General features: G+C 66.0%; 45 protein-coding genes (1 of these 45 only partly in view). 17 read left to right on the forward strand and 28 right to left on the reverse strand.

Annotated elements, in window-relative coordinates:
* The 3 genes from B7R93_RS03855 to B7R93_RS03865 all read left to right on the forward strand — a co-directional run.
* The coding region (locus B7R93_RS03855; protein ID WP_103019514.1) for a glycosyltransferase family 4 protein at positions 1 to 857 on the forward strand (857 nt) is incomplete at its 5' end.
* A 58-nt stretch (positions 858 to 915) separates the two neighbouring features.
* Positions 916 to 2490, forward strand: a complete 1575-nt coding sequence (locus B7R93_RS03860; protein WP_103019515.1) for an SDR family NAD(P)-dependent oxidoreductase — start codon at positions 916 to 918, stop codon at positions 2488 to 2490.
* 266 nt (positions 2491 to 2756) lie between these two features.
* A complete protein-coding gene (locus B7R93_RS03865; protein WP_232797986.1) occupies positions 2757 to 3326 on the forward strand; it encodes a DUF2231 domain-containing protein in 570 nt (189 codons plus the stop codon).
* Between the two features lie 15 nt (positions 3327 to 3341).
* Here B7R93_RS03865 and B7R93_RS03870 read toward each other — a convergent pair whose 3' ends face one another.
* The 4 genes from B7R93_RS03870 to alr form a co-directional block, all read right to left on the reverse strand.
* Positions 3342 to 5618: an alpha-ketoacid dehydrogenase subunit alpha/beta gene (locus B7R93_RS03870; protein WP_232797987.1), complete on the reverse strand. Its 2277-nt coding sequence runs from the start codon at positions 5616 to 5618 to the stop codon at positions 3342 to 3344.
* 572 nt (positions 5619 to 6190) lie between these two features.
* Entirely contained in the window at positions 6191 to 7651 is a 1461-nt protein-coding gene (locus tag B7R93_RS03875) for a sensor histidine kinase (protein WP_198598574.1), read from the reverse strand.
* Between the two features lie 53 nt (positions 7652 to 7704).
* Positions 7705 to 8418 (reverse strand): response regulator transcription factor, encoded by a 714-nt coding sequence (locus B7R93_RS03880; RefSeq protein ID WP_103019517.1) that lies wholly within the window; start codon positions 8416 to 8418, stop codon positions 7705 to 7707.
* 169 nt (positions 8419 to 8587) lie between these two features.
* Positions 8588 to 9745 carry an alanine racemase gene (alr, locus tag B7R93_RS03885; RefSeq protein WP_232797988.1) on the reverse strand — a complete coding sequence of 386 codons (1158 nt, stop codon included), beginning with the start codon at positions 9743 to 9745 and terminating at the stop codon, positions 8588 to 8590.
* Positions 9746 to 10314: 569 nt separating this feature from the next.
* Here alr and B7R93_RS03890 point away from each other — a divergent pair.
* From B7R93_RS03890 to otsB, 5 genes are all read left to right on the forward strand, one after another.
* The gene (locus tag B7R93_RS03890; protein ID WP_103019518.1) at positions 10315 to 12642 is read left to right on the forward strand and encodes a S9 family peptidase; all 2328 of its coding nucleotides are present in this window, start codon (positions 10315 to 10317) and stop codon (positions 12640 to 12642) included.
* Positions 12643 to 12656: 14 nt separating this feature from the next.
* Positions 12657 to 13604, forward strand: coding sequence for a glycerophosphodiester phosphodiesterase family protein (locus B7R93_RS03895; protein ID WP_103019519.1), 948 nt, complete (start codon positions 12657 to 12659; stop codon positions 13602 to 13604).
* 57 nt (positions 13605 to 13661) lie between these two features.
* Positions 13662 to 13964 carry a hypothetical protein gene (locus tag B7R93_RS03900; protein WP_103019520.1) on the forward strand — a complete coding sequence of 101 codons (303 nt, stop codon included), beginning with the start codon at positions 13662 to 13664 and terminating at the stop codon, positions 13962 to 13964.
* A gap of 196 nt (positions 13965 to 14160) precedes the next feature.
* The gene (locus B7R93_RS03905) at positions 14161 to 15549 is read left to right on the forward strand and encodes an alpha,alpha-trehalose-phosphate synthase (UDP-forming) (RefSeq protein WP_198598575.1); all 1389 of its coding nucleotides are present in this window, start codon (positions 14161 to 14163) and stop codon (positions 15547 to 15549) included.
* Between the two features lie 90 nt (positions 15550 to 15639).
* Positions 15640 to 16359, forward strand: coding sequence for a trehalose-phosphatase (gene otsB, locus B7R93_RS03910; protein ID WP_232797989.1), 720 nt, complete (start codon positions 15640 to 15642; stop codon positions 16357 to 16359).
* A 152-nt stretch (positions 16360 to 16511) separates the two neighbouring features.
* Here the strand turns inward: otsB and B7R93_RS03915 are convergent, their stop codons facing one another.
* The 3 genes from B7R93_RS03915 to B7R93_RS03925 form a co-directional block, all read right to left on the reverse strand.
* Positions 16512 to 17582, reverse strand: coding sequence for a mannose-1-phosphate guanylyltransferase (locus B7R93_RS03915; protein WP_103019522.1), 1071 nt, complete (start codon positions 17580 to 17582; stop codon positions 16512 to 16514).
* Between the two features lie 131 nt (positions 17583 to 17713).
* The gene (locus B7R93_RS03920) at positions 17714 to 18685 is read right to left on the reverse strand and encodes a glycosyltransferase family 2 protein (RefSeq protein ID WP_157942188.1); all 972 of its coding nucleotides are present in this window, start codon (positions 18683 to 18685) and stop codon (positions 17714 to 17716) included.
* 42 nt (positions 18686 to 18727) lie between these two features.
* Positions 18728 to 19630, reverse strand: coding sequence for an alpha-1,2-fucosyltransferase (locus B7R93_RS03925; RefSeq protein WP_157942189.1), 903 nt, complete (start codon positions 19628 to 19630; stop codon positions 18728 to 18730).
* Positions 19631 to 19799: 169 nt separating this feature from the next.
* Here B7R93_RS03925 and B7R93_RS03930 point away from each other — a divergent pair, with 169 nt between their 5' ends.
* Complete coding sequence (locus B7R93_RS03930) at positions 19800 to 20969, forward strand: glycosyltransferase family 4 protein (RefSeq protein WP_103019524.1); 1170 nt, start codon at positions 19800 to 19802, stop codon at positions 20967 to 20969.
* Here the strand turns inward: B7R93_RS03930 and B7R93_RS03935 are convergent.
* The gene (locus tag B7R93_RS03935) at positions 20953 to 26013 is read right to left on the reverse strand and encodes a C25 family cysteine peptidase (RefSeq protein WP_103019525.1); all 5061 of its coding nucleotides are present in this window, start codon (positions 26011 to 26013) and stop codon (positions 20953 to 20955) included. The two genes, B7R93_RS03930 and B7R93_RS03935, sit on opposite strands and share 17 nt — an antisense overlap.
* Before the next feature lie 33 nt (positions 26014 to 26046).
* Positions 26047 to 27216 carry a glycosyltransferase gene (locus B7R93_RS03940; RefSeq protein WP_232797990.1) on the reverse strand — a complete coding sequence of 390 codons (1170 nt, stop codon included), beginning with the start codon at positions 27214 to 27216 and terminating at the stop codon, positions 26047 to 26049.
* Positions 27217 to 27492: 276 nt separating this feature from the next.
* On the opposite strand from B7R93_RS03940, the gene B7R93_RS03945 reads away from it, so the two are divergent.
* Together B7R93_RS03945 and B7R93_RS03950 are read left to right on the forward strand one after the other, a co-directional pair.
* Complete coding sequence (locus tag B7R93_RS03945; protein WP_232797992.1) at positions 27493 to 28032, forward strand: hypothetical protein; 540 nt, start codon at positions 27493 to 27495, stop codon at positions 28030 to 28032.
* Positions 28033 to 28070: 38 nt separating this feature from the next.
* On the forward strand, positions 28071 to 29765 hold the full coding sequence (locus tag B7R93_RS03950; protein ID WP_103019528.1) for a S8 family peptidase: 1695 nt from the start codon (positions 28071 to 28073) through the stop codon (positions 29763 to 29765).
* Positions 29766 to 30190: 425 nt separating this feature from the next.
* Here B7R93_RS03950 and ftsZ read toward each other — a convergent pair whose 3' ends face one another.
* The 13 genes from ftsZ to mraZ all read right to left on the reverse strand — a co-directional run bounded on the left by ftsZ (position 30191) and on the right by mraZ (position 46411).
* Complete coding sequence (ftsZ, locus tag B7R93_RS03955; RefSeq protein ID WP_103019529.1) at positions 30191 to 31510, reverse strand: cell division protein FtsZ; 1320 nt, start codon at positions 31508 to 31510, stop codon at positions 30191 to 30193.
* Between the two features lie 212 nt (positions 31511 to 31722).
* Complete coding sequence (gene ftsA, locus B7R93_RS03960; RefSeq protein WP_103019530.1) at positions 31723 to 32982, reverse strand: cell division protein FtsA; 1260 nt, start codon at positions 32980 to 32982, stop codon at positions 31723 to 31725.
* Positions 32983 to 33117: 135 nt separating this feature from the next.
* Complete coding sequence (locus B7R93_RS03965; RefSeq protein WP_103019531.1) at positions 33118 to 33897, reverse strand: cell division protein FtsQ/DivIB; 780 nt, start codon at positions 33895 to 33897, stop codon at positions 33118 to 33120.
* 150 nt (positions 33898 to 34047) lie between these two features.
* Entirely contained in the window at positions 34048 to 35469 is a 1422-nt protein-coding gene (gene murC, locus B7R93_RS03970; RefSeq protein WP_103019532.1) for a UDP-N-acetylmuramate--L-alanine ligase, read from the reverse strand.
* Between the two features lie 81 nt (positions 35470 to 35550).
* Positions 35551 to 36663 (reverse strand): undecaprenyldiphospho-muramoylpentapeptide beta-N-acetylglucosaminyltransferase, encoded by a 1113-nt coding sequence (murG, locus tag B7R93_RS03975; RefSeq protein WP_103019533.1) that lies wholly within the window; start codon positions 36661 to 36663, stop codon positions 35551 to 35553.
* Between the two features lie 61 nt (positions 36664 to 36724).
* The gene (locus B7R93_RS03980) at positions 36725 to 37894 is read right to left on the reverse strand and encodes an FtsW/RodA/SpoVE family cell cycle protein (RefSeq protein WP_103019534.1); all 1170 of its coding nucleotides are present in this window, start codon (positions 37892 to 37894) and stop codon (positions 36725 to 36727) included.
* Between the two features lie 130 nt (positions 37895 to 38024).
* Positions 38025 to 39407, reverse strand: a complete 1383-nt coding sequence (gene murD / locus B7R93_RS03985) for a UDP-N-acetylmuramoyl-L-alanine--D-glutamate ligase (protein WP_103019535.1) — start codon at positions 39405 to 39407, stop codon at positions 38025 to 38027.
* 198 nt (positions 39408 to 39605) lie between these two features.
* A complete protein-coding gene (gene mraY / locus B7R93_RS03990) occupies positions 39606 to 40763 on the reverse strand; it encodes a phospho-N-acetylmuramoyl-pentapeptide-transferase (RefSeq protein WP_103019536.1) in 1158 nt (385 codons plus the stop codon).
* Positions 40764 to 40817: 54 nt separating this feature from the next.
* The gene (locus tag B7R93_RS03995; protein WP_232797993.1) at positions 40818 to 42311 is read right to left on the reverse strand and encodes a UDP-N-acetylmuramoyl-L-alanyl-D-glutamate--2,6-diaminopimelate ligase; all 1494 of its coding nucleotides are present in this window, start codon (positions 42309 to 42311) and stop codon (positions 40818 to 40820) included.
* Positions 42312 to 42360: 49 nt separating this feature from the next.
* Positions 42361 to 44307: a penicillin-binding transpeptidase domain-containing protein gene (locus B7R93_RS04000; RefSeq protein ID WP_103019538.1), complete on the reverse strand. Its 1947-nt coding sequence runs from the start codon at positions 44305 to 44307 to the stop codon at positions 42361 to 42363.
* A 79-nt stretch (positions 44308 to 44386) separates the two neighbouring features.
* The gene (locus B7R93_RS04005; RefSeq protein WP_103019539.1) at positions 44387 to 44878 is read right to left on the reverse strand and encodes a hypothetical protein; all 492 of its coding nucleotides are present in this window, start codon (positions 44876 to 44878) and stop codon (positions 44387 to 44389) included.
* Positions 44879 to 44912: 34 nt separating this feature from the next.
* Complete coding sequence (rsmH, locus tag B7R93_RS04010; RefSeq protein ID WP_103019540.1) at positions 44913 to 45926, reverse strand: 16S rRNA (cytosine(1402)-N(4))-methyltransferase RsmH; 1014 nt, start codon at positions 45924 to 45926, stop codon at positions 44913 to 44915.
* 47 nt (positions 45927 to 45973) lie between these two features.
* Positions 45974 to 46411, reverse strand: coding sequence for a division/cell wall cluster transcriptional repressor MraZ (gene mraZ, locus B7R93_RS04015; protein WP_103019541.1), 438 nt, complete (start codon positions 46409 to 46411; stop codon positions 45974 to 45976).
* 400 nt (positions 46412 to 46811) lie between these two features.
* Here mraZ and B7R93_RS04020 point away from each other — a divergent pair, with 400 nt between their 5' ends.
* Positions 46812 to 47462 carry a LexA family protein gene (locus tag B7R93_RS04020; protein WP_103019542.1) on the forward strand — a complete coding sequence of 217 codons (651 nt, stop codon included), beginning with the start codon at positions 46812 to 46814 and terminating at the stop codon, positions 47460 to 47462.
* Positions 47463 to 47534: 72 nt separating this feature from the next.
* Here the strand turns inward: B7R93_RS04020 and B7R93_RS04025 are convergent, their stop codons facing one another.
* From B7R93_RS04025 to B7R93_RS04035, 3 genes are all read right to left on the reverse strand, one after another.
* Positions 47535 to 49229 carry a CTP synthase gene (locus B7R93_RS04025; protein WP_103019543.1) on the reverse strand — a complete coding sequence of 565 codons (1695 nt, stop codon included), beginning with the start codon at positions 49227 to 49229 and terminating at the stop codon, positions 47535 to 47537.
* Positions 49230 to 49612: 383 nt separating this feature from the next.
* A complete protein-coding gene (locus tag B7R93_RS04030) occupies positions 49613 to 50017 on the reverse strand; it encodes a CBS domain-containing protein (RefSeq protein ID WP_232797994.1) in 405 nt (134 codons plus the stop codon).
* Between the two features lie 259 nt (positions 50018 to 50276).
* On the reverse strand, positions 50277 to 51155 hold the full coding sequence (locus B7R93_RS04035; protein WP_232797995.1) for a class I SAM-dependent methyltransferase: 879 nt from the start codon (positions 51153 to 51155) through the stop codon (positions 50277 to 50279).
* A 98-nt stretch (positions 51156 to 51253) separates the two neighbouring features.
* On the opposite strand from B7R93_RS04035, the gene B7R93_RS04040 reads away from it, so the two are divergent.
* Positions 51254 to 51799 (forward strand): macro domain-containing protein, encoded by a 546-nt coding sequence (locus tag B7R93_RS04040; protein WP_103019545.1) that lies wholly within the window; start codon positions 51254 to 51256, stop codon positions 51797 to 51799.
* Between the two features lie 19 nt (positions 51800 to 51818).
* Positions 51819 to 52574, forward strand: a complete 756-nt coding sequence (locus tag B7R93_RS04045; protein WP_103019546.1) for an acyl-[acyl-carrier-protein] thioesterase — start codon at positions 51819 to 51821, stop codon at positions 52572 to 52574.
* Positions 52575 to 52583: 9 nt separating this feature from the next.
* Here the strand turns inward: B7R93_RS04045 and B7R93_RS04050 are convergent, their stop codons facing one another.
* Positions 52584 to 53444: a proline dehydrogenase family protein gene (locus B7R93_RS04050; protein ID WP_103019547.1), complete on the reverse strand. Its 861-nt coding sequence runs from the start codon at positions 53442 to 53444 to the stop codon at positions 52584 to 52586.
* A 111-nt stretch (positions 53445 to 53555) separates the two neighbouring features.
* On the opposite strand from B7R93_RS04050, the gene B7R93_RS04055 reads away from it, so the two are divergent.
* Positions 53556 to 54299 (forward strand): DUF429 domain-containing protein, encoded by a 744-nt coding sequence (locus tag B7R93_RS04055; protein ID WP_103019548.1) that lies wholly within the window; start codon positions 53556 to 53558, stop codon positions 54297 to 54299.
* Positions 54300 to 54439: 140 nt separating this feature from the next.
* Positions 54440 to 55087, forward strand: a complete 648-nt coding sequence (gene pdxH, locus B7R93_RS04060; protein WP_103019549.1) for a pyridoxamine 5'-phosphate oxidase — start codon at positions 54440 to 54442, stop codon at positions 55085 to 55087.
* Positions 55088 to 55516: 429 nt separating this feature from the next.
* Here the strand turns inward: pdxH and B7R93_RS04065 are convergent, their stop codons facing one another.
* On the reverse strand, positions 55517 to 55888 hold the full coding sequence (locus B7R93_RS04065) for a hypothetical protein (protein ID WP_232797996.1): 372 nt from the start codon (positions 55886 to 55888) through the stop codon (positions 55517 to 55519).
* Between the two features lie 232 nt (positions 55889 to 56120).
* Here B7R93_RS04065 and B7R93_RS04070 point away from each other — a divergent pair, with 232 nt between their 5' ends.
* Positions 56121 to 56960: an aminotransferase class IV gene (locus B7R93_RS04070; protein ID WP_103019551.1), complete on the forward strand. Its 840-nt coding sequence runs from the start codon at positions 56121 to 56123 to the stop codon at positions 56958 to 56960.
* Positions 56961 to 56980: 20 nt separating this feature from the next.
* On the opposite strand, the gene B7R93_RS04075 is transcribed toward B7R93_RS04070, so the two are convergent.
* Positions 56981 to 57671, reverse strand: the 3' portion of a protein-coding gene (locus tag B7R93_RS04075; RefSeq protein ID WP_103019552.1) for a hypothetical protein. The gene runs 305 nt beyond the window's last position; the window shows 691 of its 996 coding nt (coding positions 306-996); its start codon lies off the right edge, out of view; the stop codon is at positions 56981 to 56983.

Raw genomic sequence — 57671 nt, forward strand, 5'->3', positions numbered from 1 at the left:
GGATTCGCGACGTGCCGTGGGTCTTCGAGGTGCAGGACCTCTGGCCCGCATTTCCCATTCAGATGGGTGCGGTGCCGAACGTCGGCCTGCCGAGGCTGCTACGGTGGGGAGAAGCGGCGCTGTACCGGAGCGCAGCAGAGGTCGTGACCGTCTCGCCCGACATGGAGCAGCACGTCCGCGTCCAAGCCCCCTCCGCGTCGGTGACAACGCTGCCGTATGGGGCCGATCCGGCAGTCCTGGACACTGTCGATGAGAACCGTGTCCTGACGGAGCCCCTGTCCCGCGATCGACGCTTCCTCGTGCTCTACGCCGGCACGTTTGGCCGCGCGAACGCGATTCCGACGCTGCTCGACGCGGCCCGCCGTCTCGTCGACGGTCGGTCGGACGTGCTCGTGGCTCTTGCCGGACGGGGCCACCATGCCCCTCTCGTGGAGCAGGCAGCCCGCCGACACGACGCTATTCGTCGGCTTTCGCCCCGTCCCTACCCCGATACCCTCGCGCTGTTCGAGCACGCCGACCTGTCGCTCATCCCCTTCCGCGATCGTCCCGTGCTGGCCGCCAACGCGCCCAGCAAGTTTTTCGATAGCCTCGCCACGGGGACCCCCGTCGTGGTCACGAACCCTGGGTGGACCCGGCGGTTTGTGGAGCGGCACGGTTGCGGGTGGTCCGTGCCGCCCGAGTCGCCCGGCGCCCTCGCCGACCGCGTTCGGGCCGTCCTCGCCTCCCCCAAGGCCCGCCGCCAGGCCGGCCAGAACGCCCGCGCCGCGGCGCGGCGCTGCTTCAATCGGGACGCGATGCTCAACCGGTACACGTCCCTCATAGAGACCGCCGCCGGTCTCGCCTCAAACCGGGGGTAGGATCGTTTCCACCAGGGGGCAGAGGGATTTTCGGAATCACCAGTCCGTGTGTTGTCTTATGCCTGTCTCTCGTTCTGCCCCCGAGCACACCACCGCTGAGGCACGGCTGCGGGAGTGGGGCCCTCTTTTCTTGGCCCTCCCGGACGCGCTGCTCGTGTACGGGAGCCTGCTTCTCGGGCGCATGCTTCACGCCGGGGACGAGAGCCTCTCGCACGGGACAGAAGGCGCAACGGCCTCCCTCCTCGTGCTGGGCGTGTACGGCGCCGCACTGGGCGCCAGCGGCATTTACCGCCTCTCGCCCCGACGGGTGCACCTGTCGGACCTATGGCGCGTAGGGATGTGGCTCGTTGGGGCATGGGGGGGCATGGCCCTCACCCACGTGGTCGCTCCGGCCACAGCCCCCCCGCCCAGCGTCCTCGCAGTGCCGGGCCTCCTGGCCCCGGTCGGGATTCTTGGGCTCCGGGTGGGGTGCCGCGGGCTTCTTGCCATGAGCTGCTCCACCCCCACCAGGTCGTCTCCCGACCCTCCCCCCTCCGGCTTGGACCTGAGCGACCTCGTGCCCCGGGAGCCAGGAGCCGTAGACCGAACCGCCCTGGAGGCCGTGCTGTCCGGCCGCACTGTGCTCGTCACGGGCGCCGGCGGCTCCATCGGATCGGAGCTGAGCCGACAGCTGCTGGCCCTAGAGCCGTCCCGGGTCGTGCTCGTCGATGTGAGCGAGCGCACCCTCTACCGACTCGAACGCACCCTCCAAGCCAACGGGGACCGCAACGGACTGGACCTGTGCATGGCCGACGTGCGAGATGCCCCTCGCATGGACGCCCTTCTTGCCCACCACCGGCCCGACGTGGTAATCCACGCGGCGGCCTACAAGCACGTGCCCCTCATGGAGCGTCACCCCGTGGAGGCGTTCCACAACAACACCCAGGCCTCCGTCCAGCTTCTCCAGCTCTGCGAGCAGCACGCGGTCGACCGGTTCATCTTCGTGTCCACCGACAAGGCCGTCCACCCGTCGAGCGTACTCGGGACGACCAAGCGGCTGGCCGAGTGGTACGTGCGCACCGGTTCGGGGCCGATGCGGTGCACGACGGTGCGCTTCGGGAACGTGTTCGGGACGGAAGGGGGCGTGGTGCCCCGGTTCGAAGAAAAGCTTGCCGCGGGCGAACCGCTTCCCGTCACCCACCCGGACATGGAGCGTTACTTCATGAGCCGGACGGAGGCCTGCGGGCTCATCCTGCATACCCTTCTCCTCGACGCTGCGCCCACCTACAGCTTTCGGATGGGCGATCCCATTCGCATCGAGTGGCTAGCAAAACGGTTTGTCCGTCACTGGGCCCCACACGTCAACCCCGAGACAATGATCGAGTACGTGGGGCGACGTCCCGGCGAGAAGCTCAGCGAACGGCTCGTGCGAGACGATGAGACGGTGCACGCCACCGAGCACCCGAACATCCTCGGGCTGGAGGGGCCGGTGCCGTACCGCCGCGCTGTGCTCAACGCCCACCTCCAGCGGCTGCGGTCGGCCGCAGTGACCCCACACACGCCTCACGCCCACCTGCGGCATCTGCTCCTCGAAGCCCGTCCTGACGACGGCCGGCGTCGGACGAACGGCGCACGGGCCTCCCTCAACCCGTAGTCGGGACGCAGGCTACACCACCGCCGTCTTCGAGGATGCCGGCCTCCCGGCCCACACAAGCAGAAACCGCGCCCACGTCCTCCCTTTCCTGGGCAACGTTCCCAGGAACCGCCCGGTCGGACAGCCCCCGGAAGAGGCAATAATTTCGCCTTCGTTGAGGTGCAGGACGCTGGTATCGGTTTGGTTACGATTTTTCAGAACCATGCCCTCGCGACGGTGGGTTTTCGGGGACGTTGCCGTCAACTCCAAAACATGTCCACGTCCCTGTGGTCCCTGACTTTCTGCTGCCCGAGTGGGTGCCCAACGCGCACCCGCTCATCGTGCACTTTCCCATTGCCCTGATCTTCGTGTCCTTGGCCGCCGACGCACTCGCCCTGTGGCTGGGAGATCAGTGGGAAACGGGGCGGGAGGTCGCGACGGGGCTCTACGCGGCGACGGGGCTGAGCACGGTCGTCAGTTATTACAGCGGCACCTGGGCGATCGACACAGTGCCGATCGTCACGCCCGGGGCCGCCCAGACCCTGTCGACGCACTCGTTCTGGGCGTGGTATACGATGGCCTCCACGAGCGGATACGCCCTGCTCCGGACCGCCGGGCTGTTTGTGTCTCGGGTCCGCGCCCGACGATCCGCCCACCTCGTCCTGTTCGTTCTCGGACTGGGAACCCTGTACCCAATGTACGAAACCGGCGAGAACGGCGGCGCCATGGTGTACAAGCGGGGCGTGGGGGTCACCCGCATTCAGGAGGTGCCGCCCTCGTCTTCCCCTGCCCAGGACTCCACGCGGCGGGACACCGTACAGGCCGCCGAGCCGACGCCACGCACCGAGGCGCCGTAGCGCCTCCGAAGAAGCCTAGAATGCGGCGAGGTCACGAGCCGCTTTCAGGATCCCTTCGTCGCTCGGCAGTACGGCCCGCTCCAGGTCGTGAGCGAACGGAATCGGCGTAAATTCGCCCGCCACGCGGCGGACAGGAGCGTCGAGGTGCGTGAACGCGTCGTCGGCGATCTGGGCGCAGAGCTCGGCGCCAAACCCGATGAATTCGTGGTCCTCGTAGACGACGAGCGCGCGGTTCGTCTTTCGGACCGACTCCAGGATCGTCTCCGAGTCGAGCGGCACGATGGTGCGCAGGTCGACGACCTCTACGTCCACGCCCTCCTGCTCCAGCTCCTGCGCCGCGTTGAGCGACTTCTGGGCCATCATGCCATAGGTGATGATCGTCAGGTCCGATCCCTCGCGGGCGATGCGCGCCTCGCCGAAGGGAAGCGTGTAGTCTTCCGGGGGCCTGGGGGTGCGGGCCGACGCGGCGCGGTAGAGTGCCTTGTGCTCCAGAAACAGCACCGGGTCTTCCGAGCGAATGGCGGTGGCGAGAAGGCCCTTCGCGTCGGCGGCCGTGGAGGGGAGGGCCACCTTTAGGCCGGGCGTGTGGCCGAAGATCGATTCGACGTTCTGCGAGTGGCACAGGCCCCCGTGGATGTAGCCCCCACAGGGCACGCGGACGACCATCGGACAGCTCCACTGCCCGTCCGAGCGATAGCGAAAGGGCGCCACCTGATTGCGCAGCTGCTGCATCGCCGGCCAGATGTAGTCGGCAAACTGGATCTCGACGACCGGCGTGAACCCGCTCGCGGCGTAGCCCACCGCGGTGCCAATAATGGATCCCTCGGCCAGGGGCGAGTTGAAGCAGCGATCCTCACCAAACTCGTCGGTGAGATCCTTGGTCGCAGTAAAGACCCCGCCCTTATCGCCCGCGACATCTTCGCCGTAGACAACAATCGACTCGTCACGCGCCATCTCCTCCTTGAGCGTACGGTTGATGGCGTCGACCATGACCGTCGGCTCGGCGTCTTCGTCGAGGTCGTCCTCAGAGTTGTATTCAAGATCGAGATCGCCCTCGAAGAAGACGTGGTCGGAGGCCGTCTCGGCAGCGGGATCGTCCTGTTGCTTGACCCATTCAGTGGCCTCGTTGACCTCTTCGTGGACCTCTTCCTGCAGGGCCTCCGCGTCTTCCCTCGTCAGGGTGCCCTCGTCGATGAGGGTTTCTTGTAGGCGATCGATGGGATCGATCTTGCGGTCGGCCTCCAGCTCGTCGGGCGTGCGGTACTTGGTGTGGTCGTCCGAAGAGGAGTGGGGCAGCAGGCGCACCACGTCGGCCACGAGACAGACCGGCCCGTTGCCCTCGCGGATGTGTCGGATGGCGGCCTGCGCGGCGGAGGCGCTGGCGAAGAAGTCGGTCCCGTCTACGCGCATCCGGCTGAGGCCTTCGTAGCCCGCGGTCAGCTTGTACGGGGTCCCGCCCGCCGTCTGCTCCTCAATGGGAACGCTGATGGCGTACTTGTTGTCCTGAACCAAAAACAGGGCGGGCGCCTGCTCGCGGGCTGCCCAGTTGAGGGCCTCGTGGAAGTCGCCCTGCGAGGTGGCCCCGTCGCCGCACGAGATGTATACGTAGTTGTCCTCCCCGCGCTGCTGGATTCCAAACCCGAACCCAACCCCGGGGTTGAACTGCGCCCCGACCGAGGAGGCCGTCGTCATTACATTGAGATGCTTCAGGCCGAAGTGCTCCGGCATTTGGCGTCCCCCCGAGTTCGGGTCGTCGGCCTTCGCAAGATGGGCAAGCAGGGCCTCTTTCGTCGTCATTCCGAGAGAGAGCGCCATGCACAGGTCCCGGTAGTAGAAACAGAACCAGTCGTGGCCGGGCCCCTCTCCGGGCCGTGAATAGCGGCCAATTGCCGACTGCACGGCCTCGTGCCCGGCACACCCGATGTGGAAGTGCCCCTTGCCCTGCTTGATCAGCGTCATCATCTTCTCGTCCAGCCGCCGCGAGAGCATCATCGTCCGAAGCCGCCGCCGCAAATCATCGGGCTCAAAATCTGCGGGCGACAGTTCGTCGATCGCGATCGACCCGTCCGACCTGATGGACGGAATCTGAGGAATGGCCGCGTGGCCGTCTCCATGCATGCTCTCGGCCGGACGTTCCTCTGCGACGGCCTCCACGGCCTCTTTCCCGTCGGGGGACGAGGGAGGATCCGGCAGCTCCGGCTCCGTCGATTCAGCCTCCGGGACGCCCGACGACGCATTCGTCTGAGGATCGAGGTCCGAGTCGTTTGTGTCTTGCATCTCGGGTGTAGCCATTGGTCGAAGCCAGCTAGATGAGTCGACACGGCATCGAGCGCCAAAGGATCCTCCATCGCCGCCCATCGCCCTCGAAGCCCCCCTGTGCACAGATCCCCGCCGCCCCGTCACGCCTGCACACGCAGGCACAATGATCGGTTGCACCCTGAGAAGCTGTTTGGCAGACGTTCTGTGGCCACCCCGACGAGTCCTTGGTCGCTGTGCTCCCAGCGCTGCGACTTCGTGGTTCTCGCGCAAAAAGTCTTCTGCACTCGCCTGGTAGCTCACCACGGGCATGACCTCGCTCCTGCTCGGCCCCCGCTACAAGGCTCGCTTGGGCACCCTTTTGCGACGTCGCCCACTGTGTTTATTCGGCTGGGCCTCGTCAGTCGCTACGCTCGTGTCGGCTGAGCATCAATCCACCAAACAGCTTTTGAAAGCGCTTCCGAACAAAGAGTACACTGAGGAGGAGCTGAGCGCTCAGCATGTTCAGTGTATGAAATTCCTCAGTCTACAGAAAGATTCTTCTGCGAAGACCTGGCGAGGATCCAGGGGGTTGGGCACAGCCCCCAAAGGCCGAGCCCGGCCGTGGGCTACGCCTCTACGGCCTCCGGCTCGGGCTCGTGGGGAAGCTCAAACCAGAACCGGGTCCCACGTCCCTTGGTGCTCTCGACGTGGATGTCCTCGCCGTGGGCCTGCAGAATCTGCTTCACGATGCTAAGCCCGAGCCCCGTTCCGCCGCTTTCGCGGGAGCGATCCGGGTCCACTCGGTAGAAGCGTTCGAAGATGCGGTCGAGGTGATCTTCGTCGATGCCCTGTCCCGTGTCCACGATTTCCACGCGGACCTTGTCGAGGCGCCGCTGCACCCGACACCGGACGGATCCACTGCCGGTGTAGGCGATCCCATTCTCGATGAGGTTGGTCAGCACCTGGCGGACGCGGGAGCGATCGGCATGGACGAAGAAGCGGGACACATCGGCCTCGAAGCCCAGGTCCTTTTCTTCGGCCTTCGGCCGCAGCATCTCGGCCACCTCGTCGATCAGGTCCTTCAGGTCAAACACCGACCGGTTGATGAGGTCTTCCCGGTACTCAAGCCGGGCGATGTCGATGAGGTCGTTGAAGAGGTTCTGGAGGCGATTCAGGTTGGTCAGCGCCTTCTCGGAGTACATTTTTCGCTGCTCATTGTCGAGCCCGGGCGTTCCGAGGGCCTCCAGGTACCCGCTGATGGAGAAGATCGGGTTGCGGACCTCGTGGGAGACGTTGCCAATGAACTCGCTCTGCAGCCGGGTCATGCGCTCCAGCTCTTCGATCTTCTCCCGGAACGTGTCGGAGGCCCGGTTGAGGCTCTCGGCGAGGTCTTGAAACTCCGCCGCGCGGGACTCAACCCGAATTTTGCCGGTCAGCTCCCCCTCGGCCACCCGACGGGCCGTTTTGCTGATGTGCGTGAGGGGGGTCGTCACCTGGTAGGCCGCGATGAAGCTGCCGACGAGCGCCAGTATGAGCGCCAGAATCATGCCCAGCACGAGCACGACCTGAGAGCGCTGGGCAAGCCCGTACAGCGGCGGGGGGGACTGGCCCACCCGCACGATCAGGTTTGAGGAGGGGCGGTAGAGGGCCGCCAGGAAGAACCGCTCCCCGTCCTCGGGCTGCAGTCGTGCAAACCGGACCGTCGTCTCCATCTTGTTCTCGAGGGCCGACACATCAATCAGCGTGTCGGCCGGGACGGACCGGCCCGCCCGAGACGAAGGGTGGTAGGTCGTGTCGGAGGTCACGAGCGCAATGTCCAGGCCTCGCAGCTCCGTCAGGTTGTCCACGATGCGTCCCCGCCGAACCGGATCCGGCTCCTGCTCCACCTGGACCGCAATCCGGTTGGCCTGGTTGCGGAGCGTTTCCTGCATGGCCGTCCGCATCTCGCCCCGCAGGACCAGCATCACGTAGAGCCCCACCCCCACGACGGCCGTGCCCACGAACAGGGCAAACGTCAAGACCATCCAGGTCTGTGTTGAGGCCCGACGGGGCAGAAGCGCATCCTGAATTGACCGAGCAAGAGACATGCGGCGCAGCCAGAAGCCAACTCCCACAAATTAAATGCGCAACGCGGCAGGGGCTACGCTTCGGCCGACTCTTCCTCCTGCACGAACCGGTACCCGACGCCCCGAACCGTCTGGATGTGCTTGGCAAAGTCGCCCAGCTTCTCGCGCAGGTTCTTAATGTGGGCGTCGACAGTCCGCTCGGTTACCATCATGGCGTCTTTCCAGATGGTCTCCAGCAGCTGCTGGCGGGTGAAGGCCTTGCGGGGGTGGCGCACCAGGTAGCGAAGGAGCTCGAACTCCGTGAGCGTCAGGCCGAGGTCCTCCTCGTTCAATTCCGCACGATACTCGTCCTCATAAATCTTGAGGCCGTCGACCTCAAGAATGCTGCTTTCCTCCACACCGGAGCGCCGCAGTACGGCCTTCACGTGCGCCACGAGAACCTGCGGCGAGACCGGCTTCGTGAGATAGTCATCGCCCCCCAGCATCAAGCCCTCGATCTGGTCTTCCTCTTCGGTCTTTGCGCTCAGGAAGACGATGGGAATTTCCTCGGTCTCGACGCGATCTCGGAGCTCTCTACAGACTTCGTAGCCGTCCACGCCGGGAAGCATGATGTCCAGCACAATCAAGTCGATTTTCCCCGAGGCCGTTTCGAGGGCCTCCTCGCCGTCGAAGGCCGTATGGACCGTGTATCCTTCTTCTTCAAGAAAGTGACCAACAACCTCAACAACATCTTTCTCATCGTCAACAACGAGAACATCAATGTCGCTAGGATCGGCAGTAATAGGCATTGGTTATAAGGAGATTTATGAGTGGAAACAAAACTTTGTAAGTCGTTCTGGCTTCGGATCCGGAGAGAACATGTCATTCACCGCCGTGCATCCTATGCGACAGCCGTAGGATGGGATGCAGTCTCCGCATCGTGACTCCCGACTTAAATGTAACAATGGTGTGTATCGTTCAGACCCTCGGTGCGGCAGACTGTGCCGCACGAGACAGGGCCCCGTCGGCGCAATTCACATGCCGTCGGGGCACACGCGGGGACACCCCACACAGAATTTCGTACGGGATGGTGTCGGCCCACTGGGCTACGTCGTAGACGGTGGGGCCAGCAGGGCCAAACAAGACGGCCTCGTCGCCCCGGTCGACGCGGGTGGCCGGGGCCTTGTCCGGAGGCCCAAGGTTTACCATACACATGTCCATACAGATGGTGCCCACGATGGGGCACAAGGCACCTCCAACTCGCACAGAGGCGCGGCCACAGCACCGGCGCGGGTATCCGTCGCCGTATCCAACCCCCAGTGTTGCGATGCGAGTCCGGCGCGGGGCCTGCCACTCCGCCCCGTACGAGACCGGCGTACCGGCCGACACCGTCTTCAGATGGGTGACGCGGGCCGTAAGCCGCATGGCAGGACGCAGGTCAAGCCGGGCGCTCAGTTCCGGGGTCGCCGCCAGGCCGTACAGGGCAATTCCGCTCCGCACGAGGGATGCCTCAAACTCGTGGGCGGGCTCTCCAAGGGTAAGAAGGGCCCCTGTGTTGGCCGCATGCACGTGCTCCACATCCACGTCTACCGCGTCTACCACCGCCCGGAAGCGATCGAGCTGCGTCTTTGCAAACGAGCTTCCGGGGGCATCGGCGGTCGCGAAATGGGTCCACAGCCCAGCGAGGCGGACGCCGGGGGCATCGGCCAGGCGCGCCATTACCGCCGGCACGTCGTCGGGGGCCAGCCCAAGGCGCCCCATGCCGGTGTCGACCGTAACGTGGACCCGAAGCGGCGCGTTCGGGGAGGCGTGCCGCACGACCGCAGCCGCAACCTCGGCCGAGGGAACGGTCAGGTCAAGGTCGTATTCGGCGTACCGCGGCAGCTGCGCGGCAGCCGGGGCCCCGAGGACGAGGATGCGACCGCGGTGTCCGTCTTCTCGGAGGTGAATGCCCTCGGGCAGCCGGGCCACTCCGTAGTGACGAATCCCCGCCTCGTGCGCCGCCCGGGCCACGGGGCGCACGCCATGCCCGTACGCATCGGCCTTGATGATGGCCATCACGTCGGCCCCGCCGGCCCGCTCCCGCAAGACGCCTGCGTTGTGCCGAATGGCCGCCAGGTCCACGGTGGCGGTCACCGGCGCATCTTCGACGTTATTGGTCGGCTGATCGATGGCGAGACGCTGGGGATACGCGCAAAAAGCAAACGAGCAACCGCTTCATAGGGGTCTGCCCGCACAATGGTTCCCGGACGGACACTTCGAGCCGGACAATTGCCTTCCCAACCAACGGCTACAGACCAGTGCCCGGCCATCTACTCCCGGTCAGCGGGGACTGGTGCAGTGTCACGCAATCCTCTCTGCAATGAAGTCATTTTGAGCAAAGCGAAGCGGAATCGAAAGATCTCCCCAAATGCGGCGAAACCGCCGGACTCGAAGCGGTTCGTCGGTCGCTTGTCAGCTTCTTCAGAGTGACGAGTCCCTCGGTCGTACCCCAAAAAGGATCTTTTGAACGCACACCAGGGAGTGCCTCTGGGGGTCGTCCCGAACGGGATTGCCCCCGGCCAGACGCGGAGGCGTCTTCATTCGTCATACACAGGTGGGGGACCAACCGGTTGAGGCAGACGGCATTGCAAAAGCCCCGAAAGACGAATATGTTCTCGCTACCCATACCCGTCTTTTTTCTCCTCACCCCGCCGCGTCCCCTGATGACCCGCCGCCTCGCCCTTTCGCTTGTCGCCCTTCTGGTGCTCTCTGTTCCCAGGGCTCCTGCCCAGGGGCAGGACGATCCCGCATTCACCCTCGAGAGCATCCACGCCTCGTCCACGTTTCGTGCCAGCACCTTTCAGGGAGGACGGTGGACGGAGCAGGGCCCGGTCATCACGTACATCGAGTCCGCCGACACGGCCGACGCGACGCACCTCCTGCGCTACAACCTGCGGACGGACGAACAGACACGGGTGATCGACGGCACGAACCTGCACGCGGGCGATGTGGATCGGCTCGTGCCGATCGAGGACTACGCCTTTAGCGAATCCGGCGAGAAGGTGCTCATCTACACGGACTCGAAAGAGGTGTGGCGCGCCAACACGAAAGGCTATTACTACGTCTACGATCTCGGTACACAGACGCTCACTCCGGTCTCCAATCGCGACGACGGGTACCAGATGTTTGCGAAGTTCAACCCGTCGGCCACGAAGGTAGCGTTCGTCCGGAAGCGAAACCTGCACGTCGTGGACCTCACAACGGGCACGGAGACGGCCCTCACCACAGACGGCAGCGACGGGACGATTATCAACGGCACATTCGACTGGGTGTACGAGGAGGAGTTTGGGCTGCGCGACGGCTGGCAGTGGAGCCCGGACGGCCGGCGCATCGCGTTCTTCAAGCTTGACGAGTCCGAGACCCGCTCGTTTCCGTTGATGAACAACACCACGCGCTATCCGGAACGTACGGAGTTTCGCTATCCGAAGGCCGGAGAACAGAACAGCGAGATCAAGATCGGGGTGATCGACCTTTCCGCGGTCGACTCCACCGCGAAGGGCCAGCCGCAGGCGATCCAGTATTTCGACACCGACACGTGGAACGCCGGCGGACGAACGCACGAGTACCTGGCCCGCATGGGCTGGACTCCTAAGGTTGACGGCACGCACCGGGTCTGGATGTACCGCCTCAATCGGAATCAGAACGTGCTGGACCTCTTGTACGGCCACCCCGAGACCGGAGACACGAAGCAGGTGCTCCAGGACACGCAAGACACGTACATCGACGTGACCAACGACAAGCTCACCTACCTCGACAACGGGGAGCACTTCGTCTTTCTCTCGGAACGGAATGGGTACAACCACGCCTACCTGTACCGCACTGACGGCACAGAGGTGGGCCCTCTCACCAAGGGACCGTGGGAGGTGACGCAATTCCACGGCGTGAACGAGGACGCCTCGACGGCCTATGTCACCGGCACCCGCGACACGTCATTGGAGCGGCACCTCTACGCGGCGGACGTTTCGTTTGCCCCGCACGAGACGGCTCCGTCCGTCCGCAAAGTGACGTCGCGCCCGGGCTGGCACACCCTCGACCTGTCGGCGGACCATGCTTACTACATCGACCGGCACTCGACGGCGGACACCCCCCCCACCTGGTCCCTCCACGACGTGTCGGGCGAGCGTCTCACCACCCTTCAAGCCAACGACACGCTCGACAAGCGGTTGGACAGTCTTGACCTTCCCAAGAAACAGTTCACGAGCCTTCCCGGGGCCGACGACACCTCTCTGAATGCGTACGTCATCAAGCCCCGGGACTTCGACCCGTCACGGTCGTACCCGGTGCTGATGTACGTCTACGGCGGGCCCGGCGTGCAGACGGTCACCAACCAGTGGGGCGGCACCCGACAGCTGTGGCACCAGTACCTGGCCCGCGCACACGACATGGTCGTCGTCAGCGTCGACAATCGCGGGACCGGGGGACGCGGCAAGGCCTTCCAGGACGTGCCCTACCAGCGCCTCGGCCAGCCGGAGTCGGCCGACCACATCCGCGCGGCGCAGGCCCTCGCCGACTCCGCGTGGGTGGATGCGGACCACATCGGCGTCTGGGGCTGGAGCTACGGCGGCTACATGACCCTCATGTCTATGCTCACGGGCGAGGGGCCGTCCACGTTCGACACGGGCGTCTCGGTGGCCCCCGTCACCGACTGGCGGCTCTACGACACTATCTACACCGAGCGCTACATGTCGACGCCCGACCGGAATGCGGACGGCTACGAGAACGGTGCCCCCCAGACCTACGCCAGTCGCCTGCGCGATGACCAGAACCTGTTGATCGTGCACGGCGACGACGACGACAACGTCCACGTCCAGAACAGCGTGCAGATGGTGAATCAACTGCAGTCGGCCAACAAGCAGTTCCGATTCATGATGTACCCGACCCACGAGCACGGCCTTGCCGGCGGCAACACCCGACTGCACCTGTTCACCATGATCACGAACCATATCGCCGAACACCTGTCGCCGGCCCCAGCCACACAGCACGCGGAGTAACGCGTCCCCTCAGCATGATACCCACTGTACTGCTCTCCCTCCTCGTCACGATCGGGATCGGAATGCCGGCCACGACGCCCCCCGACTCGACCGTCCCGCCGGCCTTCGACCTGCAGGGCCATCGGGGCGCCCGCGGCCTCGCCCCAGAAAACACGTTGCCGGCGTTCCGGCGCGCCCTCCGGATCGGCGTGACGACGCTGGAGATGGACGTTGTGATCAGCGCCGACGGGCAGGTCGTCGTGTCGCACGAGCCCTGGATGAACCCCGATATCTGCGCGCTCCCGGCCGGGGATCCGGTGCCCGAGGACAACGCCCGCGAGCACAATCTCTACCAGATGCCGTACGCCGACATCAGGCAGTACGACTGCGGTCAACGGCAGCATCCCGACTTTCCCCGGCAGACGTCTCGGCCGGCCGCCAAACCGCGCCTCCGCAACGTGATCGAAAGGGCGGAGGCCTATGGGACCGACCATGACCGGTCACCCATATTTTACAACATCGAGATCAAGGCACGGCCCGAGTGGGACGGGACGTTTCACCCTGCGCCGGAGACCTTCACGCGTCGCGTCCTCAACGTGATACACGAGCACGGGGTCGCGGGCCGGACCACGATCCAGTCGTTCGACGAGCGAGCCCTCCGGGCCACCCGACGCCTGCGTGGGAACCGGAACACGGGCACGACCGTGCAGCTTGCTCTCCTAGTGACCGACGCCACGCCGGATGCCCTTCGCCAGCAGCTGGACGCCCTGGGCTTCGTCCCGTCCGTCTACAGCCCCGCCCATTCCGTCGTCGACGAGGCACTGCTCCGGGCCGCCCACGACCGAGGCCTCCGCGTGGTGCCCTGGACCGTCAACGAGCGCGACACGATGCGCCAACTGATTCGGCTGGGGGTCGACGGGCTCATTACCGACTACCCGGACGTCGGGGCGAACGTCGTGGAGGCCCTGGCCGCTTCAGATTGATCGTGCCCGGTCGTCTCGGCCCCTTTCTCACCAGGTCCATTTTTCCCCTCCGTCCTCATGACATCCCGTTCCCCGAGTACAGACGCCCCCGCGGACCGACACTATCAAACCTGGAAAGCGCTTGCCCCGCTCGGCCTCTTGGCCACGGGCCTTGGCGCCAGCGGTGTCGGGCAGTCGGCCCTCCTGAAGGGCCGCGGCGAACCGACCTGGAAGTGGGTGGCCGCCGGCACGGCCAGCCTCGTGGCGCTCAACGCCGGGCTGTGTCTCTTCGGCGACGCCATCAAGCACCGCGCGCTCTACGAATGGGCCCGGCGGCGCGAGGAGGAGGTAGAAGACCCTGAACGCCCCGACTCCCGGTAGCGAGACGACCGGCAAAGGGCCCGCCCCAGGATCCCGTACGAACGACCAGGCGCGGCACAGCCTTGCCATCGTTCGGCCGCACCGGTATGCTGGTAGCGACTCGTCACCGTGTGAAGCGCCCGTGGGCGCACCGACAGTCGCCAGGGCGGTCCCCGCACCCACTCACTGCTTCTCTGACCACGCACTTCTCGTCGCCTTGAGCCTGACTGTAGTTGCGAACCGTGTTCCCGTTCGACAGGCCGACGACGGCTGGGAAACGTCGGTGGGCGGCCTCACCACCGCCCTTCTCCCCGTGCTCGAAGAGAAGGGAGGCACCTGGGTGGGCATGGGCGAGGACCCGGAGCTGCCCAAACGCCAAGCGTATCCGGCCGACAACCCCGACTTTCTCGTGCGGCGCGTGCCCCTGAGCTCGCAGGAGCTCGACGGGTACTACTACGGCATGGCCAATCAGATCCTCTGGCCCCTCTCGCACTACCTGATCCAACACCTCAACCTGGACGACACGTTCATTGAGACGTACCGCCAGGTCAACGAGCGCTTCGCCGAGGCCGTCCTCTCGGAAACCGAAAAGGGCGACGGGGATGTCATCTGGATCCAGGACTACCACCAGATGCTGTCCCCGGGACTCATTCGACAGGAGCGCCCGGAGGCCACCATCGGGCACTTCTGGCACATTCCGTGGCCGGCCATGGAGATCTTTCGCATCCTGCCGTGGTCGCGCGAGCTGCTGCGCGGCATGCTCGGCTGCGACCTGATCGGGTTCCACGTGCAGGAGTACGTCGACAACTTCATCGAGAGCGCCGATGTGCTGCTCGGCGCGGAGGTCGACGGCCACCGCGTCCGGTACGACGGACAGGAGACCCGGGTGGAGGCCCACCCGATCGGAATCGACGTGAACCGGTTCAAGGAGATGTCTCGGGACGCGTCGATCATACAGGAGGCTCAGAAATTCCGTGAGCGTCTCGGCTCCGACCACATTGTCATCGGCATCGACCGGCTCGACTACACAAAAGGCATCCGGGCCCGCATGCTGGCGTTCGAGGCGTTTTTGGAGGAGAACCCCGAGTACCACGGCAACGTGAGCTTCTTCCAAATTGCCACGCCGAGCCGCACGGAGCTGGAATCGTATCAGCAGATCCGTCGCGAGGTGGACGAGGTGGTGGGCCGCATCAACGGCCGCTTCGCCCGGGACAGTTGGGTGCCCGTGAACTACCGCTACCGGACCTACACCCAGTACGAGCTGTGTGCCTTCTACCGGGCCGCCGACGCGGCACTGATCACGCCCCTCCGCGACGGGATGAATGTGGTGACCCAGGAGTTCGTCACCGCCTCACAGGACGGTGTGCTCGTCCTCTCAGAACTGACCGGCGCGGCCTACCTCCTCCCCGAAGCCGTGCAGGTCAACCCCTACGACCACGGCGGCGTGGCCGACGCCATCCGCACTGCCCTCGAGATGCCGACGGGCGAGCGCGAGGAGCGACTCGCCGGGCTCAAGGACACCATCGAAACCCTTGACGTACACAACTGGGCCGGCAACTTTCTGGACTCGATCCGTGAGGACGGACGCGTGAAGAGGGATGCGTGAGGGGCGACAAAGGAAGCGTAGGGCGCAGACAAGGGACTTCACACACCATGCGCCCCGGTTTACGATGTAGAAAGAGGACAGGCAAAACGGATGTCTCCCCCCTGCGGTCCGATGCTTCCGGTGGTCGAAAATCCGCTTTTCTTCCTCGACTACGACGGCACCCTTGCCCCCATCGTGGACGACCCGGACGCGGCTGTGCCCCATCCCGAGGCCCCTGCCCTGCTCCGCCTCCTCGACGCTCGGTTTCCTCTCTGGATCGTGACGGGGCGCGACCTGCAAGCCCTCTCTTCGTTTCTCAACCAGTCCCTGCATGCAATCGGGCTACACGGGGCCCAAGAGGGAATCGTGGGGCGTGACGCCCACAGTCTCATGCCGGATGCCGCCGCCGAGGCCCTCCGGCGCCTCCGTGAAGCCGTGCCGGACGTCGAGGGCCTTCGGGTAGAAGACAAAGACCAGTCCTTCGCGGTGCACTACCGCACGGCGGCGGACACAGACACGGCCCAAGCCCAACTCAAAGACTGGCTTGCCGACCTGCCGGATGGGCTCGACGCCATCTGGGGCAAGCAGGTGGTGGAGCTCCGCCCGGATGGACTGACGAAGGGCACCGCCGTGCGTCGCATTGCGGGCCAGCACCCCGACCGCGTGCCCGTCTACTTGGGGGACGACGTGACGGACGAGGACGCCTTTGCGGCCCTTCAGGAGATGGACCGGGACGTCTGTACGATCAAGGTCGGCGGCGGCGACACGCAGGCCGATGCACGGCTCGACGGCCCTGATGCCGTGATGGCATACCTGCGCCGGTACGGGTGATGCCCAGGGCAGTACCGGGGGCACGTGTCCGAGGGGACCCGCCGGGGCCGCAAGGACGACCGGCCGCAGGCCGTCGCCGTGCGGGCAGCGTCGGACGGGTTCCGCTCAGCCGGGGGCCTTCTTCCGCGGGCTCCGTCTTCGGACCGCCGCCCTCAAACGTACTCCTCAAACTGGTGAGCGTGCAGGTATTCCACGACCTGCTTCACCTGTTGGGCACTCTCGCGGTCACACACCAGCACCGCGTCGTCGGTATCGACAACGACCTTGTCGTGGAGGCCCACGAGCACCACCAGTCGCTCTTCAGTCTGGACGTAGCACCGGCTGGAATCCTGCATGATCACCTCTCCCTCAATCACGTTGCCGTGCTCGTCCTTCTCGCTCAGGTCGTAGACGGCCCGCCAGTCGCCAACGTCGTTCCAGTCGAACGTCCCCGGCACCACGTAGACCGTATCGGCTTGCTCCATCACCCCGTAGTCGATGGAGATGCGCGGGCTCTCCCGAAAGGCGTTCGTGAGCGTCTCGGGGTCGGCGGCACCGTCGGCCTCACGGACTGGGGCAAACGCCTCGTGGGCCTCGGGGAGGTGCGTTTCGACCTGGTCCAGGATCGTGTCCGCCCGCCAGATGAACATGCCGCTGTTCCACAGAAAGTCACCGGCGTCGATGAACCGCTCGGCCGTGGACTGGTCTGGTTTCTCGGCGAAGGTGCGCACGGGGCGAGCGGCAAGGCTCGGCGCCTCCGCGCCGGAACCGTCGTATTGGATGTAGCCGTAGCCGGTGGCCGGATAGGTGGGATCGATGCCGATGGTGACGAGGGCCTCCTGCTCCTGGGCGGCGTCGAACGCCACGTCCAGCGTGTCGTGAAACTGCGCCACGTCCCCAATGACATGATCGGCCGGAAGGACCGCCATCGTTGCGTCCGGGTCCCGCTTCGCAAGCGTCGTGGCCGCGTAGGCGATGCAGGGCGCCGTGTTGCGACTAATCGGCTCCGCGAGGATGTTTTCCTCCGGGACGGCCGGGAGCTGCTTCTTCGTCTTCTCCGTGTACCGTTCGTGGGTCACCACGAGACAGCGTTCCGGCGGGATCAAGCCCTGCAGCCGCGCCACGGTGTTTTGGATGAGCGTGCCATCGCCGAAGATGTCCAGAAACTGCTTGGGGTGCTCCTTGCGGCTGACGGGCCAGAAGCGGGTGCCGATGCCCCCGGCCATAATGACGGCGTACTTCATCGATGTGCAGGGTCTAGTTGAAAAGCAAAGAGGGGGTGCCTCGGTGGGCAGGGCTCCAGACAAGCCTGCGGATACGACGACACCGAACGGCTAAAACATAGGCCTCGACGCCGGAAGTTGCACACGCCCACTCAGGCCTCCGTCGGCTCTTCGTGGAGAAGCGGATGCGCCCGGGTCCAAACCTGCCGAAGCCCCTGCAGGTGGCCCCGGAGCGCCGCGCTGCGGTCCGGATGTGAGGACGCCACGAGCGCAACGAGTTGGCCCACGACGCTCCACCAGAAAGCGAGACGGTTCTCCAGGCGGTCCATGTTCTTCCGGACGAACCAGTACCGCCGTACAAGCCGCTCCCGCGTGGTGGCAGCCGTGCCGCGACGGTTGTGGGGCGACACGCGATGTACGCACTGGGCATCAGGCACTACGGCAAGCGGCCCATCCTCGGCCACGCGAGCCGAAAAGTCGAGGTCCTCGAGACGGGGCGACGGCCCTTCGACCGCAGGGTCGAACCGATGGGTATCGAAGACGGAGGCCCGGTAGCTCGACGCGCAGGTGCTGAGCCACTCGGCCGGCTGTAGGTCCTCGGTCCCGATTGCCCAGGCGGGCGTCGTCTGGCCAGAGGGAAGCACGCGACTCGGCTGATCCACCCGGAGCAAGAAGAGGCGATGCCCCCAGTGGACCCGCGGACGCGGAGACGCCGGGTCGGATTTCAGGATAATGCCTCCCGCCCCGAGGAGGCGAGGGATCCGCTGTAGTGCTCCACGGAGTGCCGCGAAATACCTAGACCGGAGCATCACGTCGTCGTCGAGAAAATGAATGACCTCGACCGAGTCTGGCAGCTGGTCGACACCCGCGTTGCGCTGCCGCGTGCCCGCCGGGGTTCCGGAATATCGGTGGTATCGGACAGGCAATCCTTCGCCGCGCCAGTTCTGAACAATCTCAGTCGTGCGCTCCGCGTCACCGCAGTCGCTTCCGTCCACCACGATCACCAGTCGCCGAGCCGCAGCAGACTGTGACGCCACACTTTGAAGGGTTTCTCTCAATGCATCCGGACGGTTCCGGGTGCAAATTACGACTGCCTCGGACGCGGGGGCAAGGTCTTCGGGCATTGTGGTTTGAGAGGGTCTGTGACGCAATACCTGGGACATCGCTTACCAGTCGACGGGCTCCCACCGGTTCGGGACGATGTCCAAACGCTCAACACGGTCTCGAATCCAGTAGGCCGGGGCGAGGACCGTCTTGTCCTCATTCTGATTCAGCCAGGCACCCCACCAACTCAGCGTACTATTGGCGATGATGTTGTGATCGCACCTCCTCATCAATCGAAGGTCTTCGTAGGGCTCGCTGCCATCATTACAATCAATACATCTCACATTTTCCAAGGGAAACTCCTCGGGAGTTACCCGTCCCACGTTGTCCTTTACCCATCCAATATCGTCCGAAAAGAAAAACAGATGCATCTCTTTCTCTCGTTTCAACAGCCTTCGTACTGAGCACCGATAGTACTGGGCCGGCACTCTCCATCCCTGGTCAACGTAGTCGCCGCGTCGGACGTGTATCCCCACCGAGTTTGTCTCCTCAATCTGCTCTTTCCAGCGCCAGTTGGGCCCGCTTGCTTCTCTGTGTAGTGTAAGCTCTTCTCGTAGCATCCCCCGGATCGAACGAAAGTACTTCTCGGACTGGTAGTAGCCGTAGAGGCGCACGTCTCCGGGGGCACGAAGGACCGCTGGATCGAAGCGATGTGGAGTGTGCAGGTCTTTGTGCACCTTGCAGACCCGGACCCCAAGCCCCGAACTCAGCTCTCGCAGAAGACCAAATAGTTTGAACCATCCTTCTAGAAGGAGATTTTTTTGAATCGGTCGCCGAACGACCGTTCCCTGGATGGCAAACTTTGGAAGATGTAGCTCTCGGGAAGCTCCCCCCACATCCGACACGTCCGCGAAAGAGGAAGCATCCAAGTAAAGCGTAGCCCCTGTCTTGTGCGCGAGGGTCCTGCCGACCGCGTACTGGAAGAGCTGATTCCCCAGCCCTCCGTGCAGCGTCACTGTAGGCATGTGACACAAGAGATGTAGGGAACTGAACGTTTTGGGAGAGTCTGAAGCCTCGTCGAGGCCCTTCTCTTTCGCCTGGTAGAAACGAGAATAGACTGCGCGAACCGCCCGGCAGGGCTCTGGTTCGAACAATTCCATTTTCCGACTTACACCATCTACGACGGGATCTCGCATGGAACAGGGGAATGCCCTCCATTCTCCAACCCGGGTCGCGCACCTCACCACGGTACACCATCCGTTCGACCCGCGCATCTTCCACAAACAGCTTGCGGCGCTCCGCAACGCCGGCTTCGACGCCCACCTCGTTGCCCCCCACGAACGCACCGAGCGCGTCCATGGCATCCCCGTTCACGCCCTGCCGCGGCCCCAGAATCGGGCCCACCGGCTCGCCCTTCAGCCGCGGGTGTTCCGGACGGCCCGCGCGCTCGGCGCCGCGCTGTATCACGTCCACGACCCCGAACTGCTTCCCCTCGCCGGTCTTCTAAAAAAGACAACCGGGGCCCGGGTCGTTTATGACATGCACGAGAACTACCGGTCGAAGGGGGCACTGTTGGGCCGGTTTCTTCGGGCACTGGAGCGCTGGGCCTTCCGGTGGGTCGATCACGTGCTCATCGCCGAGCAAAGCTATCGGGCGATCATGGAGGACCACGCGAGGCCCCACACCTACATTCCCAACTACTTCCGCCCGATCGGGGAGGAGCCCCCGGCCGCCCCTGTGGACATCAGCTCTCCCCCGACACGCCTTCTCTACACCGGCACCCTGTCCGATGGCCGTGGCCTTCGCACGATGGTCCGCCTGGCCGCCCGCATCCGTGGTGCAGACCGTCCAGAAACCCTCTCCCTCGTCGGGATCTGTCGCTACCCGACCCAGCGGGCCCGGACCGAAGAACAGATTCGACGTGGAGGGCTCGGGGCGGTCGTCGACCGTGTGGGCTGGGACACGTACGTCCGTCCCTCGACCATGCCGCCGCACTATCGCCAAGCCGACGTGGGGCTCGCCCTCTGCGAGCCGCGCCCCAACCACGTGGGCTCCATCCCCACGAAGTTCTACGAATATCTCCACTACGGCCTGCCCCTCATTTGCTCGGACATTCCGCTGTGGCGGCGGTTCGTAGACCGGCACGAGTGTGGCGCCGTCGTGCCTCCCAATGATCCAGCAGCGGTGCTCGACGTGCTCGACGAATGGCAGGCCCATCCGGAGCGATACCGGCAGTGCGCAGAGAACGCCCGCACTGCGGCCGGGCAGTACCGCTGGGGGCCGATCGGCAAGCGCCTCGCGGGACTCTACCGTCGTGTGCTTCCGGACAACGTGCCCGAACTCTCCACTACCGAATCACGCTGATTTTTTCGACGTCGCCCCGAAACGTCGTGTCGGTCCCTTCAATCTTGACGCGGTAGAGGTACACACCGGTCGCCACCCGGTCCCCGTCTTCGTCCCGCCCGTTCCAGCGCAGCGTATTCCACCCCACCCGCAGCGGCTGGTCGAGGTGGCGGTCCTCCAGCTGGCGCACGAGGCGGCCGGACAAGGTGTAGATGCGCAGGATAAAATCGCGCAGTGCCTCGTTGCGTCCCCCCTCCACACGGAAGGCAAACGTCGTGTGGGTGTTCATCGGGTTCGGGTACGGGTACACGTCCCGGATCACCTGTGCCCGCTGCACCCGAAAGCTGCCCTGATACGGCTCCACCGCATTCCCCCGCGTGTCCTCGGCCTCCACCTTCAGGGTATACGTCGAGTCGCGCGTCCCAAGGTCGGGCTCGAACTGCAGTCGCAGTGGATCGGTGGTTCCCGAGTCGGGGGGGACGAGGGAGAGGCCGGGGTCCGAAAAGGGGACGCGCCGAAAGTCGGAACCGAGGCCCGGGCCCCGACTTGGGAGCCCGCCTTTCAGATACACGTCGACGTGGGTCGTGTCGTCGAGGAGGAGGTAGGGATTGTCGTCCTGCACGAGCACCTCAAGGGTCGGCTGCGTCGAGACGAACGGAAGCTCAGGGGCCTGGAGGTTGGTCACGTCGTCGGAGGTCGGCGGAAGCTCACGGCCGTTGGCCAGCACGCGCAGAGAGGGGGGCTGGTCGTCCGCCTGCACGAAGAGGTTTCGGACCGCGGTATTGTTGCTTGGAAGGCGCTCCGGCGGTCCCTCCGTGCGCGCCTCCACCCGGAGTACATTGCCGTTCGGGAAGTCCGTGCTCGAAACAGAAAGCGTGCTCGTGTCGCGGCCCCCATCCGGAGACAGGGCCGCGAGGGTATCGGCAAGCAGGGTTGTGGTCGTGTTGGAGGCGTCCTGGAGGGTCGAACGCACACGAACCGGCCGGCTCGCCACCGGGCCCAGGTTCACGACCGCGGCTGGGGCCGAGGCCTGCTCTCCCTGCCGAAGCGTATCGGGAAGCGACGCCAGCCCGGAAGGGTCCAGCACGAGTTCGGGAACGCCCGTGTGCGACACGCTCCACCGGTCGAGCTGCGGCGCGGTGCGGGCCGTCGAGTCCGTAAGGGTGGCGCGCAGATGCAGGTAGGGATGCGTTTCCGCATCGATGGAGCCGAGGGCCTGTGTGCCCGACGGGCCGCCGAGATCGTCGATGAGGACCGTCGAGTCCGCGCCAAGAACATCGAGCGTGACCGCATCCGACGCGTCCGGGGCAGTGCCCTCCCATTCCAGCATCCTCCAGTCGCTGGCCGGGCCGATGCGCGACGAAATTGTGCGCCCGGCGGCGTGCGAGAACGGAGGCTCCGACACGAGGCTGACCTCCTTCACGTCCTCTGCCTCCGAGGGCGGAGAAACCTGCTCTACGGTTTCGTCTGGATGCCCTATGCGGGCTTTCAGGGCCCAGACGTGATTGTACGTGAGCGTATCGACGGCGGCCGAGCCCAGGGTTTGGAAAAGCGACGTTACCTCGTCGGGAATGGTGGCCCCTCCCTGGCGGGCGAGGTGACGGGTGCGGACGAAGACGTAGTCGCCCTGCTGCGGGACGGTGTCGAGGAAGGTGTCAAGGGCATCAATGGCGTCCTGCCCGTCGCCAATAAATTCCCCCCGGTCCCTGAGGTAGTCCTCCCACTGCGTCGGCAGGTCGTAGGTGGGAAACGACTCGCTGGCCCGCACGTCCCCCGTGAGCCCATTCATGACGAGCACGCCAAACCCAAATTTTAGGTACTCGTAGTCGGAGGTTCCGTCGATGATGAAGCCATCCGTGCGAGCCCCCTGTCCCCGCTCCGAGAAGGCCAAAACGTTCCGGGAGTACGTGTCGAACGTCCAGGAGCGCCCGGCACGGCGGAGCCGAGGGCTCTCGTTTTCCGCGAAGAGACGCCCCCGCTGAAGCCACGAGGCCTCCCCGTCGCCTTCTTCTCCGTCGACGGTAAAGCGGGCCGTGCGCCAGGTTTTCGTGCCTCCGTCGGCCAGCCGGGCACGCCAGTAGTAGGTCTGATTTGATGACAGTCTGGGCGGCTGCCACGTGCCGCGTAGACCGTCCACCTCGCGCCGCACCGCGCGGCGGGCCGGCGACGAGAAGTCGGGCACCGTGTCGAGCTGAAGCACGACTGGAATCGGCCCCGCTGCCTGACGGGAGACGACGACCTCCAGCGACGGCTCCGCGGCGGGGATCGTCCCGTAGTCGGGTGGAGCAAGGAGCGAGACGCCCGCGTCGAACACCACTTGGCCCCGCTCGGCCGTGTTGTTCGTTTCGTTGACCTCTTCGTACCGGTTCGTCGGGTCGGCCGCGACGCGGAACGTGTTCGTCCCGATGGCCTGCTCGTCCAGGGAGTCCGAGAACGAGAGCGTCCGCTTGAGCGCAAACCGGTCGAGACGCCGCGTGCGTTGGGTCGTGCGCCCGTCTGGCCGCGCCCAGGTGAGCCGGGCGGTGACGCTGTCGGACGGAACGAGCCCGCGGTTTTGGACCTGGACCGTCGTGGTCAGTGCGTCGGACGGGACTGGGGCCGTCGGCTCCGTCGCGATGAGGTCCGACGACACGTGCAGGTCGGGCTTGGCCGGCAGGGCCACGTTCGTGGCGGGATCCCCGATCAGCCCGTACTGCAGGAGATGCTTTACGTAGAAGTCGCTGTTGCCAAAGTCGGCGGCAATGTCCGCCTTCGCCGAGCGAATGGCCTCCCCGAGCACGCGCATCGTATCGACGAAGACGCGCTGCACGAGGGCGTCGTTGAGCCGGGCCGAGGGCACCAGGTTGCCCAGGGCCGATTCGCCAAAATGGGCGATGCCGCCGTTCAGGGCCCCGTCGCGTGGGGTGCCATCGGGGCGCACGGCGCCGACGACGAGCTGCTCGCCCAGGGACGGAGCACTTTTTTCTTCGAACCGACCGCCCGCAAACGACCCGGTGCGGCAGCCGAGGGACACGACGACGGGCAGGCGCCCGGCGTTGTCGAACTCCGCGGGCGGGTCCGTCACGATCTCCCACGTCTGGGCGCCCGAGTGGCCAAAGTAGCTGAGCCATCCGGTTCCCCGTTGCAGGTCAACGGCCAGGGAGTCCTGAAAGCTGGCGTCGAGGGGATCATTGACTCTTTTGTAGTACCGAAGCGTGTCGGCCCCGGTGTGCACGGGCACCTCGGATCCGTCGATGGACGCCTCGGTGTCCGACGCGATCTCCCCCCAGCGATTGGAGTAGAACTGGAGCTGGTTTTGTTCGCTCTCGGTCGTGCCCCCCGCAAGCAAAAGCATGCGCTTCTGCCACCGCTCCAGGGGCGCCGCCTCGTAGGTCTGGAGCTTGTCCACGAAGAGTTCGCCCTGCGCCACGGAGCGCACCGGAATGCGCCCCACGGCGAGGAGCTCGGACCAGTCGTCGGGCCCCTCGCTCTGCATCGCAAACCACCCGTCCGAGGGCGCATAGCCGAAGGAGGGCACACTCCACTCCGGGTGAAGCGTCTCGACCGAGCCGTCGCGGATGGGATACTGGGCGTCGGCGAAGATCGCGAGGTACTCGGGGGCTGAGGCCCAGTGCTGAGTGGACTGTACGAAGCGACGGATGGCAATCGGGGTGCGCCGCCCGTAGTCAAACTCGTCAAAAATGTTACTCACCAGGGCCACCTCCACGTCGTAGCCGTCGTGCGACCGGCGGTAGTCGGCCAGCTGCTCGGCGGCGGGGAGCAGTGCCTCGGTGGTGAGGAGGAGATAGTCGGCGCTGTGGGCGTCGGGGGCCGACCAGTTGCTCGGCGCGTCCGGCTGGATGGCAGCGGGCGTCTTGTACCCGTCCGCTCCTACGGCCCAGTGCGGCGCCGGGGCCGTCGACGGGGCGGCCTCCACGAACGCGGTGTCGCCCTCAATGGCCGCTTCGTACCGACGAGCATCGGCGGGGCTGTACACGCGCACCGAGTCGCCCGTGTGGCCCGTCAGGGCGAAGGTTGTCGCGTCGGTCGTAGGCACGACGAAGCGCTGCGCGTCGTCGCCCTGAGCGGCGAGGACACGTGTGTAGGCCGCCTCCGCCCAGTCGAACAGGACGTAGTTCGGCGTGCTCGACGGGTCGGGGCAGTTGAGGTCGGCCGCGAAGCCGTCGTTGTAGGAGGTGAGGCGCAGCTCCAGCCCCCCCTCCGGAATGCGGTTCTGCGCGACGGACGCCTCGAGCGTCCGCCGGGCGAGGCCCTCCCACTCCGCAGTCGCGAGCGACTCGAAGGCAGGCGTCCCGCCCGGCTGCCGGAGCCTCCCTTCGACCTCGACGCGGTGGCACGAACTGCTCGCGGCGTCCACCCGAACCCGAAGGTCGAGCGACGCGCCCGTGTCCGCCCGACGCCCGACGGGAAGGGTATAGGTTTCCGAAAGGGGCGCCGTGTCGTTGTGCCGAAACTGGCGCCAGTAGTAGCCCTCCGACTCGGTGTAGAGGGGATTCCCAGTACTGCTCGGGCGGCCAAAGTAGTAGGTCTCGTCCTGCTCGATGCGCACCGTGTCGCGAAGGGCCTTCGTCGGGGGGGACGCGCTCGGCGACACCTGCGCGTACCGACGCCCGCCGTTCCCGCCCCACGTCATCCAGTAGTGGGTCGTATCGCTGTAGAGACTGCGGTGGGTGCTGCTCTGCGCCGAGGCGTCTCCGTCGTAGGCCCAGCGCTCGTCGTCCCCTCGGTTCCGATGGCCCACGAACGTAACCGTGTCCGACGGATCGAGGACACCGTCCGCGGCTCCTTCAACGTGAACTGGGACCTCCGTTCCGTTCTCCAGAAGCCGAATGGTCGCCGGGGAAATGTCGGCGAGCGTCGTTCCGTCCGGCAGTGCGCTCGCAAACGCTCCCGCCGGGACGCGATACACCCCGTCGGCGGCAACGCTGATTTGGAGGTGCGGGGCCTCTGGGTCGTACCATCCGGGATCAAAGTCGTCGCCCGCCTGCCCCACGGCGGACACGGGCATCAGAAGCAGAAGCCCCCGGAGCGCCGCCCAACAGAAAACGTCACGGAGGTCGATCATGATGAGAGGAGAACGGGAGCGAGATCGACCCGGTCAGGCAGCACGGGCGCAGCGGTAGAATGATTGCGTGCGCCGAACAAAAGGTTCCGGCCCGTAGCGATCCACGGCATGCGCCCGGATGCACTCGGCGTCGTACGCGCCCCACCGTGTCCGGATGGTGCAGAGGGCCTGGGCCAGCGCAGTCGGGGCCGCGGGCGGCACGAGCATCCCCGTTTCCTTCGTCACGATGTCCTCGGGGCCCCCGCACCGGGTCGCGACCACCGGCAGCCCCGTCGCCATCGCCTCCACGAGCGCCACGCCGAACGTCTCGTGGCGGCTCGGGAGCACAAACGCATGGGCTTCCCGGAGCGCCGCCCGCACGCCGGCACGGCGTTGCCGCCCTCGGAAGTCCACCCGATCCGCAACGTTGAGCCGACGCGCCTGTGCCTCCAGCGCTGCCCGCTGGGGCCCATCGCCTACGACGGTGAGGACCACGTCGTTCGAGCCCTCGAAGGCCTGCGCGAGGGCCGCGATCAGGCCGCCGATGTTCTTTCGGGAGTTCAGCCTGGCGATCGTCACGAAGCGAAACGGGGGCCTCGACGGGCGTCCCTCGGGGGGCCGCGTGAAAAATGAGGCACGGACGGGGTTGGGATGAATCGCTACGTCCCCGGACGCAATGTCTTTGCGGGTTGCGAGCGCCTCTTTTAGCGCCACACTGACGGCCGCGAGGCCACTCGCGCGGCGGAGTCCCCGGTCGACGAGCGGCCGGCGCCACGGCCAGACCCCACCCCGCTGAAACCCGCTAAAGTGCTCGGTCAGCACGTAGGGCACCCCGAGCGCGTTGCTCATCCGGGCCGCGGCGGCCCCGGCCCAGCGGGCGCTCTGAGCATGGATGACGTCGGGGACACCGCGGCGGTCCACGTACCGTCGCGCAAGGCGCACGGCGCTGCGGACCCGGCACCGCAGCCCTGGGGGAACGCGCCACCACACGTTCCATCCGTACCGGCGGAGGGTTGGGACTCCATGGTCCGTCGTCCACGCTGTCTGAAAGTGCTTGCGCCGGAGCGCCCCCACAGTGGCCCGACGCAGGCTCTGCTGCTCCGGATACACCACCCCCACCGTCATCCCGTCTGCCTGTAGGCATCGCGCCTGCTCCGCAAAGTAAATTCCGTTCAGGGGCACCTCCGTGGTGGGATACCAGGACGGGACGACGAGGACGTGCATGACGGCCGGACGGTCCGTTCGCAATCTGACCATGGGACCCCGCGCTGAAGATACACCCCGGTCGGATTGGTGTTCGAACCAAGGCCCAGCCCCCAAACCGTTGCCGCAAGAGCACGGGGGCTCAGGGTGGGACGACGCGACGGGCACAACCGAACCTTCCCGAACGCTCGTATTTACAAGGAGGCACCGCCTGGGCAAGAGGCGGCCTCTTTGCCTCCTTCCCCCACGCCTCGGGCTTCGACTGTGCTTCCCGAACGGATCCCAATTCCCGAGTCGTTGTACTCCATCGAGACTGGAGACCCGATCGCCACGTGTCTCGCCTGTGACCGATCGCTGCTGGACGGCCCCACCGAGTACCTGATCGAAAAGGGCCACCGTCGCTACGCGGACTACGACGTGCAGGAGACCATTTTCGGGTACGCCCTGTGCATGGAGTGCCACGCCACGATGCAGCAGTCCTTCTCTGCTCCCTCGAAGCACCGGTGCCAGGCGTATCTGTCCGAGCACGTGGACCTGGCCGGTCGGACCGGACGGCTTCTCGACGCCGACTCCTACGACCCGGCCGACTGGACGCGCCAGTGCGTGGTCCACGGCACGCCCCGGGAAGAGCTTGAGGAATATCAGGTCATTGCACACTGTCAGGGGGATACGTTGCTGCTCACCCACCTTCCTCTTCTGATGGGCGGCCCGGCCATCGATGCCCTCGTGCAGCGTCTCTCCAGCGAAACGCTCGACGACCTGGGCGGCTTTCGCGACGACCACCTCGGGCTCCCCCCCGATCTGAAGCGCGATCTTCAGGGCCCGATCCTGGCGTAGTCGCCCCTGCCTGCCCTCTTCTCCCAATTCTCGACTCCATGAAGAGCCTCCTCCCTCTCTCGACACTCGTTTTGGCCTTCTTGGTGGTTGGCTGCGCCGGAAGTCGCCCCCCCGCCACGCCAACGGCGTCCGACCCCGCCACCGGATCTCCCTCAGCGGCCCCGGACACGACCACCGAGGCGAGTGGCACGTCGCTCCCGGCCCCCTCCCGCGCCCCGCGGGACTGGTACCACCTCGACCGCGTGCCCCGGAGCGGCCCCGGCCTCAACACCCGAGCGGCCTACCAGGAGGTACTGCAGGACCGCCCTCCTCAGGACACAGTCCGGGTCGCCGTCATTGACTCCGGCCTCGACATCGACCACGAAGACCTTTCGTCAGAGACCTGGACCAATGCCGACGAGATCCTTGGCAACGGCGTCGACGACGACGGCAACGGCTACATCGACGACGTGCATGGATGGAACTTCATCGGGGGGCCCGACGGCGAGAACGTGAACCAGGACACGTACGAGCTTACCCGGATTTACGTGGACCTTCAGGAGCGTTTCGACGGGGTCGACTCGGCGGCCGTCGCCCCCGACGCCCGGGATCCATACCAGCGGTATCAGAAGATTCGGCGCACCTTTCGGGAGAAGCGCCGCGAAGCCCGCAACCGACTCGCACAGGTCGGAAAGGCCCAGAAGGCCGTCCAGGCGTCCGTGGATGTGCTAAAGACCCACCTCGACACCGACAGCCTCACCCCGTCGGCCGTCCGATCGGTAACGAGTCCCCGCCAGGACGTGCGCCGGGCCCAGCAGACCCTCCAGTACTTCTACGATCAGGACCTTTCGCCCACCGACCTCAACGACTACAAGGACCAGCTGGAGCGTCAGGTCGAGTACAACTACAACCCCGATTTCAATCCGCGTTCCGTCGTGGGGGATGACTACGCAGACAAGACCGGACACCAGTACGGGAACGCCGATGTGGAGGGCCCCGATCCCGGGCATGGCACGCACGTGGCGGGCATCATTGGTGCCGCCCGGGAGAACGCAATCGGCGTCGACGGCGTTGCGCGGGGCGTGCGCCTCATGTCCGTCCGGGCGGTGCCAAACGGGGATGAGCGCGACAAGGACGTGGCCAACGCCATCCGGTACGCGGCCGACAACGGGGCCGACGTCATCAACATGAGCTTCGGTAAGGCCTACTCGCCCCACAAGAACGTGGTCGACGCCGCCGTGCAGTACGCCGACTCGATGGGGGTCCTCATGGTCCATGCCGCCGGGAACGACGGCGCGAACGTGGACTCCACCGACAACTTCCCGTCGCCCTACTACGCGAACGGCAACCGGGCACAGCGGTGGATCGAGGTTGGCGCCTCGTCCTGGAAGGGCGGAGAGAAGCTGGCCGCCCCGTTCAGCAACTACGGCGCGGAGCGGGTGGACGTCTTTGCACCCGGGCAGTCCATCTACTCGACCGTCCCCGACGACGCGTACGAGCGCAACGACGGAACGAGCATGGCCGCCCCCATGGTGAGCGGCCTTGCCGCCCTGATCATGGCCCACTATCCCTCCCTCTCCGCCACGGACGTTCGCGCCGTCATCCTTGACACCGCGACGCCCCACCGGGACCAGAGGGTCGCACGTCCCGGCGACTCTGAATCCGTTCCGTTCGGGACCCTCTCTGACACCGGCGCCATCGTGAACGCCCGGGCGGCCCTCCAGCGGGCCGCCGACCGAGCCGCCGCGCAGTAGGTCGCCCCTTCCCATCCGGGCAGAAGGCCCTTCCGCCGGGGCCCCGCACGACAGCGTCAGGGCTCCTCGCTGCCGCGTCCCCAAACACGAAGAGCCACGCGCCGGCTCAGGGCCGGGCGTGGCTCTCGCGTGTGACACAGAAGCCCCCAGAAAACTCTCGGGGCCTCTCGTGTACGACCACAGCACCGCAACGCTGCTCAAACGTTGCAGTCAGGGGTCCGGGCAGCCGGCGGGACGAGACCCGACAGGACCTGTGGTGCCCCAAACAAGGGCAGTGTCTCGCCGTCGCGCCGGACGACCTGTGGTGGGGCTGGAGGGCCCGCTTTCCGATGCGGTCGAGTGGTGAACGCTGGAGGGAACACGGATGGTCGCATCTTGTGCGCGGCGGGTCTTCACTCGGCACTCGACGTACACGTCGGCGCTCTCTAGTCCATCATCTTGCGGAGGAACGCAGGGGTATCGGTGTCCTCCTCTTCCTCCTCGGAGCGGGAGCGCTCGTCGCGGTCCGTTCGCTCGCTTAGGTCATCGGCCTCCAGGCGGCGCACATTGGGATTGTCGTCTCCACTTTCGTCGTCCGCCTCGTCGGTCGGCTCGTCTTCCTCCGGCGGCTGAGACCGAAGGGGCGCGTTGCGGCGCTCATAGGCCGGCGTGTCGAGCTGTCGGAGATTGGTTTCGCCCTTGTAGTCCGCTGTCTCGTCGTCCGCGTCCTGGTCCTCCAGCGGCACCGTACGCCGCCCATCGTTGCCCTCGCCCTCCGGCTCCTCGTCGCGGTCGAAGCCGGTGGCGATAACGGTCACGCGGAGCTTGTCTTCGATGTCCTCCTCAATGACGGTGCCGAAGATGACCTCCACGTCCTCGCCGGCCTCTTTCTGGATGACACTCGTGGCCTGCGTGGCCTCGCGGATGCCGAGCGACGGGCCGCTCGTGATGTTGACGAGCACGTTGGTGGCGCCGGCGATGGAGAGCCCATCGAGCAGCGGGCTGCTGATGGCCTGCACGGCGGCCTTCTCCGAGCGGTTCTCGCCGGTGGCCGTCGCCGAGCCCATGAGCGCCGTCCCGCCGTCTCTCATCGTCGTCTGCACGTCGGCAAAGTCGAGGTTGATCAGGCCGTGGACCGTGATCAGGTCACTGATGCCGCGGGTGGCGTTGTAGAGCACCTCGTCGGCCTTCTCGAACGCCTCGATCAGGCTCGTGTCCGGGTCGGCGATGTCGAGCAGCCGTTCGTTGGGGATGACGATGAGCGTATCAACATTCTCGCGCAGCAGCTCAATCCCCTCGAGCGCCGTGTTCATGCGCCGCGACCCTTCACAGTCGAAGGGCTTGGTGACGATGGCCACGGTGAGGATGTCGAGGCTCCGGGCAATGGCCGCCACCACCGGCGCGCCGCCGGTGCCGGTGCCCCCGCCCATTCCGGCCGTGATGAAGGCCATGTCGTAGCCTTCGAGGGCCTGCCGGATTTCCTCGCTGCTCTCCTCGATGGCCTCGGCACCAACGCTGGGCCGTGCCCCGGCCCCCAGGCCGCTCGTCAGGTCCTGTCCGGCCTGGATTTTTTGGGGCGCGCGGTTCTCGCTGAGTGCTTGGGAATCGGTGTTGACGGCGATAAACTCGACACTGCCGTGGATGCCTTTCTGCACCATGTTGTTGATGGCGTTGCCGCCTCCGCCGCCGACGCCGACGACGCAGATCTTGGCCTCCTCATTCGCAGCGTCGTCGAACGAAAATTTGGAGCTAAAGTCTTGGTCCATGGTCCCTCCAGTAAATCTGTGGGGTGAGAGTATGAGAACACAGCCCGGCGGGCCTGAAGTGAGCGGCTCCAAGCGCGTGCATGCCGGCCTGTTGACGTGTTTCTACGCTAAGTAGTTGAAGAGTGACGGTCTGTCCATTCGGGACTGGCAACGTGGACGGCGGTCGGCAAAAGGGAAGGACCGCTCAGCCCTCAGCCGCGCCTCCCAGCTCTCTATAATTCATCGAACCAGGCTTTCATGCGGTTGGAAATGCGGGCCATGAGGGTTTCCCCGTCGGCCCGGCCGTTCTGGTGGGCCCGTACCTCTTCGGAGAGCGTGGTGCCCCCAATGATGTCGGGGCGCATGCCATAGAGGACGAGGCCCACCCCGGTCGAAAACTTGGGATCGCTGACCTCCTCCACGAGCCCACCGCTCAGGCCCATGGGGCGTCCCACGCGGGACTCCATGCCGAGCACCTCGGCGGCCAGCTCGTCGGTGTGAGGGACAAGCGACCCGCCCCCCGTCAGCACAGAGCCGACGCCCAGGTGCCGGCCGTAGCCACTGCGCTTGATTTCCATCGCGGCAATTTCCAAAATCTCCTCCATGCGCGGCTGAATGATCTGGGCAAGGGCGTCACGCCCAATCGTTTTCTCGTCCCGCCCGCCGATGCCCGGAATCTCAATCTTCTCGTTCGAGTCGGCCTCGTCGGCCAGGGCCATGCCGAACTGGCGCTTCAGCTGCTCGGCCTGGTCCCGCATCACGCCGAGGCCTTTTCGGATGTCGTCGGTCACCTTGTCGCCGGCCACCGCGATGACGGCCGTGTGGCGGATGGTGTGGTCTTCGAAAACGGCGATGTCGGTGGTGCCGCCCCCAATGTCGATGAGGGCAACCCCCACCTCCTTTTCGTCCTCGTGCAGCACGCTGAACGAGGAGGCGAGCGGCTCCAGCACCAGGTCGGACACCCGGAAGCCGGCCTTCTCGATGCAGCGGTAGATGTTCTTGGCCGCGGAGACGAGCCCCGTGATGATGTGCACGTCCGCTTCTAGGCGCACCCCGCTCATGCCCACCGGATCGGCCACGCCGTCCTGCCCGTCTACGATGAACTCCTGCGGGATGACGTGCAGGATCTCGCGGTCGGCGGGCAGGGCCACGTGCGTCGTGTCCTCGAGGAGGCGCTGCACGTCGTTCTGTGTAATCTCGTTGGCGTTGATCGTGACGACCCCGCGCGTCTGAAAGCTCTGCACGTGGTCCCCGGCGATGCCCACGACCACGTTTTGCACCTCCACCCCCGCGGCCCGCTCGGCCTCCTCCACTGCCTCTCGGACAGCGGCCACGGTGCGGTCAATGTTGACCACCACCCCACGGTTGAGGCCGTCGGAGGGGGCCATGCCTACCCCGAGAATGTTCACGCGGTCAAGGTCATCCTTCCCGGCGACGACGGCACACACCTTGGTCGTGCCGATGTCGACTCCTACGACGATGTTTTCATTCATGGCAATGTGGGGTCAATGTCAGGCTGAATCGTGATTCGTGACGCGTGACTGCGCGTGCTGCCTCACGACTCACGCACCACGCGTCTCCCATCACAGAGCAAAGGACGGCGCGGTGTGAGGAATGGATCGTGCATGCTATCCGTCGAGCGATTGTGTACGGGTCACCACCTGTTCGTCGAAACGGAGATCGATGTGCTCGATCGGCTCCTCCGGGGACGTTGTGAGAACCTGCCGGGCAAAGGCACGGAGGGTGCGCAATTTCTGAGGCACGTCGCCGTTCCCGAGGTGCACCGGCAACGCCTCGTGCGCCCCGATCGGGGTCGTCGTAAGTCGGATCGTGTCGTCGGACTGCACCTCGATTTCAGCCACGAGGTCGGCCACGCCCGTCTCGGGGAGGGCCCGCAGTACCCGGCGCAGCGACGACGGGCTCTGTACGGTGTCCGGCCGCGTCCAGGGGGCCTCGGCCCCAAGCCCCCGAACGAGCGGCACGTCGTACCCGGCGCTGTCGGGCAGGGGCATTGCGTGGCCGCCCCGGTCGAGGTAGTAGGCCGGACGGCCTCGCGCATCCAGTGCGAGCGCCGCGGGGGTGCGCTCCGTCACCGTGAGCGCGAGGACGCCGTGCATCCACTTCGTCTCTACGGTCGCGCCCTTCACCCACGGATGGCGGGCCGCCCGGTCGGCCACGAGGGTCGGCTCCACCTCCATCATCGCCGTGCCGGAGTCCACCCGAGCGAGGCGGCGCACCGTGTCGGGCGCGGCGTGTTGCGTGCCGGCAACCGTCACGCGCGCCACAGTCACGTTCGCCCGCCACTGCCAGCCCAGTAGGCCCAGCGCGACCCCCCCTGCGAGGAGGAGCCCCACGCCTCCGAGGCGGAGGACCCGGCGTCCAAATGTAGAGGGCGAGTCTCGATTCATGAGTACAGAAGCAGTAATTGGCGTATTCGCCGAGGCCAACCGTGAAGCGTGAGGCGCAAAACGCAAGGCGTGAGGCTCAGGCCGCACATCGCCGCTCACGTATCACTCGCGTCACTCGTCACGCATCACACGTTCGAAAAGAGGTTGATCTCATTGGGCTACTTTCTGACCATTCTCGTTGAGCAGGTCCACGAACGTCTCGCTGGCCCGCCAGATGTCCCCCGCCCCCAGCATTAGGACGACATCGCCCGGCTCAGCAAGCTCTTGAAGACGACCCGGCAGGTCCGTTTTGTCCGACACGTAGTGCACGGCGCGGTGGCCAAACTGCTCGGCCCGCTCGGCCAGGCGCCCGCCGGTGACGCCCTCAATCGGGGCCTCGCGCGCCCCGTACACGTCGGTCAGCACGAGGACGTCGGCGTTGAAGAAGGAGCGCGCGAACGCGTCCATGAAGTTCTGGGTGCGAGAGTACATGTGCGGCTGAAAGACGGCGACCACGCGGCGGTCGGGAAAGCCCTGATGCGCCGCGTCCAGGGTTGCCTCAATCTCGGTCGGGTGATGGGCGTAGTCGTCGAGCACCGTGACGCCTGCGGCTTCTCCCTTCTTCTCGAACCGGCGGCGGACGCCCGTGAAGGTGCCGAGTCCGTCGCGCACCCTTTCGAATGAAATATCGAGCTCCTGGCCCACCGCCACCGCGGCAAGCGCGTTCCGCACGTTGTGCAGGCCGGGCACGTGAAGCTCAATGGGGCCGAGGCGCTCGCCCCGCACCGCTACGTCAAACCGGGTCGTCATCTCGTCCCGTCGGATGTTCTCGGCCCGCACCTCGGCCTGGCGCGTGGTGCCGTAGGTGACGACCCGGCGCTCCACGTCCCCCACGATGGCCTGCACGTTCGGGTCATCGAGGCACAGGATGGCGGCCCCGAAGAACGGCACGCTGTTGGCGTACTGCGTGAAGGCGGCCTTGATGTCGTCCAGGTCCTCGTACACGTCGAGGTGATCCTCCTCGATGCTCGTAATGACGGCCAACGACGGCGTGAGGCGCAGGAACGTGCGGTCGTATTCGTCGGCCTCAATTACGATGACGTCGCCCTCGCCCGTAATGGCGTTGGAGCCGAAGGCCGTTACCTTCCCCCCCACGATCACCGTCGGGTCAAAGCCGCCCTCCGCCACGACGAGTCCCGCCATGGAAGTCGTGGTTGTCTTGCCGTGGGTGCCGGCCACGCCAACCCCAAACTTCATCCGGATCAGCTCGCCCAGCATCTCGGCCCGCGGGATGAGCGAAATGCGGCGGCGTTCGGCCTCACGGGTTTCCGGGTTGTCGTCGGGGTCGACGGCACTGGAATACACCACCACGTCGGCCTTGCCCACCTGCTCGGCGGCGTGGCCCTCGTGGATGGTAGCCCCCTCCGCTTCGAGGCGTTCGGTCACGTCGCTACGCTCCAGGTCCGAGCCCGTCACGGTGTAGCCACGGTTGAGAAGCACCTCGGCGATGGAGCTCATGCCAATGCCGCCGATGCCCACCATGTGGACCTGGCGGATGCGGCCCAGAGCCGGTTGCGTGCGGAGTTCAGCCATCGTGTTCAGTTGGGGTCGGTTGGAGCGTCGTCTCCGAGGGGCCCGGGGCAAGGCCCGTGGGCCAGTGAGAAAGAATCTGAGTTAGGCTGTGCGGTAGCGATCCGCAAGGGCGAGCACGTCGCGGGCAATGGTCTCTGCGGCGTCGGGCCGGGCCCGCTCCCGAGCGGCCGTGGCCATCTGGGCCCGCCGCTCGGGGTCGCCAAGCACGTCCAGGAGCACCGTGTCCAGCCGGGCCTCGAGGTCCTCCTCGTCCAGCCGGATGGCAGCCCCGGCCTGTTCCAGGCTGCGCGCGTTCTTGGTCTGATGGTCGGCTGTCACGTTGGGCGAGGGCACAAGCACGGCGGGCGTGCCGGTAACCGTCAGCTCGCTGCAGGTGAGCGCCCCGGCCCGGCACACCACGAGGTCGGCCGCGGCGTAGGCGTGCCCCATCTGGTCGATGTACTCGACGACGCGGAGCCGCGGGTGTGGGTCGACTTCTTCGATCAGGTCGTCGTGGTACCGGGGGCCGGTCTGCCACACCACGTGCACGTCGTCCTTGGCCAGCAAGGCATCGAGGTTGTCCTGGATCGCCCCGTTGATGGCCGCGCTGCCCAGCGACCCTCCCATTGCCAGCACCACACGCCCGTCCTTTGGAAAATCGAGGGCGGCCCGGGCCGCGGCCGGATCTGTGTTTTGCAGCGACTGGCGGGTCGGGTTGCCACTCACCACCGCGTGCTCGGCGGGCACCCAGTCTTTCGCCTCAGGAAAGGCGAGATGGGTGCGTACCGCGAGGCGCGAGAGCACCCGGTTGGTGAGGCCGGCGTAGGCGTTTTGCTCCTGTACCAGGAGGGGCCGTCCGCGGAGCCACGCCGCCATCAGCACCGGGGCGGCCACGTACCCCCCCGTGCCCACCGCGACGTGGGGCCCGATGGCCCCGACCAGGCGCCAGCTCTGCATCAGGCCCTGCGCCACACGGATCGGCAGCAGGAAGTTGGACGCCACGGCCCGGCGCTGAAGGCCCTGTGCCGTGATGGGGTGAAGGGCGTAGCCTGCCTCCGGAACCGCCCGCGCCTCGAGCCGATCCTGCGTCCCCGCAAACACGATTCGGGCGTCCGGACGGAGGGCCCGCACCGCATCGGCAATGGCAATGGCCGGGTACACGTGTCCCCCGGTGCCCCCCCCCACCATCAATATGTGTGGCGCACGTGCGCTCATGGCAGTTCGAAAACGTCGTCAATGGGCCCGGAGGCCCGAACGAATGTTAAGATGGAGCCCCTCAAATCCGCTCAGCAGAGCTCGGTCCCGCGTGGCGGGAGATATTCAACAGGACTCCAATCATGATGCCGTTGGCCAGCAGCGACGTGCCGCCGTACGAGACAAACGGCATCGGGAGGCCCGTCACCGGCAACAGCCCACTGGCCACTCCGGCGTGCACGAACCCGTACGTCACGACCAGCGTGGTGACCCCAACCGCCAGGAGAAGCCCGAGGGGGTCGGGGGCGTCCCGCGCAATGCGAAGGCACCCACGAAAGAGCAGCACGAAGAACCCGGCCAGCAGGACGAGGGCCCCGAAGATGCCGTACTCCTCCGCAATGATCGCGAAAATAAAGTCGTTGTAGGGCTCCGGAAGGAAGTCGCGCTGGACACTCTTTCCCGGTCCCACCCCGGTCAGTCCCCCGGCCGCAAACGCCATGCGGGCCTGCCGAGACTGATACTGCTCCCCCCTCGCACTCATGACCTGCTCCGTGTCGGTGTTCGGAAACAGGTTCATGCCGAGGTACGCCTCCAGGCGAGCAGCCCGGTCGGGGGAAGTCGACAGGACGCCAAACGCCAGCGCACCGCCCAGCACGACGAGCCCTCCAATCTGGAGGAGGCTCACGCGCCCCACGAAGCTCATCAGCAGCACGCCGAGCAGCAGCATCAGGGCCGTTGAGAGGTCGTCCAGGCCAATCAGCCCCACCGTCAGCCCCACCCACACCAGCACCGGGAGGAACGTGCGGCTAAAGCTTTTCACGTAGTCCTGCTTCTTCACCAACAGCACCGCCACGTAAAAGATCAGCGCCACCCGCGCGAGCTCCGACGGCTGAAACCCGATCCCGGCAATCTGCAACCAGCGGTCGGCGCCCCCCGAGAAGAGCCCAACGACCTTCACGGCAACCAACAGGAGCAGAGCCCCCACGAGCGCCACCCGGCTGTACCGGGCCAGCGTGCGGTAGTCGATGAGGCTCACCCCTCCCATCGCCCCCAGGGCAATGCCCACCCGGACGAGGTGACGCAGCAGGAAGTGCACCGGCTCGGTCCCGGCCCGTACCTCTGCCAAATACGTGACGGCGCTGTACACCGCCACGACCCCGACCGCCGACAGCGCCAGCACGATCCACACCACGTACTTGTCCGCCGGCGCGCGGTCGGTGACCTTATGTCGAAGAGATTGAATAACGCTCATGGGCAGTCGTCTACAATCGAGCGTCCCTACATGAAGGACGGAGTCGCGGGATGCGTGCGTCGTGACACGTGCCCTTCCTTCTCACACGTCACGTCTCATGCATCTCTCTTCACGCATCACTCTTCACGCATCACAGCATCGTCTCCACGAGGCGGCGAAAGGTGTCGCCCCGATCCTCATAGTTCTCGTACATGTCGAAGGAGGAGCACGCCGGGCTCAGCAGCACCACGTCGGCCGGCTGCGCCGCGTGCCGGGCCTGGCGCACGGCCGCCTCCATGGTATCGGCCCGGTGGTGCACATCCGCCTCGGCTCCGAGCTCTCGAATTACCGTCTCGGCACTCTCTCCGAGCGCCACCACCGCCCGGACCTGATCGCGGACCAGCGGCTTGAGATCCGTGTAGTCGTTGCCTTTGTCCCGCCCCCCAGCAATCAGCACGATGGGCCGGTCGAAGCTCTCCAGGGCGTACCAGACGGCGTTCACGTTGGTGGCCTTCGAGTCGTTGACGTACAGCACGCCGTCGACCGTACACACCTCCTCCAGCCGATGCGGCACGCCTTCGAAGCCGGACAGGCTCTCGCGGATCACGTCGTTCTCCACCTCCATCACACGGGCCGAGACGGCAGCCGCGAGCGAATTGTACACGTTGTGCCGCCCCCGAAGGGCAAGCTCATTTTGGGGCATAAGCGGGTCGTCCTCCTCGTCGGTTCGAAGCACGATGCGATCGTCTCGCAGACCGGCGCCGGCCGCCGGCACCTCTTGCCTCGTAATGGCCATCGGGCGGACGCCCTGCTCCGCAGCCGCCTGCTCCGCGGCGCCCCGCACGTCGCCATCGTCCCGGTTGTAGACCACCACGTCCCCCTCGCCCTGGTTGCAGAAAATGTTGTGTTTGGCCTGCGCGTAGGCCCCAAAGTCGTGGTCGTAGCGCCCCAGGTGGTCGGGCGTAATGTTGAGCACCACACTCACACGTGGGCGGAAGGTGTCCACGTGGTCGAGCTGAAAGCTGGAGACCTCCAGCACCACCACGTCCGTCGGCTCCGCGTCGAGCACACAGTCGGAAAACGGGTACCCGATGTTGCCGGCCACGATCACCTCGCGGTCTGGGGCGTCCGCAAATGCCGTTCGGAGGACGTGCCCGGTGAGGCTCGTCGTGGTCGTCTTCCCGTTGGTGCCAGTAATGGCCACGATGGGCGCATCGCAGAACCAGGACGCCGCCTCGATCTCGGAGTACACGGCGAGCCCGGCCCGCAGCGCCCGCTGCACGATGGTCGCCTGCGTGGGGACCCCGGGGCTGAGCACGAGAAAGTCGGCGTCGAGGGCATCGGCCGTGTGCCCCCCGAACTCATACTCGATCCCGGCCGCATTGAGGGCCGCTGCGGTGCCGCCCGAGGGGGCGTCCTGCTCGGTCAGAAACACCTCGCCCCCGGCCTCGGCCAGCAGCCGCGCCACGGCACGCCCACTCCGGGCGCCGCCGACCACGGTGGCTCGCTTTGTGTGCACTTCCTCTGGGATCATGAAGGAACCCGAACGTTTTTGCAGGGACGAATTTCTGAGTGCTGTTCCCTCTTCCGGGCTTGGTACGGGAGGAGGGACGCAGGAGAAAGCCTGGCGATGATCGATCACCGGTCACGCATCACGGGTCGTAGTCTGTAACGAGTCAGCGGTTCAACCGTCCAGCAGCCGAGTCTGGGGACCGGGCCCCCTCGGCCGGAATCAACGGATGCGAAGGATGAGCAGAGCGGCGATCACGGTAATGGCGGTCACAATCCAAAAGCGCGTCACGATCTTCGCCTCGTGAAGGCCGAGGGCCTCGTAGTGGTGATGCAGCGGCGCCATCCGGAAGACCCGTTTCCCAGTGCCGGTGCGGCGCCGCGTGTACTTGAAGTAGCCCGTCTGCAGGATGACCGAGACGGCCTCGGCAAAGTACACGATGCCGAGCAGCGGCAGCAGCAGCTCCTTGCGCACCATGAGGACCGTGCTTCCCACCGCCCCCCCGAGCGCGAGTGCACCGGTGTCGCCCATGAAGACCGTCGCCGGGTATCCATTGTACCAGAGAAACCCGAAACAGGCCGCCGTGACGGCCGCCATGAACACGGTCAGTTCTCCGGTGCCCGGCAGATACATTACGTTCAGAAACGTCGCAAACTCCGCATTGCCGGAGATGTACACCAGAGCGACGAGCCCGAGCGACACAAACGCCGTCACGCCCGTCGTGAGGCCGTCGAGGCCGTCGGTTAGGTTCACGGCGTTGGAGACCGCCGTTACGATAAACACGACCACCGGGAGGTAGACGACCCATCCGAGGTCGACCCCCAGTGCCCAGAACCGGAACAGGTCATAATCGAGCACCCGATCTTTCAGAAAGGGAATGAACGTGAACGTATTGTACGCCGCAAAGTCGGGATGGAAGTACAGGACGCCCCCTACGAAAAGGCCAATCGTGACCTGTCCCGCCACCTTGTACCAGGCATTGAGGCCGTCTTTTTGCTTCTTCACCGTCTTCACGTAGTCGTCGGCAAAGCCGACCACACCGAGCCCGCCCATCGCTACGAGAGAGAGCCACACGTACGTATTGGCGACGGCCCCCCAGAGCAGCGTCGCCCCCCCCACAGACAGCAGGATGATGATGCCGCCCATCGTGGGCGTGCCCGCTTTGTGGGCGTGGCTGATGGCCCCAGCCGCCTCGCCTTCCCGCACCTGCTCCCCCAACTGCTGCCGCCCCAGCCACCGGATGATGCCCCGGCCCGCCCCCAGTGCGATGCCGAGTGCCGTGATGGAGGCCAGGGCCGCCCGCACAGTGATGAACCGAATCACCTGGAACCCCGGCGGGTGGTAGAGCCGCTCAATGTAATCGATGAGGTAGTAGAGCATTGCGTGTGAGCGTCGGGGGACACACCGAGGACGGGCCGTGCCCATCCCGACGCATCACCCAAAATATTGGCGTGCCATCTCGCGATCGTCGAAGGGGCGTGTGTCCGTGCCGATGGTCTGTGTCGTCTCGTGGCCTTTGCCGGCAATCACGACCACGTCGCCCGGCCCCGCCGCATCGGCGACGGCCTGAATGGCCTCCTCCCGGTCCACAATCCAGCGCATCGATTCCGGCCGCTCCACCCCACCGCGAATGTCACGGAGGATGGTCACCGGCGCCTCGGTGCGCGGGTTGTCACTGGTTACGACGACGCGGTCGGCGAGCCGCTCGGCGATGCGGCCCATCGTCGGGCGCTTGCTCGGGTCCCGGTCCCCCCCGCAGCCAAATACGCACCAGAGCGCAGCGCCTTCGGGCATCGTGGCGCGCACAGCCTGCAGGATGGTCTCCAGCGCGTCGGGCGTGTGGGCGTAGTCGACGATCACCGTCGTGCCATCCTCAAAACGCAACGGCTCGGAGCGACCCGGCACCGGCGGCGCTTCGGCAAGGGCGTCGGCCACGGCATCCGGCGCGTGGCCCAGGGCCGTGCCGGCCCCGTAGGCCGCCGTCAGGTTGGAGGCGTTGAAGCGCCCCGCCAGCCGGACATCGCGCTCCCGCCCATCGAGGCGCAGCCGCAGGCCGTCGATCCGGGCCCCCAGGACGGTCGTCTCAATGTCCGCAGTCTCATCGATCGCAAAGGACACGAGGTCAGCGTCCGTATCGGCCACCATCGCGGGGCCGTCCCCATCGTCGGCGTTGTAGAGGGCCGTCGCGTCGGCCCCAAGCCCATCAAACAGCGTTTTCTTCGCCGCGCGGTAGGCCGCCGCCGTATCGTGGTAGTCGAGGTGGTCGACCGAGAGGTTGGTGAAGATTGCCACCTCGTAGTCGAGCCCGTGCACGCGGTCTTGATCGAGGGCGTGGGACGATGCCTCCATCACACAGGCCACGCATCCGCGGTCTACCATGCGTCGCAGCCGACGGTGCAGGACCAGCGGCCCCGGCGTCGTGAGCGCCGGGGAGGTCGCCTCGTCCCCCGCCCGAACCTCGATCGTGCTGAGCAGCCCGGTGGTCGTCCCGAGGGCCTCCAGAAGATGGTGGACGAGGACGGCGACCGTGGTCTTTCCGTTGGTGCCCGTCACGCCCACGAGGCGCAGCTCGTCGGCCGGGTCGCCGTACAGGGCCGCTGCCCCCTCGGCCAGGGCCGTTCGCGTATCCGCGACGCGGGCAAACATGACCTTGGGGAAGCGCCTGCGCGCCTGCTCGGGCAGCGCCTCGCACACGACAAGACGTGCCCCGTTTTCTACCGCCATGTCAATGAACGAGTGGCCGTCGGCGTCTACGCCGCGAATCGCGACGAAGCCATCGCCCGGCGTCACCGCCCGACTGTCGTCTGTCAGGCCGTCGAGGACAAGGGAGTCCGGGGCCGGGGCCTTCGCTCCCGCGGTCGTCCCGGCCAACAGGCCTGCCTTTTGCAACCGACGCCGCAGCGTCGGCCACGGGAGGGGGGCAGGCACCGCCTCTTCGGCGTGCTCAGTCTGTGTTGATGTAGGGCCCGGCATCGGCTCACTCAGCGGCCGTGAGAAGAACACGAGTCGTCGGGAGGGCAGCGCCGGGACGGGGCCGCTGCTGCACCACCGTTCCCATCCCCTGAAGCTGTGGCTCGATGTCTCGCTCGCGCAGCCACGTTACTGCCCGGCGCGTGCTGAGACCAGTCAGGTCGGGCATCACGTCCGGCCGGCCCGGCGGGAGCGTGTCCGTTGGGGAGCGGGCATCAACCGACGACGCGGCCGAGACGGACGACGGCTCCGGGGTCGTCCGGGCCACGACCGTTGGGAACGTACCGGCCCATCGGCGCGCCACCCGCCGAAACACCGGCGCAGCCACCTCACCGCCATGGGGCCCGCCGGTGGGCGACCCGAGCACCACGAGCAGCGCTACCTCCGGGGCGTCGGCAGGAAAGAAGCCGACGAAGGAGGCCCGGGTCTCGTCCGCCGAATACTCGCCCTCCGCCACCTGAAGGGCCGTGCCTGTTTTTCCGGCCACGCGGAGGCCCTCGACCTGGGCGTTGGTGCCCGTTCCACGTTCCACAACGCGCTTGAAGGCGGAGCGGAGCGTATCGGCCGTCTCTTGCCGAAAGGCCCGACGGATCGTCTCCGGCTCGTTCTTCCAGAGCGTTTTGCCCGTCACGTCCCGCCGTTCGGCAACGACGTAGGGACGCTTGATGAGTCCACCGTTCGCCAGTGCGCTGTAGGCCGTGAGCAGCTGGAGCGGCGTGACCGACACCTCGTAGCCGATGGCCATCGAGGTCTGAGTCGTCGCGCTCCACTGAGGCGTCCGCTTCAGTACCCCGCCCACCTCGCCCGGGAGGTCAACCCACGTGGGCTGGCTGAAGCCCATGTTGCGGGCGTACTGGTAGAACGTGCCCCGGTCGAGCTTCGTCACCGTCTTGGCCATGCCTACGTTGCTCGACTTCGCAATGACATCGGCAAACGAGATCGTCCCGTGCGCCTGGACGTCCTTCATCGTGTAGCCGTGGAAGACGGCCCACCCGTCGCCGGTCTCGACCGAGTCGTCGAGCGACACGAGGTCCTGCTCGATGGCCGCGGTGGCCCCGACGAGTTTAAACGTAGATCCCGGCTCGAAGCGGTCCGTAAGGGCCCGGTTGCGCCGTGCCGCGGCGGAGGCCCGGCCGGGGCGGCTGGGATCGTAGGTGGGCACGTTGGCCAGGGCGAGAATGCCCCCGGTGCTCGGGTCCATCGCCACGGCGGTGCCCCACTCCGCCCCACTTTCCCGCACGCCGCGACGGAGCTCATTTTCGAGGGCGGCCTGCCGCGTTAGGTCAAGGGTAAGCAGGAGGTCGTCGCCCCGCTCGGGCTGGACCACCGTCCCCCCCACGTACGCCTCGATGCGACCGCTCCGGTCTCGCCGCACGATGCGGCGCCCGGGCGTGCCCGTCAGTGTGTCGTCGTACGCCAATTCCAGCCCGGCAAGGCCGTGCCCCCCGTCCCCCACATGTCCAATCACGTGGGCCGCCGTCGTGCCGTAGTTGTAGCGCCGGCCGAACTCCGGGGTAAGAATCACACCCGGCACGTCCCACTCCTGAATGGTCTCGTGCTGGCCCGGCGTGAGCTCCTCGCGCAGCTTCACGTACTGCGGGCTGTGCCGGTTACGCACCTGCCGCCGGTACCGGGACGCCGAAACGCCAGTCAGGGTGCCCAACTTGTCAAAGAACGTTCCCGCCTGCTTCTGAAACCCCTCCACCGTAGGGTCCACGGACAGGTCGTACCGGGCCGTGTTGGTTGCGAGGCCCCGCCCGTTCCGGTCCAGAATGGCGCCGCGCATGGCCGGAATCGTCACCGAGGAGCGGGCCTGCGCCCGCACCTGATCGCGGAGCGTGTCGGTTTCGGTCAGCACAATCTGGCCCATCTGCACCGCAATGGCCAGTGGCGCGAGGCCCAACAGCGTCAGCGCCACGTACATCCGGGCCAAAATCTGATCTTTGGGCTTCATGGTGGTTGAGGATTTAAGTAGTGAATCGTGGGGGACGCCAGGACGCCCCCGTATGTCCACGCTGTTATTTAGTGGGCGGCTATTTGGTGGGCGGCGATTCGACGGTGATCGGCGGTCCGTACGTGACGCTTTCCTGCAGCCCGAGTGCGCGGGCCCGCTCGTAGATGACCGACGGGCCGACGCGGCGACCGAACTCGCCCTGCAGGCGGTTGTGCTTGAGGTGCAGGCGCTGGTTTTCGGTCCGGGCCTGCTGAAGCTGGTTGTACAGGTCGGTCGTGGCGTGAACGTGTCCTACGTAGAGGGTAAACATCCCCGCAACGGCGAGAATGAAGAGTGAAAAGCGAAGGGTCGACACGTCTTCCAGAAACGCGTCACCGGACGCGTGTCGGCGCCGATTCTGCGATGGCTCGAGATCGGTCCAGCCCGGAAGTGCCGTGCCGTGCCGCACCCAGCCGTCGGACGCCGCGCTCGAGGCCGCAGGGTCCCCCGGAGCCCCGTCTCCGCGTCCGTGCCACAGGGAGGGCCCGGTCGGGGAGCGTCCTGTACGTGAAGAGTCGTTTCGTCTGCTCATGGTGCGGTCTCGAATCGAATGTTTGAGCGCCCCCTCACGAGAGCGGCGGGACCGGGCGCCCGGCCTCGTCGTCGTCCCGGCGTTCGGCCACCCGAAGGTGTGCGCTTCGCGCCCGGGGGTTGGCCTCGATCTCCGCATCGCTGGCCTCAATGGGGCCACGGGGCGTCTCGGCCCAGGGCGCTACGAGGGTGCCGTACAGGTCGCGGCGGGGCTCGCCCTCAAAATTGCCGTAGCGGAGATACCGCTTCACCCGCCGGTCTTCCAACGAGTGGTAGCTAATCACGGCGATGCGCCCCCCCGTGCGGATCTCTTTCGTCGCCTGCTCCAGCACGTCCTCCAGCTCGTCCAGCTCCGCATTTACCGCGATGCGGAGCGCCTGAAAGACGCGCGTCAGGGTCTTGACCGTGTCGGGGGGCGGCACACAGCCTTCCACCACCGCCGCCAGGTCACGCGTCGTGTCGAGCGGACGAGCGTCGCACAGAGCCCGAGCGACACGGCCCGCCCGCGACTCCTCCCCGTACTCGCGGAGCACATCGTGCAGGTCACGCTCCCCCCAGTCGTTCACGATCTGCCGTGCAGTGAGCCCCCGTTGCGGATCCATCCGCATGTCGAGCGGGCCCTCGTCCCGAAAACTGAAGCCTCGCTCGGGCGCATCGATCTGATGAGACGAGACGCCGAGGTCAAGCAACAGCCCATCGATGGGCGCGAGGGCCTCGGCCGTCAACACGTCTCGGAGGTTTCCGAAGGTGCCGTGCACGGCCCGGAAGCGCCCCGCCTCGCGCTCATCGGCGAGGCGATCGCGGGCCGCCGCCAGGGCCTGCGGGTCCCGGTCGATGCCGAGCACAACCCCGTCGGGGCCGAGTTCATCGAGCAGGGCTCGGGCGTGCCCCCCACCGCCGAGGGTTGCATCCACGTAGCATCCGGACGGGTCCGTGACGAGCCGGGCCTGTACGTCGTGTGAAAGAACAGGGGCGTGGAAGTCGGTGGCGTACCGGAGAGGCTTTTCGTCGTCCGGTGCAGGATCGTTCTGGGAATCGTCGGCTGACATCAGCTCTTGTCCACATCGCTGCGGGAAGTTGTCTCTACCTGTTGTCTCTACCTCATGACACTCTCGGCGAGCGTCTCGTAGTCGTCGGGCTGCTCGTTGAGGTATCCGTCGAACTGTTCCGGGTCCCAAATCTCAATGTGGTCGAACGCCCCCAAGATGAGCGCCGACCCGTCGAGCTCCACGAAATCGATTAGCGAGTTTGGAATGCTGATGCGCCCCTGCCCGTCGAGGGAGACCTCACTGGCCCACCGCATGATGAGGCGGACGAAGTTGCGGACCTCTCGATCGTACATGTTTAACGCATCGATCTCCTCTTCAATGTCGGTCCACTCGTCCATCGGGTAGAGAAAAATGCAATCCTCGAACCCCCGCGTGATGGTAAATGTCTCGTTCGCGGCGGGCGCCAGGGACTTCCGCATCTTGGCCGGAATGGCCACCCGCCCCTTGCTATCGACGGAATATTCGGCCTGTCCTTTGAACGCCATGACGGAGGAGGCCCCACCGGGGGCACGGCAGAGCGGCACACGAGGGCAGAGAAGCGAAGTCCATCCTGGGACGATTCCCCACATTTCCCCACGCGCCCCACAATGTACGCGGTTCCCGGCCAATGTCAAGGCTCAGCGTCCACATACGCCGATCATCCTCCGTCTTTCTCTGGAACGAGCCACGCACACATGTAAAATTGCAAGCCACTTCCGTCGATTTTAGAACCTTCAGAAAATGTTTTCACCCCTTGAAGAAAATATTTTCACCCTTTTTCCTTGCCCGACTGGGGCGGGTGCACATATGTTTGTGGGAACCAGGGATTGGGATGTTCGGCGACGACATTCCGCCCCTCCATCGCGCCTTCGTAGTCCAATCGCCCCCGTCCTCCACGTCTTCCTTATGGCCAAGGCCCCCCTCACCCAACGCCAGAACCAGGCGTACGATTTTATCGAGCAGTACCTCGATCGTCATCGGAAGCCCCCCACTCTGCAGGAGATTGGGGATGCCCTGGGGATCGCGTCGACAAACGGGGTCTACAAGCTTCTCCAGAAGCTTGAGGAGAAGGGCTGGATCGAGCGTGAGAAACACAAGGCCCGAAGCATCCAGCTTGCCGAGCCGGAACGGGCTCCGCTCGGACAAGGCGGAGGCCCTCCGAATCTTCCGATCGTGAGCCGCACGCCCAGTGACCATCCCGAGCGGCTGCGCGAGCGGCCAGCCGGAACCCTGTCCGTCGATCCCCAACTCTTGCGCGATGTCCGGACCCCCGACGATTGTCTCCTCGGGCGAGCCGGCGACGACGGGATGACCCGGACGGGCATCCAGAAGGGAGACCTCCTCCTGATCGAGGAACGGGAGTGGGACGACCTGGACAACAAGACCCTCGTGGCAGTACTCCTCGAGGACCAGTTGTTGGCGCGGGAGTTCGAGTTCGCCAACCGCAAGATTCACTTGCGGCCGGCCGCCCCCCACTACGCGAAGGAAACGTTCTCCCCGACGGAGTCCGACTACTACGTCGTCGGTCGCGTGCTGGGCCTCATCCGGACGCTGTAGTTCTCTTCGCGGGGCTCTACCGAATTCTCCGCGAGCCGCGTGCGCTCGGTCTGCCCGTCTGCAAACCGGGGGCTACATGTCGACCGACGCGAGGGGGACTGCCTTCCGCTCGGGCGGTTGGGGAGAGGTCGCCAGGCCCTCCTCGTGGGCGTAGGACGTGCACGCCCGCACGAACGACCGAAACAGCGGATGGGGATTCCCCACGGTGGTCCGGTACTCCGGGTGGAACTGCACGCCCAGGAACCAGCGCTTGTCGGGCAGCTCCATGATCTCGACCAGGTCCGTGTCGGGGTTCACACCGCTAAAGCACATGCCTTCCTCCAGCAGCTTGTAGCGGAGGACATTGTTGACCTCGTACCGATGCCGGTGCCGTTCCTGTACCCTCTCGGCCCCATACACCCCGTGGGCGTGAGAGTCCTCCTGAAGGCGACAGTCGTACTGTCCGAGACGCATGGTGCCCCCTTTGTCGGAGATCTCTTTCTGCTCCTCCATGAGGTCGATCACCGGGTAGGCGGTCTCTTCGTCGAACTCGGTGGAGTGGGCCCCGTCCCATCCGCACACGTGCCGCGCAAACTCGATGATGGCGCACTGCAGGCCCAGGCAGATGCCGAAGAAGGGAACGTCCTGCTCGCGGGCATGCTGGGCCGCGAGAATCTTGCCCTCCACCCCCCGATCCCCAAACCCGGGCGCCACGAGAATGCCCGCCACATCTCCGAGCTGCGACTCTACATTGTCCGGCGACAGGGCCTCCGAGGGCACGTACTTGACCTTCACCTGAACCTCGTCGGGCACGCCCGCAAGGATGAAGCTTTCAGTGATGGATTTGTAGGCGTCTTGGTGCTCCACATATTTTCCCACGAGGGCAATGGGAATCGTTTCCTCTGGGTTTTTCAGGCGCTTCAGAAATCCGATCCAGTTGCTCAGGTCGGGCGTGTCGCTGCATCGCCCATCGTCTCCACGCTCGGGATAGAAGCGGTCGACGACGAGCTCGCCTATGCCCTCGTCGCGGAGCAGAAGGGGCACCTCGTAGATCGACTCCGCGTCGAGCATCTGGATGACGGCCTCCTCCTCCACGTTGCAAAAGAGGGAAATCTTGCGCCGTACCTCCGCGGTGATGGACCGCTCCGACCGACAGACGATGGTGTCCGGCTGGAGGCCGTGGGCAAGCAGCTCCTTCACGGAGTGCTGTGTGGGCTTCGTCTTCAGCTCGCCCGCCGCGCGGAGGTAGGGAATGAGCGTGAGGTGGGCGATCATGGTGTTGCGGGGCCCCAGCTCGTTGCGCAGCTGGCGGATGGCCTCCAGGTAGGGCTGGCCCTCGATGTCGCCCACGGTGCCGCCGATCTCGGTGATCACGACGTCGTAGTCTTCCGTCTCCCCCAGCTTCAACATCCAGTGCTTGATCTCGTCGATGATGTGGGGCACCACCTGCACAGTCTTGCCCAAGTACGCCCCTTCCCGCTCTTTGCTAATGACCTCCATGTACACCCGCCCGGTGGTCACGTTGTTGGCCTGGCTGGTGGGCTGGTCGAGGAAGCGCTCGTAGTGCCCCAGATCAAGGTCCGTCTCGGCACCATCGTTGGTGACGTACACCTCGCCGTGCTCGTACGGGTTCATCGTCCCCGGGTCGACGTTGATGTAAGGATCGAACTTTTGAATTGTCACGTCGAGCCCGCGGTCGGAAAGCAGGCGCCCCAGGGAGGCACTGAAGATGCCCTTGCCGAGCGAGGACGTGACGCCGCCGGTGACGAAGATGTACTTGGTTTGCACAGTACGGGAGAGGATTGGAAGGAGAAACGACGACGGGCCCCTGACGTGCGGACTCTACTTTCAAGATAGGGCCCCCTACGGGGCTTTATCAATTCAGGCCGCTCGGTGTGGCCGTTCGCTGTCCGCGGCGGCGGCTCGCCTGCGGTCCTCAGGGAAACTGAGCAATGCGAGGTCGAGGAAGAGCACGCGTGCCGTGAAGACAGCGGCGGGAAGCAACAGGTCTCATCAGTGCCGTTGCCGCACCGCCCAGGAAAATCCGGGGAGAATCACTGTTGCCTTGTGCCGGTCCACCAAGGGAGTCCGTCGAGGATCAAGCCCTCCTCTTGACGAGCAACAGATCCCGACCGGCATTCGCATCTTCCCTCGAACGGCGCCTCTTTCAATCACACCTCCTCTGAGACATAATACTCCAACATGTCCTTCCCAGTGACGATGCCGAGGAGATCCCCCTCGTCCACCACCGGCAGCGACGATGCCCGGTTGTCGAGCAGCGTCTGGGAGGCCTCCTCAATGGAGGTGTTGGGGGCGACCGTGATGGGGTCCCCCTGCATGATTTCCGACGCCGATCGGCTGAGCGCCTCCATGTCATGGTGCTTCTCGCTGTAGGCGTCCAGAAAGGGACTGATCGCTTTCAGGACGTCCCGATCCGAGATCACTCCGCGAAGCGCCCCCTCCTCGACGACGAGCATGTGGTTGCCGCCCTCCTGAAGGCGCTCGCGAATGTCTATGAGGGCCGCATCCGGCGAGACCGTCACGACGTCGCAGCGCATGATGCTGTTCACAGTCATGGTCGGGGGAGCGTTCGTCGAGGTCAAGAGAGCGTGCGCAGAATGCCGTTTGGGAACGCGGGCAGGCATCACAAGCCTCCCGACAGAAGAAACAGGAGGCACTGGACGACACTGAGCAGTTCACGGCGTCCGTCTGTGCCGCCGTCAGGAACCGCCCTATCGGGCCGGTGTTCGGCGGGAGCGGAGGCTACAAATTTATCGTCCGTAAAGGAAGTGTGAACACTCTATAAGACCACGCTCTTCCCCGGCGCCCGTTCCACTACCCTGCCGTTGGCGGGCGACGGGCAACCATGAAGAGTCCCGTGCCCCGTGCGTTGTCACACTCCATGTCGGTCGCATTGAGCAGCAGGCCCAGGGGCAGCACCGCGGCGTAGTAGAACGGGAGCACCAGAAGCGACGCCCACGTTGTCCCGAGCATCTGCATGGGCCACTTGATGAGCCCCCGCCACGCCGCGGAGCCGTACGGCCCGTAGGTGTAGAGCCCCCGCACCGGCTCCAGCCCCGCCGCCCGGAGCTTCTCGGCAAGCTCGGCCCGCCCGTAGCCCTCCCGCACATGCTCCCCGATAAAGCTCTCGTCGTCCTCGTCCTGCACGTCCGAGCCCCCCTGATCCGAAGGGGTATTGATGATGACATGCCCACCCGGCCGCAGCACGCGCTCGAAGTGCTCGAACACCGCCTCGTCGTCGGGGATGTGCTCCATCACGTCCACCGCCAGGATCAGGTCGAACGGCCCCTCCGACTGCAGATCCGTCAGGTCGTCGATCGCCCAGTCGATCTGGTCGGCCTGCGGGGTTTGGTCGACAAAGGCGCGGGCCCGCTCCAGGTAGCCCTGCTTCACGTCGACCGCCCGCACCTGAGCCGTGGGAAACGTGCGGGCCACGAAATAGGCGTACTGCCCGAACCCCGTGCCGGCGTCGAGCACCCGTGCCGGACGATCATTCGACAGGGCGCCGAGGAGCCGCCGCACCGCCCGCCGCACGTACCACGCTCGCAGGAAGAGAAGGTTGAGAAGCCCGAAGAGCAGCCGTTGCAGCAGGGGATGGCGGCTCGCAAGATCACCAAGCCGGTCCTTGATCGGGTCGTACTTCATGGGGCAAGGGGCGCGCCGGAACAGGAAGGCGAGGGCGCGGGCAGTCACGGGAGAACGAACACAATGGAGGCGTGAGACTACAGTCTGTACCCCGAAGCATCAACCCTGTTCATCGTCCTTCTCTTCAAATCCCATACGGACCCGCCATGACGCACACGAAGGCCGGCCTCACGATCACACTGGCGAAGGGCAACATCGTGGAACAGCCCGACGTGGAGGCCATCGTCAACGCGGCGAACGCACAGCTGCGGATCGGGGGCGGCGTGGCGGGCGCCATCCACTCGGCGGCCGGACCAGAGCTCGCCGAAGAAACGCGGCCCATGGCTCCGATTGAGCCCGGCGAGGCCGTCGTCAGCGGGGGCCATGCGCTCCCCAACGATCACATTATTCATGTCCTCGGCCCGGTGTACGGGCGCGATGAGCCGTCCGATGCGCTGCTGCGGGCCGGCTACGAGAACGCCCTGTCACGCGCTGAGGAGAACGACCTTTCCTCCGTCGCCTTCCCCGCCGTCTCGACGGGCGCCTTTGGGTATCCCCTCGACGAGGCGGCCCGCATTGCCGTGGGCACCGTTCTCGACGTGGCCCCCACCCTCGACGCGGTCGCCCACGTCCGGTTCGTCCTCTTCGACGAGAACGCCCTGTCGGTCCACGAGCAGGCCTTGTCGGCCCTCCGCGACGAGGCCACCGCGTAGCGCCACATTCTTCCCCGTCATGTCCTTGCCCCTCGCCTGGACCGAGACCGTTTCGGTCCGCACGTCCGACCTCACCCCGCACGGGACCGCGTCGACACCTGCCCTGTGCGTATACCTGCAGGAGGCGGCGGGCCATCATGCCGACGCGTTGGGCGTGTCGATGCGGCATCTGCGGGGGCAGAACCAGGCCTGGGTGCTCTCTCACATGCACCTCGACCTCGACCGGTTGCCGGGCGGGGACGAGGCCGTCACCGTGGAGACGTGGCCGTCGGGCCTGAACGGCCTCTACGCCACGCGCGAGTTCCTCCTCTCCGTCGACGATACCGAGATGGGCCGCGCCACGAGCCGGTGGTTCGTTATCGACACCGAGCGGCGACGCCCCGTGCGCCCGCCCCGACTGCTCTACGACCTGGAGATGCCCCGCCGGCCGCCGCCGCTGCCCCACGCGTTTGAGGACCTCTCCACCCCCAACCGCGTCGACCACGAAACGGCCTGGACGGCCCGCTACCACGACCTCGACCTCAACCGGCACGTCAACAGCGTCCGCTACCTGGAGTGGGCCCTGGGCGCCCTTCCCAACGCGCTGCTCGATGTCCACCGGTGCACCGGCCTCGCCCTGCAGTTTCGGGCCGAGGCCACCGCCGGAACGCCCGTCCGCACCACGGCCCAGGCCGTGCCCTCCGACGAGGGCAAGAGGATCCGGCACGCCCTTCACCATGCCCAAACCGATGCCCTCCTGGCGGCGGCCCGTACCACGTGGGCCCCACACGACTGATGCATTACCCTACCCCTGAAAGAGACTGCGCAGGACGAACCAAACGTTTTCTTTCTTCTCGCGGAGGCGGCGGGAGAAGTACGGAAACCACTCGGTGCCGTAGGGCACGTAGACGAGCATGTTGTACCCCTCCTGGGACATTTCCCGCTGCGTGGTGCGCCGCAGGCCGTAGAGCATCTGAAACTCAAAGTCGTCCCGGTCAATGCCGTGGCGGTCGACAAAGGACTTGGTCGCCTCGATGAGCTGATCGTCGTGCGTGGCGATGCCGGAGTAGTCGGTGTGCTGAAGGAGCCGCTCTGTATAGTCGAGGTACCGCTCCCGGATTTGGCTCATGTCCTGGTACGCGACCGAGGCCGACTCGGCGTAGGCCCCCTTGCAGAGGCGCACGCTCACGCCCAGCTCGCACATCCGGTCGATGTCACGGTCCGTGCGCTTCAGCATGGCCTGCAGGACCGGCCCCACGTGATCGGGGAAGTCAGGGTACACGGCCTCGAAGAGGTCAAGCGTCGACTGGGTAAGCGCACTGCCCTCCATGTCCAGCCGCACAAACAGGTCGTGCTTCGCCGCTACCTCCAGGAGCCGCCGCAGGTTGTCCTCGCAGAAGTCCTCATCGAGGAGCTGCCCCATCATTGAGAGCTTAATCGAGATGCGATTGCGCTGCCCGTGGTCGTCCCGCTCGGCCATCGTGCGGACGAGGTCGATGTAGGCGTCTCGGGCCGCGATTGCCTCCCGCCGGTCCTCGACGTGCTCCCCAAGCTTGTCGAGGGCCACGTGAAGCCCGTCCTGATTGAGGGTGTCCACGACCGGAAGAGAGGCCTCAAGCGTCTCGCCCGCTACGAAACGGCTTGCGAGGAAGAAGGGCAGGGTCATACAGCATGCAGTGAAGGTCTAGGGTGAAAGCGCTATCATTCTCAACACCCCACAGTCAGAGATGTTGGAGGAAGGACGTAAAACGGAATGCAAATTCGCAACCGTTCCCCGATGTCTTCTTCTACCGAGACCGATGCCTGGGTGGCCGGCACAGACGGCTTCCGGGGCGGCTGGGTCGTCGTTCTCCACCGCCCCCGTACCGGCACGACGCGGTGCCGCATCGTTGACGGCACCGACGCCCTGTTCGCCCTGCCGGAGGCCCCGGCCGTGCTTGGCGTCGACATGGTCATTGGACTGCCGGACCGGGCCCGGCCCGGCGGACGCACCTGTGACCGGGCCGCCCGGCAACTGCTGGGCCACCCGCGGGGCACCAGCGTCTTTTCGCCCCCCGCACACGCGGTCCTCGGGGCCAAGACCTACGACGAGGCCCAGCGCCGCAATCGCGCCAGCGGCCCTGACGCCCCCGGACTCACGAAACAAGCCTTCCACCTGCTCCCCAAGATACGGGCCCTGGCCGAGCGCATGGCCCCCGCCCGGCAGGACCGCGTCTACGAGGTACACCCGGAGCTCGCCTTCTACGCGATGAACGGCAACGCCCCGATCGAGGAGAGCAAGCACACCGACACGGGCCGGGCCGTCCGCACGGCCCTCCTTTCCGCCCACGGGTTTCCATCGGTTGAGACGGTCGCCGCGGGCCTGTCGGACGGCCCCGTCGGGACCGACGACGTGCTGGACGCCCACGCGGCCTGCTGGACGGCCCGCCGCCTCCACGCGGACACGGCCGAGCGGTGCCCGTCCCGAGATGACTCTGCCCCCCGCAACGACCGCGGCCTGCGGATGGAGATCTGGCGATGAGTGCATGGGGACGGTTGGGCGTTCGACGGAGAACGTTCCAACGCGTAACCCCTCCGCAACAGACATCCACGGCGCGAAACGAGGGCGTCGCACCGGTCGTTGCGATCCTGTCGTGCCCTTGTCACAATCCATGTCGTTGCATGTCCACCCTTGCCGACCTACGCCAAGAGTACGCCCGGGCCAAGCTCTCCCGCGACCACGTGACCGACGACCCGATCGAGCAGTTTCGGGACTGGTTCGACGAGGCCGAAGACGCGGAGTTGGAGGAGCCGAACGCCATGACGCTTGCCACCGCCGCCACGGACGGCACACCCTCCGCCCGCATCGTGCTACTGAAGGGCCTCGACGATCGGGGCTTCCACTTCTACACGAACTACGAGAGCCGCAAGGGAACGGACCTGAGCCAGAACCCGCACGCGGCGCTCGTTTTTCTGTGGAAGCCGCTCGAGCGACAGGTGCGCATCGGGGGGCCGGTCCAGCGCCTGCCCGGAGAGGAGTCGACCGAGTATTTTCACCGCCGCCCCCGCGGGGCCCAGATGGGCGCGTGGGCCTCTCCCCAGAGCCGCGTCGTGGATGACCGGGCCGACCTGGAGGAGAACCTGGACACCGTGAAGGCCGAATACGGAGACGAAGGCGAGATTCCTCGGCCCTCCCACTGGGGCGGCTACGTGGTGCGCCCCACAGAGATCGAGTTCTGGCAGGGCCGCCCCAACCGCCTCCACGACCGCCTTCGCTATCGCCGCGACGACACGGACGCCAGCTGGACCCTCGAACGCCTTGCGCCCTGAGCGAAGCGAGGAAGTAGTCTTGGGCTGCGCCCTGAGCGAAGCGAGGAAGTGCTTTCAGAGTGCGCCCTGAGCAGAGCGAGGAAGTGCTTTCAGAGTGCGCCCTGAGCAGAGCGGGAAAGTGCGAATCGGGCCGATGTCGTTTGTCAATTGCTCCGGGGACGCTCGGAGCCGAAGGGCAGGGCCCCCTGAAGGAGGTGCCCAACCCAGGACCTCCCCCGTGCAGCTTCAGAAGCTGTTTGGTGGATTGATGTTCAGCCGAGACACAGTGGGCGAAGCTGCAAAATGGTGCCCAAGTGAGTCTCTGTAGCGGAGCTACCGGGCGAATGCAGAAGCCCTTTTGCACGAGATCCACAAAGTCGCAGGCCACAGAGCGTCTGCCAAACAGCTTCTCAAGGTTCAAGGAAGGCCGACCGGGCCCCGCCTCGGCCGCTACGCAAGGAGGAAGTAGAGAAGAATGAGCAGGAGCGCAGCGGCCCCGAGCCCCCCCGCCACGCCGCCCGTCGTCATCGTGAGGTCCGCCGGATCGGTCGCCGCATCGAGTTCACCCCGCCGCTCCACCGGCTGCGGCAAGAGGTCGGCCGCGTCGAGAGCCTCGTAGGCGTCTTGGGCCGAGCTGCTCATTCCAACCAGCTTTACCCCGTGCGGGCGCTGCATCTGCGGGTGCATTCCGCCCGCGTCGTCGGCCTGCACGAACGCTTCGATGTTCGACTCCTGCAGGTATTCCCGGGCCATCTCCGCGTCGCGGCGCGTCGAGTAGATGGCAAACACCGTCGTCTCTTCAGCGGATCGATCGCGGGACACGGCACTTGCGGGAGCTAAGGAACGAGGACCATTGCAGAGTTGGGTTGCCCCAAACCCTACGTCATGGTTAACTATTTCTTTCCACAACGTCAACTCTAGCGGCGGAGACCCTGGGGGTGCGCACACGACGGGCCGCCGGGGCATGCTACTGCGTTTCTCTCCTGAACTCCTTACCTTGGGCTCGCCCCTGGCGGGAAACTCGTGCTCGACTTGGTCAGACGCATCCACTGCAATGACGGTCTACTTCAACGGCAGCTACATGGACCGGGCCGACGTGTCCATCTCCCCCGACGACCGGGGCTTTGTATTCGGGGATGGCGTCTACGAGGTGGCCCGCGCCGAAGACGGGGCCCTGTTCCAGCTCGACGCTCATCGGCGGCGCCTCGCCCGCAGCCTGGCGGCCATCCAAATCACCGGCCTCGACACCGACACCCTTTGGACCCGCGTCCGCGGGCTGCTGCCCCGCAACGGCCTGGACGAGGGCCCGGCCAAAGTGTATCTTCAGATTACCCGCGGCGCCGCCCCGCGCCAGCACGCGTTCCCCGACGCGCCCGTGGAGCCGACCGTCTATGCCCGGGCCAGCGCCCACGCGCCCCCGCTCGACAAGTGGGCGAATGGCGTGAAAGTGATCCTGCGGCCCGACCAGCGCTGGGACCGCTGCGACATCAAGTCCCTCAACTACCTTCCCAACGTGCTCGCCAACCAGGCCGCCCAGGAGGCCGGGGCCTACGAGGCGCTCCTGGTGCGCGACGGGTTCGTGACGGAGGGCTCCCACTCCAGCGTGGCGGCCGTCTTCGACGGCACGGTGACCCTGCACCCGTTCACGAACCGCACCCTCCCCGGAATCACGCGAGAGGTCGTGCTGGAGCTCTGCGAGGACCGTGGCCTTCCCGTCGAGAAGTTTCCGGTGGCCGTCGATGATCTGCCCGACGCCGAAGAGCTCTTTTTGATGGGCACCACAACGGGCGTCATGCCAATCGTGCAGGTGGACGACTGGACGGTGGGCGACGGCACGCCCGGGCCGGTGGCACAGGAACTGCTAGAAGCCTTTCGGGCACTGACGCCGGTCTGACTCTTCTTCGGCCCCAACGGTCAGTCGCGAATGAGCTCGACCATCCCGAAGAACTGGTGCGCCTCGCCCTGGAGGAGGCCGCGCCCCTCCACACCCGCCTGCACGTAGACCGGGCGCGTGCCATCGTCCCGGGGCGATCCGTGCCCGCGGTGTTCGCCCTGCCGCTGGAGCCGGACGCGCATCCTCCACGCCGGCACGTCGACGAGCCACGCCGTGGGGCGGTGCTGTTGGGCCCTTTTGTCGTAGGCCGTCGCCGTCCAGCGCACGAGCACGTCGCGGGTCTGCCCGGGGAGCGCTCCGGTGGCCTGCTGGTAGGCAAAATCGGCGGTCAGGGTACCTTGCGACACGTGCCAGAGGCGGCCTTCGTCGTCGCAGAGCACGATCCAGTCGTACAGGCCGAACGACGCACCCGCGTCGAGTTTTCGCTCCCGCTCCGCGGCGGCCTCGGGGGACGTGGCCGCACCGCCGGGCCGGATGCGCTCGTAGACGCCCGCCCCCCGGTACGTCTCTCCGTTCCACCGGACGACAAACTCGGGATGACCCGTCCGGTTTGTACCGTTCTCGTCGTCCTTCGGAAACGGAAACGCCGAGGGCTCCGGGCGCACTTCCAGGGCAAGGTCCGGCAGATCGGCGGTAACCTGGAGGATGCCGTCGTCCGTCAGCGTGGGATCCAGGCCGCCTCGGGCCGGGAAGCGTGGCACCTCGGCGTCT

It is taken from the genome of Salinibacter altiplanensis (assembly GCF_002894645.1).
In the GTDB taxonomy this organism is placed as follows: domain Bacteria; phylum Bacteroidota; class Rhodothermia; order Rhodothermales; family Salinibacteraceae; genus Salinibacter; species Salinibacter altiplanensis.

What these genes read in the sequence shown, in the direction of transcription:
- B7R93_RS04040 (WP_103019545.1), top strand. Translation starts at nt 51,254, where the DNA reads ATGACGCACACGAAGGCCGGCCTCACGATCACACTGGCGAAGGGCAAC.
- B7R93_RS03900 (WP_103019520.1), top strand. Translation starts at nt 13,662, where the DNA reads ATGACATCCCGTTCCCCGAGTACAGACGCCCCCGCGGACCGACACTAT.
- B7R93_RS03915 (WP_103019522.1), bottom strand. Translation starts at nt 17,582, where the DNA reads ATGAAGTACGCCGTCATTATGGCCGGGGGCATCGGCACCCGCTTCTGG.
- B7R93_RS04000 (WP_103019538.1), bottom strand. Translation starts at nt 44,307, where the DNA reads ATGAAGCCCAAAGATCAGATTTTGGCCCGGATGTACGTGGCGCTGACG.
- murG (WP_103019533.1), bottom strand. Translation starts at nt 36,663, where the DNA reads ATGAGCGCACGTGCGCCACACATATTGATGGTGGGGGGGGGCACCGGG.
- B7R93_RS03890 (WP_103019518.1), top strand. Translation starts at nt 10,315, where the DNA reads ATGACCCGCCGCCTCGCCCTTTCGCTTGTCGCCCTTCTGGTGCTCTCT.
- B7R93_RS04020 (WP_103019542.1), top strand. Translation starts at nt 46,812, where the DNA reads ATGGCCAAGGCCCCCCTCACCCAACGCCAGAACCAGGCGTACGATTTT.
- ftsZ (WP_103019529.1), bottom strand. Translation starts at nt 31,510, where the DNA reads ATGGACCAAGACTTTAGCTCCAAATTTTCGTTCGACGACGCTGCGAAT.
- B7R93_RS03880 (WP_103019517.1), bottom strand. Translation starts at nt 8,418, where the DNA reads ATGCCTATTACTGCCGATCCTAGCGACATTGATGTTCTCGTTGTTGAC.
- B7R93_RS03895 (WP_103019519.1), top strand. Translation starts at nt 12,657, where the DNA reads ATGATACCCACTGTACTGCTCTCCCTCCTCGTCACGATCGGGATCGGA.
- B7R93_RS03870 (WP_232797987.1), bottom strand. Translation starts at nt 5,618, where the DNA reads ATGGCTACACCCGAGATGCAAGACACAAACGACTCGGACCTCGATCCT.
- otsB (WP_232797989.1), top strand. Translation starts at nt 15,640, where the DNA reads ATGTCTCCCCCCTGCGGTCCGATGCTTCCGGTGGTCGAAAATCCGCTT.
- B7R93_RS04050 (WP_103019547.1), bottom strand. Translation starts at nt 53,444, where the DNA reads ATGACCCTGCCCTTCTTCCTCGCAAGCCGTTTCGTAGCGGGCGAGACG.
- B7R93_RS03940 (WP_232797990.1), bottom strand. Translation starts at nt 27,216, where the DNA reads ATGCACGTCCTCGTCGTCCCGTCCTGGTATCCCACCACGGAGGTGCCC.
- B7R93_RS03935 (WP_103019525.1), bottom strand. Translation starts at nt 26,013, where the DNA reads ATGATCGACCTCCGTGACGTTTTCTGTTGGGCGGCGCTCCGGGGGCTT.
- mraY (WP_103019536.1), bottom strand. Translation starts at nt 40,763, where the DNA reads ATGCTCTACTACCTCATCGATTACATTGAGCGGCTCTACCACCCGCCG.
- B7R93_RS04030 (WP_232797994.1), bottom strand. Translation starts at nt 50,017, where the DNA reads ATGACTGTGAACAGCATCATGCGCTGCGACGTCGTGACGGTCTCGCCG.
- B7R93_RS03875 (WP_198598574.1), bottom strand. Translation starts at nt 7,651, where the DNA reads ATGTCTCTTGCTCGGTCAATTCAGGATGCGCTTCTGCCCCGTCGGGCC.
- ftsA (WP_103019530.1), bottom strand. Translation starts at nt 32,982, where the DNA reads ATGAATGAAAACATCGTCGTAGGAGTCGACATCGGCACGACCAAGGTG.
- B7R93_RS04070 (WP_103019551.1), top strand. Translation starts at nt 56,121, where the DNA reads ATGACGGTCTACTTCAACGGCAGCTACATGGACCGGGCCGACGTGTCC.
- B7R93_RS03950 (WP_103019528.1), top strand. Translation starts at nt 28,071, where the DNA reads ATGAAGAGCCTCCTCCCTCTCTCGACACTCGTTTTGGCCTTCTTGGTG.
- murD (WP_103019535.1), bottom strand. Translation starts at nt 39,407, where the DNA reads ATGATCCCAGAGGAAGTGCACACAAAGCGAGCCACCGTGGTCGGCGGC.
- pdxH (WP_103019549.1), top strand. Translation starts at nt 54,440, where the DNA reads ATGTCCACCCTTGCCGACCTACGCCAAGAGTACGCCCGGGCCAAGCTC.
- B7R93_RS04045 (WP_103019546.1), top strand. Translation starts at nt 51,819, where the DNA reads ATGTCCTTGCCCCTCGCCTGGACCGAGACCGTTTCGGTCCGCACGTCC.
- murC (WP_103019532.1), bottom strand. Translation starts at nt 35,469, where the DNA reads ATGGCTGAACTCCGCACGCAACCGGCTCTGGGCCGCATCCGCCAGGTC.
- B7R93_RS03965 (WP_103019531.1), bottom strand. Translation starts at nt 33,897, where the DNA reads ATGAATCGAGACTCGCCCTCTACATTTGGACGCCGGGTCCTCCGCCTC.
- B7R93_RS03980 (WP_103019534.1), bottom strand. Translation starts at nt 37,894, where the DNA reads ATGAGCGTTATTCAATCTCTTCGACATAAGGTCACCGACCGCGCGCCG.
- B7R93_RS03860 (WP_103019515.1), top strand. Translation starts at nt 916, where the DNA reads ATGCCTGTCTCTCGTTCTGCCCCCGAGCACACCACCGCTGAGGCACGG.
- B7R93_RS03920 (WP_157942188.1), bottom strand. Translation starts at nt 18,685, where the DNA reads ATGCCCGAAGACCTTGCCCCCGCGTCCGAGGCAGTCGTAATTTGCACC.
- mraZ (WP_103019541.1), bottom strand. Translation starts at nt 46,411, where the DNA reads ATGGCGTTCAAAGGACAGGCCGAATATTCCGTCGATAGCAAGGGGCGG.
- rsmH (WP_103019540.1), bottom strand. Translation starts at nt 45,926, where the DNA reads ATGTCAGCCGACGATTCCCAGAACGATCCTGCACCGGACGACGAAAAG.
- B7R93_RS04055 (WP_103019548.1), top strand. Translation starts at nt 53,556, where the DNA reads ATGTCTTCTTCTACCGAGACCGATGCCTGGGTGGCCGGCACAGACGGC.
- B7R93_RS03925 (WP_157942189.1), bottom strand. Translation starts at nt 19,630, where the DNA reads ATGCCTACAGTGACGCTGCACGGAGGGCTGGGGAATCAGCTCTTCCAG.
- B7R93_RS04005 (WP_103019539.1), bottom strand. Translation starts at nt 44,878, where the DNA reads ATGAGCAGACGAAACGACTCTTCACGTACAGGACGCTCCCCGACCGGG.
- B7R93_RS03930 (WP_103019524.1), top strand. Translation starts at nt 19,800, where the DNA reads ATGGAACAGGGGAATGCCCTCCATTCTCCAACCCGGGTCGCGCACCTC.